The sequence below is a fragment of the Clostridium sp. D5 genome (genome assembly GCF_000190355.1).
GTDB classification, from domain to species: domain Bacteria; phylum Bacillota; class Clostridia; order Lachnospirales; family Lachnospiraceae; genus Faecalicatena; species Faecalicatena fissicatena_A.
Genome location: NZ_GL870815.1, coordinates 86,525 through 129,193, shown reverse-complemented (window position 1 = coordinate 129,193; position 42,669 = coordinate 86,525). Strand labels below are relative to the sequence as shown.

The following is a 42,669-nucleotide window of genomic DNA, read 5'->3' as shown; positions in this document are numbered from 1 at the left end:
ATAATAGATTTCTTCCACTCCTGCAAGAGTGTCCTAAGAATGAGCTAAAAGAGATAGCCGACACGCTCAAGGCAACAAAGGAACTGATGTTAAAAGTGAACAGTCTGCGCCAGCAGGCTGGTTTGTCCGCAATAGAAAACTAACATTTCATTTGGTGATTGATTAAATGCTTGTGAAAACAACCGATGGAACGCCGGATGCGGTGAAAGTCGCACGTCCGGTGTGGAGTGGGGGAAAATCCGGCGATAACTTCAAAGGATTACCTATCACTATAGTCGGAACGCCTGCTGTATTCGGCCCTCATTGGCTATATCTGGTACGAAGCGCCAGATGATGAAATGAATTTCACCACGCTTCTTGAAATGATAAACGCCAGCGAGGCCCGCGAGGATGACCCGGAATTTCAATCCCCGGTAGACCAGATGTTTGAACGGCTGGAAGAAAAAGACCCGGAACACTTTGCGGTACGCCAGTACAAGAAGTTTCTTCTATCCGCTGGTAAGACCCGCAGCTCCATTTTGATTAGCTGCGGAGCCAGATTAGCGCCCTTTGACATCCGGGAGGTGCGGGAGCTGATGGAGGACGACGAGCTGGAGCTTGACACCATCGGGGACGAAAAAACGGCCCTGTTCCTCATTATGAGTGATACGGACACGACCTTTAACTTCATCCTAGCTATGGTGCAGAGCCAGTTAATCAACCTCTTATGCGACCGGGCGGATGACAAATACGGCGGGCGGCTGCCCGTCCATGTGCGGATGATTCTGGACGAGTTTGCCAACATCGGTCAGATTCCCAACTTTGACAAGTTGATCGCCACCATCCGAAGCCGGGAAATCTCGGCTTCGATCATTTTACAGAGCCAGTCGCAGTTGAAAGCCCTGTATCGGGATTCGGCGGAAATCATTTCCGACAACTGCGATTGTACGCTTTTTTTGAGTGGCAGAGGTAAAAACGCCAAGGAAATCGCGGACGTGCTGGGCAAGGAAACCATTGACAGCTATAACCAAAGCGAGAACCGGGGCGCACAGACCTCCCACGGACTGAACTACCAAAAACTCGGAAAGGAGCTGATGAGCCAGGACGAAATTGCAACGATGGACGGAGGCAAGTGTATTTTGCAGGTGCGCGGCGTGAGGTCGTTTTTCAGTGAGAAATACGACATCACTCGCCACCCACGCTATAAATACCTCTCGGATGCCGACAAACAGAACACCTTTGATGTGGACAGGTACCTGTCGTCCCTGCGCCGGAAAAAACGGCGCGTGGTATCGGAGGATGAACCCTTTGACCTTTACGACATTGACCTGTCGGACGAAGATTTGGCCGCACAGTGAAGCGGCTTTTTTCTGTAAGCAATCAAATTTGTTCGCCGGAAACCGGCAGAAAGTGAGGCATGTATGGAATTTTTCAATAGTGCAGTAGATACGTTACAGACCATCGTTGTGGGCCTGGGCGGCGCTCTGTGTGTATGGGGCGGCGTCAATCTGTTGGAGGGGTACGGGGCCGATAATCCCGCCAGCAAGAGCCAGGGAATCAAGCAGCTTGTTGCGGGCGGAGGCGTGGCCCTCATTGGCATGACCCTTGTACCTCTCCTGTCCGGGCTGCTGGGATAAGCAATCCGTCCATCTGCAAGCAATATGCCGCGCCCTCCCGGTAGCAGGAGGGCGCGGACAAGGAGGTGAACGCATATGATTGATGATTTAATTGCGGAATGGATCAAAGGAATCCTGATTGACGGGATTAAAGGAAACCTGTCGGGGCTTTTTGGCACTGTGAATACCAAGGTTGGGGAAATCGCATCGGATGTGGGCAGCACCCCGCAGGACTGGAACGGCGGCATTTTTTCCATGCTGCAAAGCCTGTCCGAAACGGTCATTGTCCCCATTGCGGCGGCCATTCTCGCCCTGGTGATGTGCTATGAGCTGATTGAAATGATCGTGGAAAAGAACAACATGCACGATTTTGACAGCTCTATGTTTTTCCGCTGGATGTTTAAGAGTGCCTTTGCCATTCTCATTGTGACGAACACATGGAATATCGTCATGGGTGTCTTTGATGCCACCCAGGCCGTCGTGAATCAAAGCGCCGGTGTCATCATCGGGGAAACCAGCATTGACTTTGACACCCTGATTCCAGACCTGGAAGCACAACTGGAGGCCATGGACATTGGGCCGCTTCTGGGCCTGTGGTTCCAGACCTTGGTTGTAGGCCTGACGATGCACGCGTTATCCATCTGCATTTTCCTTGTTACCTACGGGAGAATGATTGAAATATACGCCGTGACAGCGCTTGGGCCGATCCCTCTTGCCACCCTGGGCAATGCGGAGTGGCGCGGCATGGGCCAGAACTACTTAAAATCCCTGCTGGCGCTGGGCTTCCAAGCCTTTTTAATCATGGTGGTTGTGGGGATTTACGCGGTTCTGATTCAGGATATTGGCACAGCGGACGACATTTCCGGCGCAATCTGGGGCTGTATGGGCTATACGGTGCTGCTGTGCTATGGCTTGTTCAAAACCGGCAGCTTGTCTAAGGCTGTGTTCACAGCCCATTGATCTTACACTTTTTACACAGGAGGAAACAGGCTTATCGAGAAATCACAGAAGGAAACCTATCACATTCTTTACGCTGACCCACCGTGGAGATATGACCAGAAAACGGTACAGGGTGCAGCGGAAAACCACTATCCCACCATGGGGATTGACGAGCTGTGCGCCCTGCCGGTGGAAACACTGGCAGCCAAGGATTGCCTGCTGTTTTTGTGGGCCACGTTCCCCATGCTGCCGGAAGCCCTGCGGCTGATTCAGGCATGGGGCTTCACCTTCAAGACCGTGGCCTTTGTCTGGCTGAAACGGAATAAGAAAAGCCCTACCTGGTTTTATGGGTTGGGCCACTGGACAAGAGGCAATGCGGAAATCTGTCTGCTTGGCAAGCGAGGACATCCCAAACGCTATTCCCGAAGCGTCCATCAGTTTATCATTTCTCCCATTGAGGAACACAGCAAGAAACCCGATATCACCCGCGAGAAAATCATCGAGCTTGCGGGCGACCTGCCCCGCGCAGAGCTGTTTGCCAGAGAGAAAACCCCCGGCTGGGATGTGTGGGGCAATGAAGTGGACAGCGATTTTTCCCTGTCCGCGCCAGAAGAAACGAGGTGATTTGATTTGGCTTATGTAACTGTTCCAAAGGATTTTACCAAGGTGAAATCCAAGGTGGTATTCGGGCTGACGAAACGCCAGCTCCTTTGTTTTGGCGGTGCGCTGCTTGTAGGCATCCCGCTTTTTTTATTGATTCGGGGACGCGTCCCCACCAGCGCGGCGGCGCTTCTCATGGTGTTTGCCATGCTGCCGGGCTTTCTCATGGCGCTGTATGAGCGCCACGGCCAGCCCCTGGAAGTGGTGGTATGGCAGATCGTCCAGTGTTGCTTTCTCATGCCGAAAGAGCGGCCTTACCAGACCAACAATGCTTATACCGCCCTTGTGCGGCAGCGACAAATGGAAAAGGAGGTAAATGCCATTGTTCAAAAAGCAAAGAAACGAAGCGCAGGAAAGAACGCCGGTAAAGCTGACCCGCGCAGAAAAGAAAGAAATTCAGGCCGTCATCCGCAAGTATAAGGGCGACGGCAAGCCCCACTCCGCCCAGGAGAGTATTCCCTATGAGGCCATGTATCAGGACGGGATTTGCCGCCTGACGCCCCGCAGGTTTTCCAAGTGCATTGAGTTTGCGGATATCAGCTATCAGCTTGCACAGGCCGATACCAAGACAGCCATCTTTGAAAACCTGTGCGACCTTTACAACTACCTGGATGCCTCGATTCACATCCAGTTTTCCTTTCTCAACCACAAGATTGACCCCAGGCAGTACGCCAAAAGCCTTGAAATCCGGGCGCAGGGGGATGATTTTGACGACATCCGCACAGAGTATTCCGCTATCTTGAAAAACCAACTGGTAAGCGGGAACAATGGACTGATGAAGCGGAAATTCCTGACCTATACCATCGAGGCCGACAACCTGAAACTGGCTCGTGCCAGACTGCACCGCATTGAAACCGACCTCTTAGGCTATTTCAAGAGCATGGGGGCCGTGGCATGGGGACTGGACGCAACGGCCCGGCTGGAAGTCATGCACCGCATGTTCCACCCGGACGGGGAACCGTTTTCCTTCGATTGGAAGTGGCTGGCTTCCTCCGGCCTCTCCACCAAGGATTTTATTGCCCCGTCGTCGTTCCGCTTCGGCCATGCCCGTTTGTTCGGGCTGGGCGGCAAGTACGGGGCTGTGAGCTTTTTAAATATTCTGTCCCCGGAACTGTCGGACGAAATGCTGGCCGACTTTCTCAATACGGAAAATGGCATTGTGGTGAACCTCCATGTGCAGGCCATCGACCAGAGCGAGGCTATCAAGACGGTGAAGCGGAAAATCACCGACCTGGATGCCATGAAGATTCAGGAACAGAAACGAGCCGTCCGCAGCGGCTACGATATGGACATACTTCCCAGCGACCTTGCCACCTACGGGCAGGACGCCAAGGAGCTGTTAAAGACCTTGCAGAGCCGGAACGAGCGAATGTTTCAGCTCACCTTTCTTGTCCTCAATACCGCCGACACCCGGCAGGCATTGGAAAACGATGTGTTCTGGGCCGCAGGCGTGGCGCAGAAATACAACTGTTCCCTTGTGCGGCTGGACTACCAGCAGGAGCAGGGCCTTATGAGCAGTCTCCCATTGGGGGCCAGCCACATCCAGATCGAGCGTTCCTTGACGACTTCCAGCGTGGCCGTGTTCGTGCCTTTCGTGACGCAGGAGCTTTTTCAGGGCGGAGACGCCATGTATTACGGCGTCAATGCCAAGACCGGCAACATGATTATGCTGGATCGGAAGCGGGCACGCTGCCCCAACGGTTTGAAGCTGGGGACGCCGGGAAGCGGGAAATCCATGAGCTGTAAAGCCGAGATTTTGAGTGTGTTCCTCTGCACCCCGGACGACGTCTATGTATGTGACCCGGAGGCCGAGTATTACCCCCTTGTCAAGCGGCTGCATGGACAGGTGGTGAAGCTGTCGCCCACCAGCAAAAGCTATGTGAACCCGCTGGATATCAACTTAAATTACAGCGAGGATGAAAGCCCGCTGGCCTTAAAATCCGACTTTGTGTTGTCGTTCTGTGAGCTGGTGATGGGCGGCAAGAACGGGCTGGAAGCCATCGAAAAGACGGTGATTGACCGGGCCGTGCAGGTGATTTACCGGCCCTATCTGGCAGACCCCCGCCCGGAAAATATGCCGATTCTTTCCGACCTCCACCAAGCCCTGTTAGACCAGCATATCCCGGAGGCCGACCGGGTGGCGCAGGCTCTTGACCTGTATGTGTCCGGCTCCCTAAACGTCTTTAACCACCGCACCAACGTGGACATTGAAAGCCGGATTGTGGCCTTTGACATCAAGGAGCTTGGCAAACAGCTAAAGAAAATCGGTATGCTGATTGTCCAAGACCAGATTTGGGGCCGGGTGACGCAGAACCGCAGCCAGGGCAAGGCGACGTGGTTCTTTTGTGACGAGTTCCACCTGCTTTTGCGGGAGGAACAGACAGCGGCCTTTTCCTGTGAGATTTGGAAGCGTTTCAGAAAATGGGGCGGCATTCCCACAGGTGCCACACAGAACGTCAAGGATCTGCTCTTGTCGCCGGAGATTGAAAACATTTTGGAAAACAGTGACTTTATCTGCCTGTTAAACCAGGCCAGCGGCGATCGGAAAATCCTTGCGGAGCGGTTAAATATCTCCCCGCAGCAATTACGGTATGTGGAAAACTCCGAACCCGGCGAGGGGCTTTTGATTTACGAAAACGTGATCCTGCCCTTTAAGAACCCCATCCCGAAGCACACCCAGCTTTACCGGATCATGACCACCCGCTTAGGCGAGGGGGTCACGGTATGAGGCGCGAGGGCGCAAAAGGAGGTGGCGCACCATGAAGCCCTTAAAACCCCGTGATAAGGTGACGCAGCGCATGACCCGCGCCGGGCTTACGCTGGACAACCAGACCACCGGCGAGAGCGCGGGCATTTCCAGCCGGGAAACTGAGCCGGAATATACCGCCAAGCCGGACGGTACAGTGGAAAAGGCGCTGGAACGGGCCGTAGACATCCGTGACCGGCATAAGGCAAAGCGGACGGCCCGGAATGGGGAACGTATGGCAAGGCAGGCGGGCGCCCCGGCCTCCCGTCTGCAATTTACCGCCGGGGAACGGGCCTCTCCAGAGCTGGCCCGCTATATCAAAAAGGCGGAAAAACGGGCGGACAAGCTGGAAGCGGCCAAAGAAGCCCTGCCGAAAAAGCGCGTGCTTACCAAGGAAACCGTATACAACGAGGCCAAGGGAAAGGCCAAAAGCAAACTTCACTTTGAAAAAGTGGAGAAAGCCCCGCCAAAGCTCAAACCCAATCCGGCCAGTCGCCCGGTGCAGGAGGCGAGGCTATACCTCCATGGGAAAATCCATGAGGTGGAGCAGGAAAACGTGGGCGTGGAGGCCGGTCATAAGGCGGAAGAACTGGCCGAGCGCCAGGCGGGCAAGGTGCTGAAAAGTGCCATACGTCGGCATAAGCTGAAACCCTACCGGGCCGCAGCCAAGGCGGAACGCAAGTCCATGGCTGCCAACGCCGAGTTTGTATATCGAAAATCTCTACGGGACAACCCAGAATTGGCACAGGCGGTAAAGAACCCGGTTTCCCGCCTCTGTCAGAAACAGCATATCAAACGGGAATACGCCAAGGCCGCACGGGCGGCGGGCCGGAGCGCATCAGGCAGTGCCAAGACCACCGCATCAGCCGCCAGGAAAGCCGCAGAGAAAGGCAAACAGGTCGCATCCCTTGTGGCACGGCACTGGAAAGGGGCGCTGCTGATCGGCGGCGTGGGCCTGCTTCTCATGCTGGTTATGGGCGGCCTGCAATCCTGCACCGCCATGTTTGGAAGCGCCGGGACGGGGCTTGCGGCCACCTCCTATCTGTCCGAGGACAGCGATATGCTGGGGGCCGAGGCCACCTACGCCGGGATGGAAGCCGACTTGCAGCACGAGCTTGACAACTACGAAAGCCTGCACCCCGGCTACGACGAGTACCGTTTTGATTTGGACGACATCAGCCATGACCCCTATGTGCTGACCTCTATCCTCTCCGCGCTCCACGGCGGGGCGTTTACGCTGGATGAGGTACAGGGCAATCTTGCCATGCTCTTTGAACAGCAATACACCTTAACCGAGCGTGTGGAGATGGAAATCCGCTATCGAACGGTCACTCATACGGATGACGATGGAAATGAGTATGAGGAAGAAGAACCTTACCAGTATTTCATCTGTTATGTGACACTGGAAAATGCCGATCTATCCCACCTGCCCGTCTATCTCATGGACGAGAATCAGCTCAGTTTGTACGCGGCCTATATGCAGACGTTGGGCAACCGGCCAGACCTCTTTCCAAGCGGCAGCTATCCCCATGCCTCCACCGTCAAGGAGCCGACCTACTATGAAATCCCGCCGGAGGCTTTAGAGGATGAAACCTTTGCGGCCATGATTGCGGAGGCGGACAAATATGTGGGCTATCCCTATGTGTGGGGCGGCAGCTCTCCAAGCACCAGCTTTGATTGTTCCGGCTTCATTAGCTGGGTAGTCAATCATTCCGGCTGGAATGTGGGGCGGCAGACGGCGCAGGGGCTTTACAACCTCTGTACCCCTGTTTCCCCGGAGCAGGCAAAGCCCGGCGATCTGGTGTTTTTCGTCGGCACCTACGACACTTCCGGGATGTCCCATGTGGGGCTGTATGTGGGAAATTCGGTCATGTTGCACTGTGGAAATCCCATCAGTTACACAAACCTAAATTCAAGCTACTGGCAGGAGCATTTCTATTGTTACGGGCGTCTACCCTGACGCCAGAAAGGAGTTTTTGACTATGGCAATGAACAAATTGGAACGCATTGAAAAGGACATTGAGAAAACCAAAGGCAAGATCGCGGCGCTGCAAAATCAGCTTCGGGAGCTGGAGGCGGCCAAGACTGAACAGGAAAACTTGCAGATCGTCCAGCTTGTGCGCGGCCTGAACATGACCCCGCAGGAGTTCGCCGCCTTTGTGCGCGGCGGCGCTCTGCAAGCGCCCCCGGCCCCGCAGCCGGAGTTTGAACAGGAGGGAAAGGCCGATGAAGAATAAGCTCATTCGCAGATTTGCCGTGACACTGGCCGCTGTGCTTTGCATGGCGGCTTTTTCCGTTACCGCCTACGCCGGGGGCGTTGACCCTGACCCGGAGCCGCTGCCGGAAACCACCGAAGCCCCTTTGCCGGAGGAAACAGAGGAACCCACCACCGGCGGCATAGAGATGGAGCCGGAGGGCGTACCCGTCACCCCTAAGGGCAACGCGGCACTGGTGGATGATTTTTTCGGAGATAAGCAGTTGATCACCGTCACCACCAAGGCCGGGAATTACTTCTATATCCTGATTGACCGGGCCAATGAGAACAAGGAAACCTCCGTGCATTTCCTAAACCAAGTGGACGACGCCGACCTGCAAGCGTTGTTGGAGGACGGCGAACAGGAGCCGCAAGCCTGCACCTGCACGGCCAAGTGTGAGGCTGGGGCCGTCAACACGGCCTGCCCGGTTTGTAAAAATAACCTGACCGCCTGCGCCGGGCCGGAGCCGGAACCCGTAGGCGAGGAAGAACCGGCAGCGCCGGAGAAAGAAAGCGGAGGCATGGGCGGCCTTGTGGTGTTCCTTGTGGTAGCGCTGGCGGGCGGCGGCGTAGCCCTTTACTTCTTTAAGCTCCGCAAGCCGAAAGCAGATGTCAAGGGCGGCGACGATCTGGACGAATACGACTTTGGCGAGGCCGAGGGCGACGAGGAAGAAGCCCCGGAGCCGGACGACGCCACCGATGGGTACGCTCAAGAGCCGGGGGAAGATTTGTTGATGGAGGAAGAAACAGACGAGGAGGACGAGGAATGACAACTTCACATACTCTTGTAATTGCAGAGAAGCCGAGCGTGGCCCGCAGCATTGCGGGTGTGATCGGCGCGGATCAGAAACAGGACGGCTACTTAGAGGGAAACGGCTATCTGGTGAGCTGGTGTATCGGCCATCTGGTTTCCCTTGCCGACGCCGGGGCCTATGACCCCCGCTTTAAGAAATGGCGCTATGAGGATTTGCCGATTCTGCCGCAAGAATGGCAGTACATCATCCCGGACGACAAGAAAAAGCAGTTTGAAGTCTTACGTTCCCTGATGGAGCGCCCCGACGTGACCGGCCTTGTGTGCGCCACCGACGCCGGACGCGAGGGGGAGCTGATTTTCCGTTTCGTCTATCAGATGGCGGGCTGTCAAAAGCCGTTTCAGCGCCTTTGGATTTCCAGCATGGAGGACGGGGCCATCCGTGATGGGTTTGCCAACCTGAAACCCGGCGCGGACTACGATGCTCTCTATCAATCGGCCCTTTGCCGGGCGCAGGCCGATTGGCTGGTGGGGATCAACGCCACAAGACTTTTCTCCATCCTATACCACAAGACCCTGACCGTGGGCCGTGTCCAGACGCCGACCCTGAAAATGCTGGTTGACCGAGAGACGAAAATCAGCGGTTTTAAGAAAGAGAAATATCACGTTGTCCATATCGCAGCGGGCGGCATGGAGGCGGCCAGCAGCCGCCTTTCCAGCCCCGAAGAAGCGGCCCGCCTGAAAGCGGCTTGCGCTGGGGAGCAGGCCCTTTGTGTTTCCGTGGCGAGGGAGAAAAAGACAGAGCAGCCGCCACGTCTTTACGACCTCACAACCTTGCAGCGGGAGGCCAACCGCCTGTTTGGATTTACCGCCAAGCAGACCCTTGATTACGCCCAAAAGCTCTATGAAAAGAAGCGGCTGACCTACCCCCGCACGGACAGCCAGTATTTGACCGATGATATGCAGCCCAGGTTGGAACGCATCGTGTCCGGCCTGTTGCCGCTGCTTTCCTTTGCGGCGGGATTGGACAAAGCCCCGGAGTTTCACCGGGTGCTGAACAGCAAAAAGGTGTCGGATCACCACGCCATTATCCCCACGATGGAGTTTGTGCAGACAGGCTTTGACGGGCTGGCCGAGGGCGAAAAGAAACTGCTGTCCCTTGTGTGCTGCAAGCTGCTGTGTGCGGTAGCCGCGCCCCATGTGTATGAGGCCATCACCGCCACATTCACTTGCGCCGGGAATGAATTTACCGCCAAGGGAAAGACCGTCCTTACCTCCGGCTGGAAAGAGATTGACCGCCGTTTTAAGGCTTCTTTCAAGATTGACGCCGACGAGGACGCGCCGGAGCTTGCGCGGGAGCTGCCGGACGGAGGCCGTCTGCCGGAGAACATCGAGGGCCAGACCTTTGACCCGGTGGAGGCCAGTGTTACCGAGCATTTCACTACGCCGCCCAAGCCCTACACCGAAGATACGCTGCTGTCGGCTATGGAACGTGCCGGAGCCGAGGATATGCCGGAGGACGCCGAGAGGCAGGGCTTAGGCACACCGGCCACCCGCGCTTCCATCTTAGAAAAGCTGGTGCAGATGGGCTTTGTGGAACGCAAAGGCAAGCAGCTACTTCCCACCAGGGACGGCCACAACCTTGCCTGTGTTCTGCCGGATATACTGACCTCTCCCCAGCTTACGTCTGAATGGGAAACGAAGCTGACGGCCATTGCCAAAGGGGAGGCCGACCCGGAGGGCTTCATGCATGACATTGCGGAAATGACAAGGAGCCTGATTGTTGGTTATTCGCAGATCAGCGAGGACGCACAGCGGTTGTTTCAGGCCGAGCGTGTGGTTATCGGCAAATGCCCGCGCTGCGGGGAAAGCGTCTATGAGGGCAAAAAGAACTACTACTGCGGAAACCGAGGCTGCCAGTTTGTCATGTGGAAGAATGACCGATTTTTTGAGGAACGGGGCAAGGCGTTTACCCCGAAGATCGCCGCCGCGCTGCTGGGAGACGGAAAAGCAAAGGTAAAGGGCCTGCTCTCCATGAAAACCGGCAAGACCTATGACGGGACGGTGCTTTTGGCCGATACAGGTGGGAAGTACGTCAACTACCGCATAGAACGGAGAGCGAAGAACTAAAAAACAGCAAGCATAGGGAGTGTAGCCACACTCCCGCAAAATCCCTGACCCGGCGCACCCGCCGGGCCGGGGATTTTCTCTTTGGGGAAGCCCCAAGCCCCTTGTATGATGGATGTTTCGGTTGTGCAGAATGGATTTAAATTTGCTTTTCATAATCGGATATCCCTGCTATACTATGCATAAGAATCTATGTCATACAGAGGGAGGAACCGATGAAACAACCAGATAAAAAACAATGTTTTCATGGTATGGCTACGATTGGGATGGGGCTTGGTCTGCTGTTCGGGATTTTGTTGGAGAACATCCCGCTGGGGCTTTTGATGGGAACCTCATTGGCTGGCTTTGGAAATATGACAACGAAAAGGTAGGTGGACGGTTATGAAAAAATGGATAATTATTTCTATCGCAATCGCATTGCTATTGCTTTCGCTATCCTTTATTTTATTCAGGCAGGAAAATAATCTGGCAGCACTGTCCAGACAATGCGGGATTGACTTAACGATAGGGAAAGTTGTTTCCCACAAGGATACGCATGGTGGATTTCATGGAGATGGAGTTTCCTACACAGTGTTACAATATCCCGATGATTCCATCGGTGAACAAATGGAAGAAAGTGAAATCTGGCAAAAACTTCCTCTTCCCGAAAACTTAGACACGTTCCTATACCAGCCATACGATGATGAAGTATCTATACCGGAAATACAGGACGGGTACTATTATTTCTATGACCGCCATTCGGAAAGTACAAATCCATATGATGATTCCGAGCTGTTCCAGCGTTTTTCCTTTAATTTTACCTTTGCCATTTATGACCAAAGCTCCAATCAAATATATCTCATTGAATACGACACATAAAGGAAGTCGATCTGTTTGATTTTAAGAACGGCTTAGACCAGGAGGGACAATGTATACGGACAGCAGAGAAAACGAAGTGCGATTGCTGAAACGGTTGTGGGCAGGGCTTCCAACCATATGTCCCAAATGCCGCCAAGCGGAATTAGTGCATCTTCATAAGAAAGCAAAAAAGAGTAATATGGACTGGAAGTGCCCGGCCTGCGGAGAAATTTACCGCACCATAAACATACTGAGTGAGCTGCCGGATTCTTAAATTTCTGTATGGCCTGGCTCTTGCAACCTACGGTTGCATTTTAGTTGGTGGCACGCAACCGGGGTGTTGATGTATGATGAAACCGGAAAGGAGGGCGTGAACATGGCACTGAGCGAAAACATTAAAGCCAGGCGTACACAACTAAAAATGTCCCAAGAGTATGTTGCCGATCAGTTGGGCATCAGCCGTCAAGCTGTTGCAAAATGGGAAGCAGGAACCAGTGAACCGACATCTAAAAACTTATCGGAATTGGCTTTCCTCTTTGAAATCAGCATTTCTGAATTGGTTGATCCTCAAACCTATGCCGAGGAACAAGCGGCACAGGAACAAAAATTTAGGGATAAGCAGCAAAATGCCAAGATGCTTTTTGGAAGGTGGGGTGGTGTCATACTGCTAAACGCTGGCTGGGACGGCTATTCTTCCGGCCTGTATGGTACAGACTTCCCGTACCCGTACCATTGGTTAGCCATTTTGACGGTTGGTCTTGTATTGCTGTTTATCACATCAAAGGATATGGGGAAAAAGCATAGGCTTGAAGCATTGCAGAGCATCATTGGTCTTGCTATGATTTTCTCTATTTTCTTTTTGCCCCGCATCATTCCTTTGGAGCAGGTTGGAGTGAGGTATCTTCTGGCAGACGTAGTTACTGCGATTTGCGGCATTTTATTAAGTTTAAAATATTGGCGTTATATCTGGAAGGTCAAATAAAACAGAAGCGATTGTAAGGCCCCTATCAACAACTGAATACCAGCCGCCCACAGGCGGCACCACCCAGCAGGAAATCTTTGAAACGGTTTCCTGCTTTTCTTATGCCATTTTTCAGGAGGATGTGAAACCAAATGTCTTATAGCTCTTACGACCACGATAACTTAGAACCGGCTAACATCATGCGGATTGAGCGCCGGATGTACTTTGAAAGCGGCAAGGCCGATCTCTCCGAAGTGGTAAAGCTGCCTCTTGCAGAGATTCTTTCCCTGCGGGCGGAAAGCGCCGCCGCAGAACAGGAAATCTTTGACCGCTTAAAGACACAGGCCGCCGCATGGGAGGAACAAGCCGGAAGAACCCTGTTTCTTGACAAAGCCCTGGAATATGCCCGGACGCTTCCCGTCACCCACACTTCCAACCAGTGGGAGGCGCAGGGGGATTTCCTCCGTGTCCGAAGCAACGCGGTCTATAAAATGACCTATTCCATTTCCGAGAATACCCGGTATGACAGCACGGCGAAGAAATCTGTCCCTTACTCCTGGACACTGCGCTGGAGCATTTATACCAATGCGCCTGGAAGCTACCGGCAGGCCCGGATTGCCGGACAGGATCGGAAAGTATTTGCCAGTCGGGAAGAACTGGACAAATATCTGAATGGGCGAATCAAAGCCCACCAGCATTTGTTTACGGAAATCTCCCCGGTCATCCCCAAGAAGTACGCCGACTATTTCAAGGTAAACGGCCTCCTGCTCCCCGGCTACACCATCGAGGGGGAAGCGCCCCAACAGGCCGCCGAGCTGCCCCAGCAGACCACCGGGGCCGGGAAAGAACAGCCGGAGCCGTCCGCCGCTATCCAACCGCCTGAAAGGAGGAAACTCGTGAACGAAGTATTTTCTATTTTTCTTGATAACCGCGCCGAAGCGCAGACCGACAGGCCGCATGGCTACTGGCTTTCCTTGCCGACCACCGCCGAACAGGTACAGGAAGCTCTAAAGGAAATCCACATCACCGCCGACAACCAGCAGGACTTGTTTATTGACGGCTTTTCTACCCAGGAGGGGCAACCGCTGGAACTGTCGGAGGACTTGATACAATCCGCCAGTGTGGACGAACTGAATTTTCTTGCGGTGCAGCTTCAAAAGCTGGACGATGTGGAACGTTTGCAGTTAAACGCCGTCATGCACTCCCCGGAGAAATTTCAGACCATCGGCCAGATCATCGACTATACCGAAAACACGGATTGCTTTGTTTTAATCGAGGCCAAGGACAACCGCACCTTGGGGGAACACTACCTGAATCATTCCGGCCTGATGGTCGTTCCTGATGAATGGAAACCGGCCATTGACACGGAACGGCTGGGCCGGTTTATTGCCAAGGAGGAAAAAGGGACATTCACTGAGTTTGGCTATCTCCTGCGAACCGGCGAGGAATGGCAGCGCATTCATGAGGGTCAGCCCGTGCCGGAGGAATACCGGGTGATGGCCTACCCCGCGCCGGAAGCGCTGCACGAGGAACCGAGCGCCCAGCCAGAGTCGGAGGTACAGGCCCCGCAGCCCGTCACCCCCATTCTCCTGAACAGCCAGAACAGCGCCGACCGCATGAAAGAAATCACCGACCGGCTGGAAACCGGCATACAGGAGCTTTTTGAAAGTGAACGGTACAAAGCCTATCTCACCTCTATGGCGAAGTTCCACAGTTACAGCTTCAACAACACGCTCCTAATCGCCATGCAGGGCGGCCAGCTTGTGGCGGGCTACAACAAGTGGCGGGATGATTTTCACCGCAACGTCAAGAAAGGTGAAAAAGCCATCAAGATTCTGGCTCCGGCCCCGTTCAAAGCAAAGAAGGAAGTGCCGAGGCTGGACGCCCAGGGAAAGCCAGTGACGGGAAAGGACGGAAAGCCTGTTACCGAAGTACAGGAAATCCAAGTTCCGGCATTTAAAATCGTTTCCGTCTTTGATGTGAGCCAGACCGAGGGAGAACCGCTGCCCTCTATCGGCACGGAAGAACTGACCGGCAGCGTGGAGCAATACGAGGACTTTTTCAAGGTGCTGGAACAGGCCTCCCCCGTCCCGATGGCCTTCGAGGACATTCCCGGTGGCTCTCACGGCTACTATCACCTCATGGAAAAGCGGATCGCCATTCAGGAGGGCATGAGTGAATTACAAACCCTAAAGACAGCCATCCATGAGATCGCCCATGCCAAGCTCCACGCCATTGACCCGGAAGCCCCGGCCATGGAGCAGACTGACCGCCCCGACAGCCGCACCCGCGAGGTGCAGGCCGAAAGCGTGGCCTATGCCGTCTGCCAGCATTACGGGCTGGACACCTCCGATTATTCCTTTGGCTATGTGGCTGGTTGGAGTTCCGGCAAGGAATTGAAAGAGCTGAAAGCCTCCCTTGAAACCATCCGGGCCACCGCCCATGAGCTGATTACCACCATTGACAGCCGCCTTGCCGAGCTTCAGAAAGAACGGCAGGCCCAGCAGGAACAGCCGCAGGCCGCCGAGCAGACAAACCCGGACGGCGTGTTTTCCAAGCTGCCCCCCAAGCAACAGCAGGCCATGACCGAGGAAGTGCGGGCTACACTGCAAATGCTGATTGACACGGATTTGAAATCCACCGGCGAAGTGTCGCAGGGAAGCAAGGAGGCGGCGCAGGCGCAGGGCTTTACCATTGCCGGAGATGGAACGCTGGAACAGGCAGAAGCCCCGCAGGAGGCCGCCTACCGTCTGGAAAGCGGCGATTACCTGTATATCCAGACATCGGAAACCGGCTATGACTACACACTGTATGGCCCCGAATATAAGGAGCTGGACGGAGGCCAGCTTGACAATCCCGACCTGTCCCTTGAGGAAGCCGGAAAAGAAATCCTTGCCATCCATGAGCTTCCGGCTGGGACAATGGAACTCCTGACCGGCGACAGGATGGATGATTTTCTGGAAGCCGCTGAACAGGCCAACGCCATTCCCCAGCCGCAGGCATGGAACGGAATCGACGGTCTTTTGAATGGGAAACCATTCATGCCGAAGGCGTCCCCCAAGGAACGGGCCAACGCTTTGATTGACTTAGCGGAAAAAGACGGACAGCGGTTGGGCAACGGGGAGCGCCGGTTGATTGTGGACTATGCCGAGGCCGTGGACGATACGCAAAAGGTGATGGCCCTTGTCAATGAGCTTTGCGAACAGGGCTATGAAATGCAGCATGGCGAGGTGGACAGCTTTGTAAAAAGCCGGATAGACAGTGAAATCGCTGTGGCAAACGCCGAGCGCCAGATCACCCTTGACCCGGCAGCGGAGCCGGTTGTTACGATTCTTTGGAGTGAAAGCCCTCACCTGAAAGACGGCCAGCAAATGCCGCTGCATGAGGCCGAGGCCGTTTTTAAGTCACTGGACGAGGCCCAGCGCCATGACCGGGAACAGCCGGGCTATACGGGCCATTGGTACGATAAAACCAAGTTCCGCATTGATTTTACCATGCAGGGCCAGCCGGACAGCTACGAGGGGCGGCAGGATTTTGGCGATGGGGACGGTTCCCTGATTGAACATATCCAAGGGTATCACGAATACTATGCGCAGGATGAAGGCTGGAAAAACCATGTGCTGCACCATGAGGGGCCGGAAGCATGGGAGGCGGACAAGGCCCAGCGGGATATGCTGCTGCATACCTTTGTCCCATATCTCAAACAGCACTGCAATCTTTCCCGTATGGAGCAGGAGGCACAGCGCCTTTTACACTCCGGCGATCCCCTGTTGCCAGAGCAGACCGCCTATTTGACTGCCCTGATGAACTATGTAACAAAGTGCCGTCCGCTTCTCAATCAGGGAGAAGCTTTACCGGAGCCGCCGCAGCTTTCCGACTTTGATAAGAGCTTACAGGATTACAGGGAGCAGGTACAGGCCGAGGTCGCGCAGGAGGCCAAGGCGGCCGGTTTGACAGTGGAGGAATATATTGCTTCTGGCTCCGATGCCCCGGCGCAGCCAAACTTTTCCATCTACCAAGTGCCGCGCGGCCCGGAAGGGCGCAACTTCCGCTACCGTTCCTATGAGGGCTTGCAGGCAGACGGGCTTTCCGTGGACAGGAAGAATTACCGGCTTGTCTACACAGCTCCGTTGGATAAGAACCCCTCTCTGGACGAGATTTACCATCGGTTCAACATGGAACATCCCGCCGATTACAAGGGACGTTCCCTCTCTCTGGGGGATATTGTGGTGTTCCGGCAAGACGGAAAACAGACTGCCTACTATGTGGATCGTATCGGTTATCGGGAGGTGCCGGAATTTTTCGAGGAGCAGGGACAGCAGCTTACCCCCGACAAACTGGAAACGGGCGAACCCGTTAAAACGCCGAGGGGGACGTTCTATGTAACCGCCATGAGCCGGGAACAGATGGAGGCCGCCGGGTATGGATTCCACCACCAGTCGGAGGACGGCAGGTATCTTATCATGGCAAACGGCACAAGGGCCTTTGCCATCTCTGCCCGGCAGGAAAGCCATATCAAGACGGCGGAAATGTCCACCGAGCAAAACGAAACCATGATTGACGGCATTTTGAACAATGCTCCATCCATGGGAGAACTGGAAGCAAGGGCCAAAGCCGGGGAGCCGGTTTCCCTTTTGGATGTGGCCGAGGCAGCCAAGGCGGAGGCGAAAAAGCCCAAGCAGCCGCGCAGGACGGCGCAGAAACAGAAAAAGCCGTCCATCCGGGCGCAGCTTGCCGCCGCTAAGGAGGAACAGAAAAAGAAGCCCCCAAAGAGGGAGCAATCAAAGGAATTGGAGGTATGAGAAATGTATTTCACCGTAGAAGAAGAAAACCTGATCTGTCTGTATCACAAGAGCGACCGCCGCAGGACGGCGGAAAATCTCCGGGCAGCCCTGCTGGATATGGAGGCAGCCATCCGGGTGCTGGCCTGCCAGACCGTCGATAAGCTGGACGCCATGAGCGACGCCGATTTCGAGGCCCAGCAGTTCCATTTCACAGACGAATAACCCAAGCAGGCAAAAGCGCCGGGCGTGGGGGCTATATGGCCCTTGCGTCCGGCGCTTTTTCATTTTCTGTTTGTCGGAATATGTATCAATCTGAATGGAGCGAAGTTCTGTTTTTACTCCTCCAATCCACGCTCTATTTTACTCTCTTTTCCTATGGCAAGCAATCGGTAAATGGTCAAAGGAATATACCATAGAGCAACCACCAGACGCCAAGTCAGGATGACCCCGCCGATCAGGCCGCCTATTATAAAATTCACAGCAATAATACCAACCGAACCGCCTAAGTCATATCCATGGGGAACCAGCCAGACAAACATTCTCCGAATCCCAAAGGGAATCCCGCAACAGAGCCAGACATAAAAATATTCCGTTTCGCCGTTTTTGGTAAAGACAGACTTGAAGATCAAAAACAGAAACAGTGCGATTACCAAGGTCAAAACTGTATGTTTCAAAAAATCTTTCCAAATCTCTCCGCGTGTCATCCTATTCCTCCCTCATGCGTTTAAGATAATATCAAGTAAGTATCTTTATTGTTTGCTTGTCCTTTTTATTTTTGAGGACATCACATGTGTTGTTTGATATATCTATACACAGTAACGGCCATAAACAGTAACAGAACCACTCCAATGACTATCAACAGAGGATGCTGATGCATCATTCCTAAATAAACAAACAAGCCGACTAAACCGCTACAAAGCCCAATCAGAACGAATCCGGCGATGATTCGTAGTATCATAGGAACCTTTTTACTGCCAATTAGCTCCAGTGTCCCCTCCACAATCAAATCCAAAATCTCAGATATAATTTCCATCGTATTCTCATTATAATCTTTCAACAACCGTAACACAAATCTCTGTAAATCCTCATTTTGAATCGGCGGTTCCGCTTACCGTGCTTTCTCCGCCAGGAGACAAATCCAGTGTTGTTTCCGATTTACATGTGCGGCTATCTGGGAAAAGCCTGCATCTTTTAAGTATTGTGTCAACCGCTCCTGCGTAAAAATACGCATTCCATCGATGATACCAGCCCATTTTTCGTCTTTTGTGTTCCTACCATCCGATTCATTCACAATCATAAATGTGCCACCCGGTTTCAGTACCCGCCAGACTTCTTGAAAGCTCTCCACTGGCCCCGGCCAGAAATAGACCGTTTCAAAGGCAGTGATTACATCAAATGTCGCTGCTTCAAAGGGGAGACGAGATACATCCCCCTGCACAACGTTACATCTCCCAATCTGTACCTCATGCCGGTTGAACTGCTTTGTTTTATCACAAGCGACCTTGGAATAGTCCAGCGCTGTGACCGTTGCAGCCGGAAACCGCTTTAAAAGCGCTGCGGTATTGCGTCCTCCACCACATCCGAAATCTGCGACCATGGAATGCGCCGCCACCGGTATATCTGGAAAATAGGAAAGTCCCCAATCGGAAACAGCGGCATGCCCTTGATTCATACCGTTGACCATCAATTTCCCCATCCAACCGTCCGGCTTTCTGGTGTTGTTAAAAAACTGTTTGAAAATCCCCATGGAATCACCGATCCTTTCTTCTTGTATTACCACGAGTTCCGTGCTGTTTGAATTTCACCCTGATTTCTAAATAAACAAAACCGGGTCAAGCATTATAAACACGCCTGCGATAATAAATAACGTTATATAAATATATTTTGCTTTTCGGGAGATATCGGATATCCATATTGCTCCAATATTTCCTAAACTAAAAGCCAGCCATGCTATGTCACTTTGCATTGGAAACAAACGCAGACCGAATAAATTGCAGCTCAACAAGATGGCACTTAAAATAAGAACAACATCAAATATGATTTTCAATATATTCTTCCGCTTCAAAGCGTCTTGATTGCTTTTACGAAATCCCGGTCGAATTAAGAAATAGACTGCAATTTCCAGGAGAATCAATGTAACAAGACTATACCACCAAGGATATGATACATAATATCCAATGATCTGATCTGCTCCCCCGACAATAAGGGCAACACCTCCATAGCCAAATGCACCGTAAATTCTAAGGCCCTCTTTATCTTCCTTGCTTTTACGAAAGAGTGAGTAACTCAGCCCAAATAGCCCTATACCAAAAAATATCAAAAGAAGATTTAACCATAGGAGCAATCTCTATCCGCCTCCTCTTTTTTGTTAGTTTCAACTAACTGAAATATGTACTTTGCCTGCTGGATCAATGGAACTTACCCACTATCAAAATCAAAGCCAATTAAATGGATTAAGCATCTCTCCAAGAAACTCTATGAAGCAATTCCAAAACGTTTCTTTAAATGTTTTCCTGGTGTTTTCCCGCCCTTTCCTGCTTGCTATCCATGCCCGTATTGATGCAAGCAGCATCACGATAGCAAGATATAGCAGCAATACAAGAACCGCTATTTGCAAAATTCCCATATGTAAAGTTCCTTTTAATGCCCTGATTCGCATTCGTTTTTTCTATTGTACCACAATTCCAAGGGGATGGAAACATATTCTTTGTATGCAGATTTAAAATATATCTAAAAAACGAATTGACAAATTCATAAATTTTCCGTATTATATAACAGTAATATATAACATTGTTACAACAAGGATGAAGTAATGAACAAAAAGGAACAGACAACCTTAAACCGAATATTTTCAGCCGCATTACAGGAATTTCTTGAAAAAGGCTATCAGTCCGCTTCGCTGCGGAATATCGTCAAGATGGCAGGTGTGACAACCGGCGCGTTTTATGGCTACTATAAAAGCAAGGAAGAATTATTTGAAGCACTGGTAGGAAAACATTACAACTTTTTATTGGATCGCTTTTGCAAGGCGCAAAAAGAATTTGCAGAAACATCCCCGGAGGAACAGCCGGACAAGCTTACCTCCACTTCCGGCGAGTGTATGTATGAGATGCTTCTATACGCTTACGATCATCTGAATGAATGTAAGCTTATTCTTTGCAAATCGGAAGGAACTCGTTTTTCAAGGCTGATTGATGAAATGGTGGAGATCGAAACAAAAGGGACGCATGATTATTTGAAGGTGCTTGAAAATCTGGGCAGGCCGTCACCGCACATTGATGAACGGCTGGAACATATCTTAATTACGGGAATGTTCAACACCTTTTTTGAGCTGATTATACACGAAATGCCACTGGAAGAAGCAAAACACTATTTGGAAGCAATGAGAACCTTTTATACTGCTGGATGGATGAAGCTTATGGGGCAATAAACAAAGTCGATCCTACCTAGCATTCATACATAATGGGAAGCACACGCTTTCCATTATATTTGGCGCATTAGTTAGCTGCCGCTAACTATGTAAAACGCAAAGTACTACACAAGGATATTCGAGGGAGGATCATTCCCTGCATATCATAAAAATTTATTAAGGAGGGTTTCTGATGAAAAAACAGTCTAACTTATCCCAATTGATGGGGTATGCCGGGAGGCATAAAATATTGACCTATCTTTCCTGGGTGCTGTCTGCCATGAGTGCGCTGTTGGCGCTTGTGCCATTTTGGTATATATGGCGTATCATTCATGATGTACTGAAAGTTGCCCCAGACTTCGCACGGGCGGAGAATATCACAAGATACGGCTGGTCTGCTGTATTGTCTGCGATTCTCTCGATTCTTGTCTACATAGCCGCTTTGATGTGTTCGCATATGAGCGCGTTCCGGGTTGCAGCTAATATCCGAAAAGAGCTTATGCAGCATATCACAGCCCTGCCGCTTGGTATAACGGAAAAGTATGGAAGCGGAAAACTACGGAGGATTGTAAACAGTTCCAGTGCCGCTACGGAAACGTATCTGGCGCACAGGCTTCCCGACAAAGCGGGGGCAATTGCCACCCCCATAGGATTGATCTTTTTACTGCTTGGGTTCGATTGGAGGTTAGGTATTTTAAGCCTTATTCCCGTTGTGCTTGGTTTTCTAATTATGATGAAGATGACCGGGAAAGATATGGTTGAGAGCATGGAACAGTACCAAAATGCACTTTCCGACATGTCGAATGAAGCCGTTGAATATGTCAGGGGCGTCCCCGTTGTAAAGACGTTCGGGCAGACAATCTTTTCTTTCAAACGCTTCAAAGGAACTATTGATAATTATGAAAAATGGGTGATCGCCTACACAAAGAGGCTCCGCCTTCCCATGATGTTCTATACAACTGCAATCAACGGCGTATTCGCTTTTCTGATTGCCGGTGGGATTCTCTTTACAAGGAATGGCGTAACAAATGAACTGCTACTAAATCTGATCTTTTATATTGTGATTACTCCTGTCATCGGTACGACACTTACAAAAATCATGTTTATGAGCGAGGATGCAATGATTGTAAGGGACGCGCTCAATAGAATTGACGAAGTGATGAACGAAAAGCCGTTATCCGAAAGTCCAATGAAGCATGTACCAAATGACAACGGCGTGACATTGGAACACGTTAGTTACAGCTATGACGGCAAGAAAAATGCCCTCAATGATGTGTCATTGCGGATTGAACCGGGGCAGACAATCGCCTTGGTAGGCGCTTCCGGCGGCGGCAAAACGACCCTTGCGAATATCGTTACAAGGTTTTTTGATCCGCAAGAAGGACGCATACGGATAGGCAATATTGACATACGCGATATTCCAAAAGAAACGCTGATGAATACGGTATCGTTTGTGTTTCAAAACAGCCGCCTTATCAAAGCCTCCATTTTGGAAAACGTGCGTATGGCAAAGCCTGACGCGACACGGGAGGAAATTAACCAAGCCTTGCAAGCGGCACAGTGCATGGACATCATTGAAAAATTACCGAATGGCATCGATACGGTGGTCGGCACAAACGGCGTGTACCTGTCTGGCGGTGAACAGCAGCGAATCGCGATCGCCCGCGCTATTTTGAAAAACGCGCCTATTTTAATCCTTGATGAAGCGACCGCTTTTGCCGATCCCGACAATGAGGTGCGTATACAACAGGCTTTATCGGTTCTTTCAAAAGGGAAAACCGTGATTATGATTGCACACAGATTATCATCCATTACAGACGCGGACTGCATTTATGTGCTGCAAGACGGGGAGATTGCCGAAAGCGGCACGCATAGCGGACTGATACAGAAGAACGGAATCTTTACACGGATGTGGAAAAATTATTCCGAAGCAGCAGAATGGAAGATTTCAAAGGAGGTAAGCGCATGATTCAGATATTACAAAGGCGTTTTGCGTTATCAAGGCAAGGGGCTGTCGATTTGATCAAAGGCTGTATCGCTTGTGTTTTTCAGGACATATCCTTTATGCTCCCTGTCGGGCTTCTCTATAGTTTTGTCATTGATCTCATGAACAGGGGCGTAAATGGGAGCCGCATTGCTTTCTATGCGGTTGGCGCTTTGGCTTGCCTTGTACTCATATTCATAGTAACGTATTTTCAATACAATGCCACCTATTTAGCAACTTATGTGGAAAGTGGGGTAAGGCGTGTTTCCTTAGCGGAACAGCTCCGGAAAATCCCCCTGTCCTTTTTTGGCAAAAAAGACCTTGCTGATTTGACAAATTCCATCATGGGTGATTGTGCCACCCTGGAAACAGCGTTCTCCCATTATGTGCCCGCTTTGGCAGGCTCCCTTATTTCCACAACACTGATTGCAGTCTGCCTTTTTGCCTATGACTGGCGCATGGCGCTTGCGGCTGTTTGGGTTTTACCGATCGCGTTTGTAATCACATTCTTTTCAGCCCGCATCCAAACATACTTTAACCGTAAATCGGTAGAGGCCAATGTCGCGCTGGAAAGCGGTGTGCAGGAGTGTATCGAAAGTTTACAGGACTTAAAGGCGAACAATGCGGAAAAAAGCTACCTAAAAGGACTGAATAAAAAAATAGACTATGTGGAAAAACGGCATATTATAACAGAACTGGGGACGGCCCTGTTTGTTGTGTCCTCCACTCTGATATTAAAATTCGGGATTGCCACAGTTGCGCTTGTCGGTTCAGTGCTGCTTATTCGTGGGGAGATTGATGTTCCACTGTTCTTTCTGTTTTTACTTGTAGCTTCCAGATTGTACGCTCCGCTTGAGGGGGCATTACAAAATCTTGCTGCGGTAATCTCCACAAAACCGAATATAAACCGCATGAATGAAATCCTTGACAAACCTATCCAAACAGGCAGTAACAGGCTAACGAATCAAGGCTATGATATTGTGTTCGATCATGTAGGATTTGCTTATAATACCGGAGAAACCGTATTGAAAGACGTGTCCTTTACTGCAAAACAGGGAGAAGTGACCGCCTTAGTCGGCCCGTCTGGTGGCGGAAAAACTACGGTATCACGCCTTGCCGCTCGGTTTTGGGATATCGGCAAGGGGAAAATCACTGTCGGCGGTATGGATATATCGGAAATAGAACCGGAAACCTTGCTGTCGCTGTACTCGATCGTATTTCAAGATGTGACGCTGTTTAACAACACAGTCATAGAGAATATCCGAATCGGCAGAAAAGACGCAACGGATGAAGAAGTGATTGCAGCGGCAAAGCTGGCAAATTGTGATGAATTTGTTGTAAAGCTCCCGGACGGTTATAGTAGTATGATCGGTGAAAATGGCTGCGAACTATCAGGCGGTGAACGGCAGCGTATTTCAATCGCCCGCGCTTTCCTCAAAAATGCCCCCATCATTTTACTGGATGAAGCAACGGCGAGCCTGGACGTGGAAAATGAAACACTGATACAGACCGCTTTATCAACGCTGATCAAGGATAAGACCACACTTGTAATCGCACACCGTATGCGCACCGTAAGCGGTGCAGACAAAGTGGTTGTGCTTTCAGGTGGTTTGGTTGCGGAACAGGGAACTCCGGAAACTCTGATGAATACAGGAACGATTTATCCCCATATGGTCAAGCTGCAAACGTTGAGTAGGGATTGGGGAATTTAGAAAGTACAATCTATTTCCGGCTGAATTGGTCAAACAATCCTCGATTGCTTTTTGGTTGCCTATTTGTAGAAAAAGTAAATGCCGTTTCCGGGGGGGGGGATAGTAACACTCAGCCACACCTCCGACCAAGGGAAAAGGCCCAGAGATTTCAGGGCCTTTTCCCTTTACTTTTTCTACGCATGCCCCCTGTGTTTTCGCGCCCACAGCTTCTTGCTCCGGCGCTTGCGCATTTCAGCGCAGTATGGACAGTAAAGGCAGTTGGGCCGCCTGGGAGAAAACCGATTGTATTCGGAACTTGAAATTTGTATCGTATAAAAAAGGCAGCAGCCTTGAAATAAACTACTTCAAAACTGCTGCCCGCTATCTGGGACTTATTTGGAGATCCTGCGCCTACACATAGTTACTTCTGCTTGTATACGCTCTCAGAAACTTATACGATATTGCGGATACCCTCACATATTCGCCTTGCAACCAAGGGATTATTCATCGTATATAAATGAATCCCTTCCACATCGCTGACAAGCAGATCAATAATCTGGCTTAATGCGTAGGACATTCCCGCATCAAAAAGAGCCTCCTTATTCGATTCGTATTTTTGAATGATTTTTTGAAATTGGACGGGAAATGTTGCACCACACATGGTAATCATCCTCTTGATTTGTGCGGCATTGATCACGGGCATGATGCCTGGAATGATCGGAGCCTGAATGTCGGCAATCCTGCAAGCCTCCTGAAAGCGAAAGAACGCATGATTGTCAAAACATAATTGTGACAGCAACACCTCCGCGCCTGCGTTTACCTTTGCTTTTAAGTGCCTGATCTCACCGACTTTATCCTCAGATTCAGGATGACACTCTGGGTAACAAGCTCCTAAAAAGCAAAAGTCCCATTTGCCTTTCAGGTACGCAATCAAATCCGATGCATGACAAAACGATTCTTTTTCCCTCATATCCGGGTTTTTATCACCCCGAAGTGCAAGGACATTTTGCAGACCGGCGTTGGCAAGAACCCTTGCAAACTCATCAATTTCTGCTTTATCATAGTGTAGGCAGGTTAAGTGGACCACCGGCTCTACATGATATTCCTGTTTGATTCGTTTCGCAAGCTCTATGGTGCGGTTGCGGTTCGCACCACCTCCCGCACCGAATGTCACACTGATATAATCGGGATTCAGTTCACATAACACAGCCAGGGTTTTGTCAATGTTCTTTAACTCACTGTCCTTTTTTGGGGGGAATATTTCAAAGGACAAGGTTTTTTTAGAAGGGTTCCCCTGATTCTGTTTTGCTTGGTATAGTTCTGAAATCTTCATTTTGTTATACGTCTTTCCGAATCACTTTTGCCGCCTCTACCATATGTTTAAGGCTTTCCTCTGTTTCCGGTATCCCCCTTGTCTTTAATCCACAGTCAGGATTGACCCAGAGCTTGGTTGAGTCGATTTTGGTAAGCATGATATGAAGGGCCGCAACGATTTCCTCCACAGAGGGAACCCTTGGGGAATGTATATCATATACTCCCGGGCCCACTTCTGTTTCAAAGTTGTGTTCCCGCAGCGAAGTGAGTATTTGCAGATCAGAACGGGATGCTTCAAACGTAATGACATCGGCGTCCATATCGTCAATCGCCGGAATAATGTCTGTGAACTCACTGTAACACATATGTGTATGGATTTGTGTTTCCGGTCGGACGCCGCTGTGTGTCAGGCGGAACGCAGGAATTGCAAAATCCAAATATTCCTTCTGCCAGTCTGATTTCCGAAGCGGCAGTTTTTCCCGAAGAGCCGCCTCATCAATCTGTATGATTTTAATTCCGTTCTTCTCCAAATCCAATACCTCATCACGAATCGCTAGGGCAATTTGGGAAATGGATTCCTTGATAGAAATATCCTCTCGTGGAAATGACCAGTTGAGGATTGTTACAGGGCCAGTCAGCATTCCCTTCATTGCTTTTTTCGTCAAGGACTGTGCATAGACAGACCACTCAATGGTAATGGTTTTTTCACGATAGACATCCCCCCATATAATGGGTGGTTTTACGCATCGCGTACCATAAGACTGTACCCATGCTTTTTCTGTGAACAGAAAGCCTCCTAATGCTTCGCCAAAATACTCCACCATATCGTTTCGTTCATATTCTCCGTGAACCAGCACGTCCAGTCCGATTTCTTCCTGCCATCTGACGCACTCCGTAATTTTCTTTTTGATAAACTCCTTGTATTCTGTTTCCGATACTTCACCTTTGCGGTAAGTGGATCGCTTTACTTTTACATCGTTTGTCTGGGGAAATGAACCGATGGTTGTAGTTGGGAATTCCGGCAATGCAAGTTTCTGTTTCTGCAATACCTGCCGCTTGTTGCGACTGGGTTTTCTGATATAATCATCTTCGGTGATCCGGGAAAGCCGTTGATGCACATCTTCATTCACGCAATCTCTTGCTTGCGCAAACAGCTTTGTGTTCGCCTGATAAGATGACGCTACATGATAGTCCTCACATTGGGCAAGTTCTTTAAGCTGCGCAAGCTCGTCCAGTTTTTCTTCTGCAAATGCGAAATACGATGTGTAGTGTTTGGATAACATGTGCTCATGCTTTAATGTGTAAGGAACATGCAGGAGCGAACAGGAGGTCGATAATACACATTGGATACTCTTTGCCTGCAACATCTTTATCATCCGCAAGGTTGGTTCATAGTGGTTCTTCCAAATGTTTTTTCCGTTAATCAACCCGGCAAATAACTGCTTATCCTGCGGAAAACCATATGCTTCAATCAAGGAAGCGGTCTTTTTCCCCTCAATAAAATCCAAGCCGATCCCGTCAAAGGGCATGGTAAGAAGTTCCTGATAAATATCCCTGACATCTCCAAAATACGTTTGCAATAGAACATGGCAGTTTCTTTTGTCTGAAAGAATCGAATCATATAGTTGCTGGAACAAGGAGATGGCTTCCTGATCCATATCCTGCACAAGAGACGGTTCGTCAAACTGAATCCATGGGATTCCGATTTCTTCACAAGAGTGAAGAAACTCCTGATAGGCTTTCGCAACAGAACCTGCAATATCTTTCAAGGTTTTTTTGCCTGTATAACGGCATAATTTAAGCAGGGTATAGGCCCCGATTACAACGGGTTTTGTTTCAATTCCTAGGGCTTTTGCTTCTTTGTATTCTGCAAACGGCTTGTTCCCCGCAAGTATGATTTGCATATCATCCTCGATTTCCGGAACAATGTAATGGTAATTGGTATTGAACCATTTTTTCATCGCAAGAGCCTTGACATCGCCAGAAGTCCCCTGGTAGCCTCGTGCCATTGCAAAATAGGTATCCAAATCCGACAGGTTCAATTCTTTGTATCGTTTGGGAATTAGATTGAATAAAACCACTGTGTCCAGCACCATATCATAATACGAAAAGTCATTACAGGAGATATAGTCAATGCCAGCCTGTTTCTGTGTATTCCAATGTGTAACCCGCAGCTCTTTCCCTGTTTGTAGCAATTCCTTTTCGGAAATTTCCTTTTTAAAATATTTCTCAGAAGCGAACTTCAATTCCCGTAAGGTTCCGATTCTGGGAAATCCGATTACTGATGTCTGCATCCTTTCCTCCTTATCGTCTTATCTCTTATCGCAATAGAATCCACCAAACTCAAACGAGAATTGGGAACTCCATGAAATCAAACCGGCTATACACCAGATATGATCGTTGTTATCAGTATAAATCACATGACTGGATTTGTATAATATATATAAGTAGCGTCTATCCATAGCTTCAAGCTATGGATAGACGCTTTTCAATCAATGAACAGAGGATAGAAACGGACGTTTTAACTCTCGTTTGAATTACAGCCTCCCATGTGTTCTGCATCTACATAGTGTTTCAAGGCCTCCAAATAAGTCGTTCCCAGCCTACTGATTCTGCCCTTTTGGTGCGTAATATAACCGATGCGCATGTGGCTTTCTTCTGCGAGAGGAACCGCAATAATATCCTTGCCATTCAACTGTTCATCAATTACGCCGCTGCATACCGTATACCCGTTTAACCCGATTAAAAGATTAAACAACGTTGCCCTGTCCCGTACCCGGATCTGTTTTTTTCGTTCTGAAACGGAGAAAAGTTCTTCGGAAAAATAGAAGGAATTATGCTCCCCCTGCTCGAAGGACAGATAAGGATAGGGGGCAAGCTGCTCATTGGTCAGGATGGAACGGCCTGCAAACGGATGGTTTCGGCTGATAAACACATGTGGGGTTGCCACAAACAAAAGATGGAATTTCAAATCGCGGGACTTTAAAATCTTGTTAAGAACCGCTTCGTTAAAATCATTCAGAAACAGGATACCGATTTCACTCTTCATATGAGCCACATCCTCAATAATTTCACAGGTCTGTGTTTCTCTAAGAGAAAAATCATATGTATCCTGCCCGTATTCCTTAATTAAATCCACAAAGGCATTCACCGCAAAAGAGTAGTGCTGTGTGGAAACGCAAAATTGCTTTTTCCCACCGTCTCCGCCTTTATACTTATCTTCCAGAATTGCCGCCTGTTCCAATACCTGCCTGGCATAGCCTAAGAAATCTTCTCCCTCTTTAGAAAGTATGATTCCTTTCTTTGTCCTGTGGAAAATTTGAATCTTCATTTCTTTTTCCAGCTCACGGATGGCATTGGTAAGGCTGGGCTGTGAAAGAAAGAGCTTGTCCGCTGTTTCTGTAATCGTTCCGGTTTCTGCCACTGCTACTACATACCGCAACTGTTGTAAGGTCATTTTGTTCACCCGCTTTCTAATGAAACTGGCACATCGGTATCTTACCAATGTGTGATTACCGCACCCAATAAAGATAAATATATGTATCAGTATAACATGGATTTCTGCTGTTTCATAGGTTGGTCATGGAATGGCCGCCTTATAGAAAAAGTAAATGCCGTTTCCAGGAGAAAAGATATTAACATACGACCACCCATCCGACCAAGGGAAAAAGCCCTGCGAAATCAGGGTTTTTTCCTTTTACTTTTTCTACGCATAGCCCCTGTGCTTCCTCGCCCACAGCTTCTTGCTCTGACGCTTGCGTTTTTCGGCACAGGCCGGACAGTAAAGGCAGTTGGGCCGTCTGGGAGAAAACAGCTTTCCGCACTCCCGGCAGCGCAACGCCTGGCTCCGCTCCATTAGTTCGGCATAAAGCGCCGCGTCCAGTGGGAGGACGGCGGCCTGAAACCATCGGCACAGAACGGAATAGGAAATGCTCTGCACACAAACACATTCCTCTCCATCGTCCAGCAGGAGGCAGTTTCCGTCACAGTAATTGCAGCACTCATGTGTGAGCCTGCGGGCCTTGCGATACTGGCGGTAATTCATTCTCGGTATGTTCATAGCTCCTGTATATGCTCCTTTCCCGGCGTCACCCGCAAAATGCTATCCACGTTCTGCTTGATAATGCCGTATTCTTTCAGCTCTTTCTTTACCTCGTTATACTGTTCTGACAGCCGTTCCCGTTCTTCGTCCAGCTTTTTGTATTCGGCTTTGAGCGCGTATAGGTTGGGGAGTTTCTTCACCCCGGCCTCTTTAAGCGACTTTGCCGCCGCCTCATACAAGATCAGTTGGCTTTCATGCTGCCGCCGGAACGCGGCCTTGTCTTTGGTGTTTCGCAGTTCCAGCGCCACAGGCCGGAGCTGCTTGTAGGCGGAGAGGTTTTTTATCTGCAGCGCTATATCCCCAAGGCGGCATTCCGTGTCTTTCAGGGCGGAGGCCGCCGCATCGTTTGCCGCGCTGATCTCGGCCATTCTGCTTTCCAAGCCCTCGTAGCTGTCGATCTGGTGTTCCGTGATGAAGTTTAAGGAATTGGCGGCCTGCTTCAAGTTATGCAGCTTCGCCCACCGCGCATAGCCCGCACTCTGCTGGGCCTTGATACTGTCCTCCAAGGCAGTCCGCAGGGAGATTTCCCTGGCGCTTCTTCTGCGCGGCCCCCGGTCGATGGCAATGCCCTTGATCCGCTGGGTGATTCGTTCCTCGGTGTAATCCTCCCCCAAGGTCTTGCAGCGTGTAAAGCGTTCCTGTCCGGGACGGAGGCCGTCTGCCAGAGCGCGGAATGAAATATATTTGCCTTGTTTGACTTCATAGCCCTGGGCCTCCATTAGCCGCAGGAAGCCGTCAAAGTCTTTGGCCTGCGGGATAGCGGCGTCGATGGCGATTTTCAGTTTTGCTTTCCAGCTTTTGCCCTTTTTCTGTGCGTCCCACTCGGCGTAGGTCTTGCCCTTGGCTTTGCCGGGCTTTACCACAGACAGACCGTTTTCCTGGCACAGCCGGTCACTGGTGCGCCGGATATAGGCATAGCTCTGCCGGTTGGAATTGTACTTGCGGTGGTTCACCATATCCACGGCACAGAAAATCAGGTGATTGTGGACGTGGCCCTTGTCGATGTGTGTTGTCAGCACATAGGAGTATTTGCCTTGCAGCACTTCGTCGGCAAGCTGCTTACCGATCTCATGGGCCTGTTCCGGGGTGGTTTCCCCTGGCTCAAAGGCTTGTATCAGGTGGTGGGCCAGATTGTTGCCTTTTTTGAACGCCTGATCCAGCAGCATTTGAAACTCGATATCCGCCGTTTCATAGGAACAGCCATAGGAGGAGACAAACAGCTTTTCATCGGTCTTGTCCGGGTTCTCGATGTAGTCCAGCGCCTTTTTCAGCGTTGACTTGATAGGATGGATCTTTGTAACTGCCATATCTGTGTCAGCGCTCCCTTGATGTCCTCCAAGTCCTGCGCGTACACAGTCCCGGTACTGTTGATACGCCTTGCGATCTGGTTGATGTTGACGCCGATTTTTTGCAGCTCTGCGGTCTGCGCCCGGACAGGGCCGGTGTCGATATGGACGATATAGCCGTCGATCAGCATTTTCCGGGCGTAAGCAGAAAAGTTCTTTGTGCCAAGCTGGGCCATCTTCTGTTGGATCAGCGCCCGTTCCTCCGGCGTAACGGGGACGCGCAGCACAAACTTCCGCTTTCGGTTTGCCACATTCTCACCTCCATTCATTCAGGGGTTTGGGGACTTCCCCAAGACACAAACGGGAAGCCGTTTGTCGGGAGTGTAGCCACACTCCCTATGCTTGCTGTTTTTCTTTTTCCTCCACTACTACCAATCCAAGAAGCCCTTAAATTACCCGCAAACAATCAACTTTATTGAAAAAACGTTAAAAAAAGAGGCCCTTGGCCTCCATAGAATAAAGAATAAACCGTTGCCATATAATCCGATGCTTTCGTTCGACAGTCTGCGTCCTCCAGCACATCCGAAAACATGCCCGTTCTTTTGTTTTACCTTTGCTGGGAATACGGTATAAAAGATTCTGTCATATTGCTTTTATATGATCGTGTTAGCTGACAAAAGGTTAAAACTTCCCAGACATCGTTGCTGATACAATAGAGGGAAGATGTTTTATATCCAATGATTGATGAATCTTTCTCAGATGCTTTAAATGTCTGTTTGGCCATGAAATGCAGATGAGGTAAAGCTTGTTTGGGCAAACAATGAGAGGTTTTCATGAATAGCAAAAAATAATGAAAAAATATATTTCCTTTTTAGACGTTGCATGGTAATATAATAATGTGTAATAGTTAGCGATAACTAACTAAATCTAATTACATAATATGAAAGGAAAAATCACATGAAAACAAATAACAAATGGACGGTCAAGGATGTGATTACGACCGTATTGTTGACGGTGGTTCTCATCGGTATTCACTTTATTGTCATTACTGTCTCTATGGTAAATCAATTTTTCAACTGCGTTTTATCTCCTGGAGTATCAATGTTTTTCTCTGCCCCGGTATACATTCTGATGGTCAGCAGGGTAAATAAAAGATTTGTTTCTTTGGCGTCTCTGACGATTCTGGGACTTGTCTATTTGCTGACAGGCAACTGGTATCTTTTGCCGTATTTTGCTTTGCTAGGCTTACTATGCGAGGTGGTGTTATGGAAGCGGGGCTCCTATCGCAATGCAAAGAGACTGACCTTTACATGGTCAATGGTGAGCCTGTTTTACATCGTAAGCAATCTTTTGCCGCTTTGGTTTTTCTGGGACACTTTTTACGCGTTTGCCGTTGCAAGCGGCATGGATCAAAGCTATATTGAGAGTTACCTACAATATTACACCTCCCCCGGCTGGCTGATCTTTATTGTGGCGTTCGCTGTTATCTGCGGCTTTTTAGGCAGCATACTGGGAACCCGGCTGATGGGGAAACACTTCAAGAAAGCGGGGGTTCTGTGAGAAGTGAGCGCTCCTTTGCCGTCCCGGTCAAGTTTTTTGCATTGCTCTGCGCTATGCTGGGTGTTTTTCTGGTGAAAAATATTCTGTTTACCACTGTTTTGGCGATATTCTGTTTCGTATATGTGGGGTTCCAGCGAAACTACCGATTGATGGCATCCTGTGGAGCCTTTTATCTGCTGTTGTCATTGCTTTTATGCGCGATTCGCTTCTATGGATATCATACGGTCATTATTTCCGAGTTCCTTGTGTTGTTTTTCTGGAGCAGTATGGTAATGCTCATGCTGTTTTGGGATTTGTTTATGACGCCTCCTGGAGAACTGTCATCGTTCTTGTCAAGCATCCACATGCCCACTGGCGTCATATTGGGACTGATGGTCATATTTCGCTTTTTCCCCACCATGAAGGCTGAGCTTAAAGCAGTGGGCCTTTCGATGAAAAACCGGGGCCTTACATCGGTAAAACAGTTTACGGGTCATCCACTTGCAAGCTTTGAATATGTCCTTGTCCCGCTTCTGCTCCGTATTTTGCAGATTGCCGACCAACTGGCCGTTTCTGCTGTGGCGCGAGGCGCTGAGCGCCCTGGCGTGCGAAAGAGTTACTACGAAACAACGATGCATATGCGCGACTGGTGTTTCCTTGCGCTTTGGGGCATCGTTACAGCAGCGGTTCTTTGCGTTGGAGGTGTGAAAATTTGATCGAATTGAAGAATGTATCGTTTCAATACGAGGGGAGCGAAGAGGGCGTTTGGGACGTGAACCTATCCATAGAGCAGGGAGAATGCGTGGTGCTCACAGGGGTGTCAGGCTGTGGGAAAACGACTCTGACCAGATTGATGAACGGTCTGGCTCCATCCTATTTCGCAGGTTCCCTTTCCGGAAGTATTTGTATAGATGATAGGGCTATTACAGGAATGGCAGCGTGGGAAATCGGAAAGACCGTAGGAAGTGTATTCCAGAATCCTAAAAGCCAGTTTTTTTCATCAGAACTTGCGGGTGAGGTGGCCTTTGGATGTGAAAACTACGGCCTTCCCCGGGAGGAGATTCAAAAGAGGACGGATGAATCCATTGAAACCTTTTCTCTTTCCTCAGTAAGAAAAAGACCTCTGGATGTGCTTTCCAGCGGGGAGAAACAGCGCGTGGCCATCGCTTCCGTCTATGCCGCGCGCCCCAAAGTATTTGTTTGTGACGAACCAACTGCGAATTTGGATTTGGAGGGGATCGAGCAACTATTAGAAACACTTTTCAAGTTGAAAAAAGAGGGCTACACGTTAGTGATCGCAGAGCACCGTCTCTCATGGCTTTCTGAGCTTGCTGACCGGATGATACATATGGAAAAAGGGAGGATTGTAGGCGAATACACTCCCAAAGAGTTCACAGATATGCCGGAAATGGAACGGCGCAACAAGGGGCTTCGGACGATGCACCGTGCGCAAACACACGAACTACTGCCGCTTCCAAACGTTTCCGAGCGTGCGGCACTGATTATGCATGACCTATGTAAAAGATGCGGGGAAATAGAGGTGTTTACAAACCTTTCAGGCGCTTTCCCACAAGGCTCCATCACTGCTATCACCGGGCGAAATGGCGCCGGAAAAAGCACTCTGGCTTTAGTGCTTGCAGGGCTCTCTAAGAAGAGCGGCGGTGATATCATCGTATACGGGAGTAAACATCATCCGTCCAGCAGGCGGAAAAAAGTATACTACTGCGGCAATGACACGACAACACAGTTCTTTACCGCAAGTGTTTCAGAAGAGATGCTTTTGAATCAACCGTTGACAGAGGAGCGAATGGAAAGGGCAAGGCAGTTGTTAAAGAACATGGATTTGTACGAGTATCGGGACGTACATCCGGCAGCCCTGTCGGGAGGACAGAAACAGCGCCTTGCCGTTGCCTGCGCTTTATTTTCGGAGCGTGAGATACTTCTGTTGGATGAACCTACAAGCGGGTTGGACGGCGCAAACATGAGGAGAATATCCGATGCGTTGAAAGACGCTGCCAGCAGCGGGAAAACCGTGGTTGTTATCACACATGACCCGGAGTTTATGGAAGAATGCTGTCAATATTGTTTTTCCTTCTGAGCGTCAGGGAAGGCTGTTTTGGCAGTATGTACCTGAATATATGCATGGCAGTAAATCAAGATCGAAATGGGAAAGTGCTGTATTCTGCGGTTCAGGGAGATGGGAATCATTTTGAGGCCTCGTTGATTATCAGTTGGATGGCTCAAATCAACCACACCGCTGTTTCGTCAGGTAGTTGATGGTAGCTCTTAACGTTGCTCCCGTTGGAAGCTTAAAGAGGAAACGGTCATGCATGGAAAGGCATATCGGCAAAGGGAAATGGGAGTAGTACCGTTAAAAAAAGCCATCCCCCGGCTGGGGAAAAATATGGCTGGAACAATGAATTATACGATGCAATAAAATACCATAATTTTTTTACGTTCGCCCGGTGGGTTTATGACCTGCCGGGCGAATTTTGTTATTTTTTGCGGGTTGTTCTGAGGACGAAACAAATTTTAAAAAAATTTTCAAAAAGGAGGCGATTAGCGGGTAGCAGAGGGTGTCTGCGGATTGATAGTAGCGGAAAGGGAAAGTACCACCCAATCCCCCAACAGAAAGGGGGTGAGAAATGATGGAAACGAACCCATACGACTATTACGAACAATGCCGGTTTGATGCTTTCTGCAAGGCGGTATTGCGCAACGAAGCCAGGGCCTACCTGCGGAACATGAAGCGTCAGCGAAACCGTGAATTGACGTTCAGCGATCTTTCCCAGGAAGAACTGGACAAGCTCTATGCGGTAGACCGCTACCCTAGCGACAGCTTTGTATTCAGCGCTCACGGGTACGAGTTACATATCGACAATGAGCTTGTAGCCGAAGCCTTTGCCAAACTGTCAAAGACAGAACAAAGCATTTTGATTCTGCACTGCGTTCTGGATATGGCGGACGGCGAGATCGGCAGCCTGATGGGCATGTCCCGCAGTGCCGTTCAGCGCCACAGGGCAAAGACCCTAAAAGCGTTGCGAGTAACATTGATGGCGCTCATGCCGGAAGGAGGTTGACGCGGATGAACCAGCCAAAACACAAAGGAAAGGCACTGTTACCCCTTTCGGTGAGCAAAGCTGCCTGCGCCGGTGATTCCGGGGCTGTGGAGTGTGTATTACGGTACTATGACGACTACATGAACAAGCTTTGTACCAGAACCCTCTACGACAAAGCCGGTTATCCCCATGTGTGCGTAGACGAGTATATGAAGCGCCGAATGGAAATCAGGCTGATCCAAGCGATGATGAAACCGTAATCTTGCGCTCATAGCAGAAAGCAAACAGCTTATCCCTTTCCCCGTCTGCTGACTGCCATTAGCCCAACTGCTCCTTGACAAATACGCCCGCAGGACAATGGCGGTGCGTCATAGGGCATACGGACACATTCTGTCTGCACCGAGCCGGACGGCGGGTGCGCCATGATGCTGGTTTCTACAAACACAGCGGAGCGACCACCACCCAGCCGCAACATAGGCGTGGCTGCTTATGGGCGACGACGTGCAGGCAGGACAATGATACTCCCTTACAGCCACAGTCCGAGCGTTAGAAGCGTCGCAGGCAATGGGTAGGGCCGTGTGAGAACCATACGGGGGTGAAAATCCCGTGGAGCTGGGCCGCCAGCCGTCCGTGTTTTGCCCACATTTACAAGAAACCTTTGTTTTGAACAGAAAGGGGGCCACATTATGAGTAATAACGATGTGCCTATTTGGGAAAAGTATACGCTTACTATTGAGGAAGCGTCGAAATATTTTCGTATTGGAGAAAACAAGCTGCGTCGCCTTGCTGAAGAAAACCCATCCGCTGGCTGGGTGATTTTGAACGGCAACCGCATCCAGATCAAGAGGCAAAAGTTTGAAAAAATCATTGATTCTTTGGACACAATCTAGTGAAAAAGAGCCTTGACTATGCTATAATACCCTTAGAGCGTGTCAAGGCTCTTTCCGTCATGGAAAGGAGCATGACGAAATGTCAAAAAAAGAACGAGATGAAAAAAGACGGGATAACAAAGGCCGCCTTTTGAAATCTGGAGAGAGCCAGCGACCAGACGGAAGATACGCCTACAAATATACAGATACCTTTGGAGAAGTAAAGTTTGTATACTCATGGAAGTTAGTCCCCACGGACAAAATCCCTGCCGGAAAACGCCCGGATATTTCTCTGCGTGAGAAAATCAAGCAGATACAAAAAGACCTTGATGATGGGATTGACACCATCGGAAAGAAAATGACCGTGTGCCAGCTTTATGAAAAATATATCCGGCAGCGGGGCAATGTGAAGCGGGGAACCCATAAGAGCCGCCAGCAGTTGATGAAACTGTTATCCGACGATAAGCTTGGGGCGGCCAGCATCGACAGCGTGAAGCTGTCTGACGCCAAAGAATGGGCCTTGCGTATGCAGGAAAAGGGCGTGGCTTATCACACCATCTGCAACGGCAAGCGTTCCCTGAAAGCCATTTTTTACATGGCCGTACAGGACGATTGCCTCCGCAAGAATCCCTTTGACTTCCAGATCAATGAGGTTATCAACGACGATACCGTACCAAAGGTGCCGCTTACCCCTGCACAGGAAAAGGAGCTTTTGGAGTTCATGCAGAACGATCCTGTTTATGCCAAGTATTATGACGAGGTATTGATTCTGCTGGAAACCGGGCTTCGCGTTTCCGAACTCTGCGGCCTGACGCCTGCCGACCTGAATTTTGAAAAGCGCTGTGTGAATGTAGACCACCAGCTTTTGAGAAGTACCGAGGACGGCTACTACATCGAAGCGCCAAAGACTGACAGCGGCTATCGCCAAGTGCCGATGAGCGCAGCAGCCTATGAAGCGTTTCAGCGCGTGCTGCACAGGCGAAAAAATGGAAAAGGCGTTGTAGTTGACGGATATAAGGGCTTCCTGTTCTTAAACCGGGACGGGCTGCCGAAAGCGGCTGTCCACTATGATGCTATGTTTCAGGGCCTTGCCAAGAAGTTCAACAAGTTCCATGCGGAACCGCTGCCCGAAGTCATGACGCCACACACCATGCGGCATACATTCTGTACCAGAATGGCAAACGCAGGCATGAACCCCAAGGCATTGCAGTACATCATGGGCCATTCCAATATCGTTATGACGCTGAACTATTACGCCCACGCCACGTTCCATTCCGCACAGGAGGAAATGGAACGGCTGCAAGCCCAGGCACAGACCGCCGCAGCAGTCAACGCACAGCCTGCGCCAGAGAGCGCCCAGGAAGCCCAAGCCGCATAAAGCAGTGCGTAGAATGTACTACTGTTTGTACTACGTTTGAGAGCGGAAACATGAGGGGTAATAAAAATGTTTGTGAGGTTCTTCCGATAGGAAAAGTGCCGGAAAAGCCCCAAGTTACGAGCTATACCGGCATATAAGAAAACCTAAAGAGATAATCAGAAATCTATTAAATGATTCATTAAAAAATATAGTTTTATTGAATATGGCAGCGGGGATTCTGGTGAAATCAGCGATAGCAGAATGTATGCTTATATGACACCAGAAGGGACATTAGAAGATGATTCCACTTATAACTGTATTCTCCGCCTGGATTTAAAAGAAGATGCAAAAGATTATACAGAATATGAGAAGCAGCATAAAATACTTGAACAGCAGGTCTTAAATGAAATCGGAATTACAATGGATGATATTAATGATGAAACTGAGCAGGGCCGCATTTACCTCAAAGAATTTGTCGATAAAGTGGGCGCCAGACAGGGGAATTTGGAAAGCTACATTAAGCAATGTGATGTACCAAAAGAGTTTACCCTTTCTCTGAACTTGAATAAGCTCATTGGGATGAAAGCCGAGCCACAATATTGGGATTCAGGATATACACCTGAGGAATTGGAGAATATGTCTGAAGAAGAGTGGCGCAATGTAATGGCCCAGATGCCGGCAGAGTATCAGCAGCATCCAAACAAATTTGAAAATTTCTGGTATGAAGGCACATGGGATTTTGACATTCCGATTACTATTGATTCGAGTCAGACAGTGACGTTGGACATTAATGAGACAAATGACGACGGAATCGGCCTGAAGTCGGTTGTAAAGACGCCTTATGAGTTAGACGTCAATGTAATGTACGAAGAAGGCAGCAACAGTAATGTCTTTATGGTAGCACTGGATGCAGATGGGAATAAGCTTCCTTATATAGATACTGCCAGCTCGACCGATAATTTTGCAATACAGGATCGTGACATCTCTACAGTGGATATCTATATTCTGGATTATGGCCAGTATATGGATGAGCTGAAGGGGGAAGAACGATACAATAACAATGAGAATAAGCCGGTGGAAGAAAAATGGAGTACTTTATTGGACGCAAATGCAAAATATCATAAAACAATTCATTTTTAAATCTTATGATTATTCTGGAGACGAAACTTAACGGTACTGTCGGGAAATAAAGAATTTTGACCTCCCCGGCCCCCCCCAATAATTACATCCCCGTAAGAATCAGGGCTTATATGCCTTTGGAAGATTCTTACGGGGATGTTTTCTGGTTCGTTTTCACCTGTATATTATCATTCTGTACTTCTATTTTTCCGCAACCGGATATTTCTTTGCGTTTTTTACCGACTTATCTTCCACTGCTTCCGCCAGGTCAATATCAAAATGTCTGCAAATCCGGCAGAGGTACCAGAAGACATCGGCGACCTCTTCCTTAAGATGTTCAAATTCTTTGGGATCTTCCCTCACACTGTCTGCTTCATCCGAATGGAGCCACATAAAGATTTCTGCCAGCTCAGCCGCTTCAACAGTGAGCGCCATCACAAGATCCTTGGCATTCTGATCTTTGCGCCAGCCGCGGACATCAGAAAACTCCTGAATATACTGTTTGACCGCTTCCAGTGTTGTCGTTTTATCTTTCATTTTAATAAGCCTCTTTTCTTCTGTAATTGTAATCTAATGTATACCGAAAGACGAAATTTTACTTATTTACCAGCCATGTAGCTCATACATCTTTTCTATGGATTTCCTGCCTAAAACAACTAACTATACTTTATTCTGCAGCTTGCTGCAGATCCTCCCGCAGGGCATGAATTACGGTGTGCCCTTGGGTATAAGTATATCATCAGCCGTATCATCTGGCAAGCTGTCTTTCCGCTTCATTTAGCCCGTTCGTATAATTCGTATAATACAAAATAAACGTGAATCCACCCCCCTAATATATAAAATACACCCAAAATCATACTGGAGATATACAAGCCCCACCAATTCCATCCCATCCGCTGCCCCCATCCAGGATCTCCCCCAAGGAATGAATTTTCCTGCCGCCTGGATGAAACCAGCTTACCGAGAGCCCCTCCTTCAGCTAACCATCCTCTCTATCCATAACATTTTACTCTTTTTTTAGGAACCAATCACATTCCCGACATATTTAACCGCTATAATCAGATTCAGCAGAATAAGTGAGGATTCCCTCACCTCTATAGGTGGAGAGATGAATCACTAAAAACAAGATTAACGGCAGTGGCGGGCAGAGAGAAATCGGTATCCCCTACTGACATGAGGTCATTCTACGCATCTATATTAAGATGTAGTCGTACTCTGTGAAATTACCGGGCGTGAATTGAAACAAACAACCACAGAGAAAAGGAAGGATTTATTATGTCCAGAGCAATCGGTATTGATTTAGGAACTACCAACAGCTGTGTTGCAGCTATCGAAGGCGGGAAACCGGTCGTAATCGCCAATGCGGAAGGCATCCGAACCACCCCATCCATCGTCGCTTTTAAAAATGACGGCGAACGTCTAGTCGGAGAAAGCGCCAAAAGACAATATGCGCTGAATCCCACCAGAACCATTTCTTCCATCAAACGCCACATGGGCACGGACTACCGCGTCCGCATTGACGGAAAGGATTATTCCCCTCAGGAAATCTCCTCTATTATATTAATAAAATTAAAAAAAGACGCAGAGCAATATCTCGGTGAGCCCGTTACGGATGCAGTCATAACGGTGCCCGCCTATTTCAGCGATGCCCAGCGCCAGGCCACCAAAGATGCCGGAAGAATTGCAGGACTGAATGTACTCAGAATCATCAATGAACCAACTTCCGCCGCACTTGCATACGGGCTTGATAACGGGGAGCCTCAGAAGATTATGATATACGATTTCGGCGGCGGTACATTCGATGTCTCCATTATAGAAATCGGGAACCAGGTAATCGAAGTACTCGCAACCAACGGTGATAACCGTCTGGGCGGTGATGATTTTGACCAGCGCCTGACAGACTACATTGTTAAAACATATAAAAAACAGGAGAAGATTAATCTGGAAAAGGATTTCTCAGCACTTCAGAGAGTCCGGGAGGAATCCGCACGGGCAAAAATCAGCCTTTCTGCTGCCGCACAGACAGATATCAATCTGCCATTTATCACAACTGACAAGAAGGGAGAACCCAAACACCTCCAGATGACAATCACCCGTGCCCAGTTTGAAGAACTGACCAGCGATCTCGTAGAACGGACGGCAGGCCCAGTGAATACTGCCCTTAAAGATGCAGGCATTCGCGCATCCGACCTCAGCAAAGTCATTATGGTGGGAGGTTCCACACGGATTCCCGCAGTTCAGAATAAAGTAAAACAGCTGACCGGCCTGGATCCGGCAAAGTCTTTGAACCCGGATGAATGCGTTGCCCTCGGTGCAGCAGTCCAGGCAGAGAAGCTCAGCGGGGGTGCCGCTCTGATATCGGGGTCTTCCGCTTCAGAAATAATTCTGATGGATGTTACACCGCTCTCTCTTTCCATTGAAACGGTAGGTGGTGTGGCAAACGTGTTGATACCAAAGAATTCCTCTATCCCCACAAGAAAGAGCAACATCTACACGACCGCTGCCAACTTTCAGACCTCTGTAGACATTAAAATCTATCAGGGTGAACGGAAATTCACCCGCGACAATAAGCTGCTCGGCAATTTTAAACTATCCGGGATCAAACGTGCTCCTGCCGGTGTTCCGCAGATTGAAGTGGCTTTTGATATTGATGCAAATGGCATTGTCAATGTATCTGCCAAAGATCTGGGAACTGGGAAGCAGCAGCAGATCACGATCACGTCCAGTTCCAACCTGTCCGAGGAAGAGATTCAGAAAGCCATGAACGATGCCCGTTTCTATGAGAGCCAGGACAACAAACGTCAGGAAAATATAGATATCCGCAACGAAGCTGAAAAGCTCGCATTTCAGGTCAGCCAGAGCCTGAAAGACTCCAAAAAGGATATGGAAAAATCCGAATATAAACAGGTCAAGGCAGACCTGAATGCCCTTCAGAAACTGATTGGAAAGACAACCATTGAAAAGATCAATGACCAGCAGGCTGGAGAAATAATGTCTGCAAAGGAAGCACTGGAAAGATCCGCGGCGGAAATGCTTTAGAAGGAGCTTAGGAGGTGGGTTTTGTTCTTGAACGGATGGGGACGCTAAGAAACCGGGAAGCCTGGCCCCAGCCGGGAGCATATATGTCATTTTAAAAATCCGCTCCGTTTATGTAAGAGGCCCTAAAGGAACAAACAGAGAAAATGGTGGTCCAGCGGCATGCAACCCGAAATTCGATAATTTCGGATCTTAGGCCGCTTCAGAATTTGCCGTGAAACGGCAAATTCTGCCCACCATTTTCTCTGTT

Annotated in this window: 38 protein-coding genes and 1 pseudogene; 28 read left to right on the top strand and 11 right to left on the bottom strand. The window is 49.6% G+C overall.

Annotation, left to right across the window (positions count from 1 at the left end):
* Window positions 1-254: 254 nt before the first annotated feature.
* From HMPREF0240_RS15920 to HMPREF0240_RS15850, 16 genes and pseudogenes are all read left to right on the top strand, one after another.
* Window positions 255-1,337 (top strand): annotated as a pseudogene (locus tag HMPREF0240_RS15920) (type IV secretory system conjugative DNA transfer family protein); the annotation flags it as partial.
* Window positions 1,338-1,400: 63 nt separating this feature from the next.
* Window positions 1,401-1,616 carry a Maff2 family mobile element protein gene (locus tag HMPREF0240_RS15915; protein ID WP_002566673.1) on the top strand — a complete coding sequence of 72 codons (216 nt, stop codon included), beginning with the start codon at window positions 1,401-1,403 and terminating at the stop codon, window positions 1,614-1,616.
* 75 nt (window positions 1,617-1,691) lie between these two features.
* Complete coding sequence (locus tag HMPREF0240_RS15910) at window positions 1,692-2,555, top strand: VirB6/TrbL-like conjugal transfer protein, CD1112 family (RefSeq protein WP_009004436.1); 864 nt, start codon at window positions 1,692-1,694, stop codon at window positions 2,553-2,555.
* A gap of 33 nt (window positions 2,556-2,588) precedes the next feature.
* Window positions 2,589-3,158 (top strand): MT-A70 family methyltransferase, encoded by a 570-nt coding sequence (locus HMPREF0240_RS15905; protein ID WP_075053150.1) that lies wholly within the window; start codon window positions 2,589-2,591, stop codon window positions 3,156-3,158.
* 6 nt (window positions 3,159-3,164) lie between these two features.
* The gene (locus tag HMPREF0240_RS15900; protein WP_009004434.1) at window positions 3,165-3,614 is read left to right on the top strand and encodes a PrgI family protein; all 450 of its coding nucleotides are present in this window, start codon (window positions 3,165-3,167) and stop codon (window positions 3,612-3,614) included.
* Entirely contained in the window at window positions 3,511-5,922 is a 2,412-nt protein-coding gene (locus HMPREF0240_RS15895) for a VirB4-like conjugal transfer ATPase, CD1110 family (RefSeq protein WP_009251539.1), read from the top strand. Before HMPREF0240_RS15900 ends, HMPREF0240_RS15895 begins: the two co-directional genes overlap by 104 nt.
* Before the next feature lie 31 nt (window positions 5,923-5,953).
* Window positions 5,954-7,900 carry a C40 family peptidase gene (locus tag HMPREF0240_RS15890; protein WP_009004432.1) on the top strand — a complete coding sequence of 649 codons (1,947 nt, stop codon included), beginning with the start codon at window positions 5,954-5,956 and terminating at the stop codon, window positions 7,898-7,900.
* A 22-nt stretch (window positions 7,901-7,922) separates the two neighbouring features.
* A complete protein-coding gene (locus HMPREF0240_RS15885; protein ID WP_009004431.1) occupies window positions 7,923-8,177 on the top strand; it encodes a DUF4315 family protein in 255 nt (84 codons plus the stop codon).
* Window positions 8,167-8,964: a DUF4366 domain-containing protein gene (locus HMPREF0240_RS15880; protein ID WP_009004430.1), complete on the top strand. Its 798-nt coding sequence runs from the start codon at window positions 8,167-8,169 to the stop codon at window positions 8,962-8,964. The genes HMPREF0240_RS15885 and HMPREF0240_RS15880 overlap by 11 nt, the downstream gene beginning before the upstream one ends.
* Complete coding sequence (locus HMPREF0240_RS15875) at window positions 8,961-11,075, top strand: DNA topoisomerase 3 (protein WP_009004429.1); 2,115 nt, start codon at window positions 8,961-8,963, stop codon at window positions 11,073-11,075. Before HMPREF0240_RS15880 ends, HMPREF0240_RS15875 begins: the two co-directional genes overlap by 4 nt.
* Before the next feature lie 212 nt (window positions 11,076-11,287).
* A complete protein-coding gene (locus tag HMPREF0240_RS24705; protein WP_009004428.1) occupies window positions 11,288-11,443 on the top strand; it encodes a hypothetical protein in 156 nt (51 codons plus the stop codon).
* Between the two features lie 10 nt (window positions 11,444-11,453).
* On the top strand, window positions 11,454-11,930 hold the full coding sequence (locus tag HMPREF0240_RS15870) for a hypothetical protein (RefSeq protein WP_009004427.1): 477 nt from the start codon (window positions 11,454-11,456) through the stop codon (window positions 11,928-11,930).
* A gap of 49 nt (window positions 11,931-11,979) precedes the next feature.
* The gene (locus HMPREF0240_RS15865) at window positions 11,980-12,183 is read left to right on the top strand and encodes a hypothetical protein (protein ID WP_009004426.1); all 204 of its coding nucleotides are present in this window, start codon (window positions 11,980-11,982) and stop codon (window positions 12,181-12,183) included.
* A 102-nt stretch (window positions 12,184-12,285) separates the two neighbouring features.
* Complete coding sequence (locus tag HMPREF0240_RS15860) at window positions 12,286-12,891, top strand: helix-turn-helix transcriptional regulator (RefSeq protein ID WP_009004425.1); 606 nt, start codon at window positions 12,286-12,288, stop codon at window positions 12,889-12,891.
* A gap of 131 nt (window positions 12,892-13,022) precedes the next feature.
* Window positions 13,023-17,672 (top strand): LPD25 domain-containing protein, encoded by a 4,650-nt coding sequence (locus HMPREF0240_RS15855; protein WP_016360007.1) that lies wholly within the window; start codon window positions 13,023-13,025, stop codon window positions 17,670-17,672.
* Between the two features lie 3 nt (window positions 17,673-17,675).
* A complete protein-coding gene (locus HMPREF0240_RS15850) occupies window positions 17,676-17,876 on the top strand; it encodes a transposon-transfer assisting family protein (protein WP_009004423.1) in 201 nt (66 codons plus the stop codon).
* A 113-nt stretch (window positions 17,877-17,989) separates the two neighbouring features.
* On the opposite strand, the gene HMPREF0240_RS15845 is transcribed toward HMPREF0240_RS15850, so the two are convergent.
* The 4 genes from HMPREF0240_RS15845 to HMPREF0240_RS15825 form a co-directional block, all read right to left on the bottom strand.
* Complete coding sequence (locus tag HMPREF0240_RS15845; protein ID WP_009004422.1) at window positions 17,990-18,358, bottom strand: DUF6050 family protein; 369 nt, start codon at window positions 18,356-18,358, stop codon at window positions 17,990-17,992.
* A gap of 404 nt (window positions 18,359-18,762) precedes the next feature.
* On the bottom strand, window positions 18,763-19,401 hold the full coding sequence (locus HMPREF0240_RS15835; RefSeq protein WP_009251535.1) for a class I SAM-dependent methyltransferase: 639 nt from the start codon (window positions 19,399-19,401) through the stop codon (window positions 18,763-18,765).
* Window positions 19,402-19,467: 66 nt separating this feature from the next.
* Window positions 19,468-19,998 carry a hypothetical protein gene (locus HMPREF0240_RS15830; protein ID WP_009004419.1) on the bottom strand — a complete coding sequence of 177 codons (531 nt, stop codon included), beginning with the start codon at window positions 19,996-19,998 and terminating at the stop codon, window positions 19,468-19,470.
* Between the two features lie 90 nt (window positions 19,999-20,088).
* Window positions 20,089-20,280: a hypothetical protein gene (locus tag HMPREF0240_RS15825; protein WP_009251534.1), complete on the bottom strand. Its 192-nt coding sequence runs from the start codon at window positions 20,278-20,280 to the stop codon at window positions 20,089-20,091.
* A 186-nt stretch (window positions 20,281-20,466) separates the two neighbouring features.
* Here HMPREF0240_RS15825 and HMPREF0240_RS15820 point away from each other — a divergent pair, with 186 nt between their 5' ends.
* From HMPREF0240_RS15820 to HMPREF0240_RS15810, 3 genes are all read left to right on the top strand, one after another.
* Window positions 20,467-21,084: a TetR/AcrR family transcriptional regulator gene (locus HMPREF0240_RS15820; protein WP_009004417.1), complete on the top strand. Its 618-nt coding sequence runs from the start codon at window positions 20,467-20,469 to the stop codon at window positions 21,082-21,084.
* A gap of 172 nt (window positions 21,085-21,256) precedes the next feature.
* Window positions 21,257-23,032 (top strand): ABC transporter ATP-binding protein, encoded by a 1,776-nt coding sequence (locus tag HMPREF0240_RS15815; protein WP_009004416.1) that lies wholly within the window; start codon window positions 21,257-21,259, stop codon window positions 23,030-23,032.
* Window positions 23,029-24,759, top strand: a complete 1,731-nt coding sequence (locus HMPREF0240_RS15810; protein WP_009004415.1) for an ABC transporter ATP-binding protein — start codon at window positions 23,029-23,031, stop codon at window positions 24,757-24,759. Before HMPREF0240_RS15815 ends, HMPREF0240_RS15810 begins: the two co-directional genes overlap by 4 nt.
* Window positions 24,760-25,189: 430 nt before the next feature.
* On the opposite strand, the gene metF is transcribed toward HMPREF0240_RS15810, so the two are convergent.
* The 6 genes from metF to mobC all read right to left on the bottom strand — a co-directional run bounded on the left by metF (window position 25,190) and on the right by mobC (window position 31,751).
* Window positions 25,190-26,071 (bottom strand): methylenetetrahydrofolate reductase [NAD(P)H], encoded by an 882-nt coding sequence (gene metF, locus HMPREF0240_RS15805; RefSeq protein WP_009004414.1) that lies wholly within the window; start codon window positions 26,069-26,071, stop codon window positions 25,190-25,192.
* Window positions 26,072-26,075: 4 nt separating this feature from the next.
* Window positions 26,076-28,346, bottom strand: a complete 2,271-nt coding sequence (gene metE / locus HMPREF0240_RS15800; RefSeq protein WP_009004413.1) for a 5-methyltetrahydropteroyltriglutamate--homocysteine S-methyltransferase — start codon at window positions 28,344-28,346, stop codon at window positions 26,076-26,078.
* A 227-nt stretch (window positions 28,347-28,573) separates the two neighbouring features.
* Entirely contained in the window at window positions 28,574-29,509 is a 936-nt protein-coding gene (locus tag HMPREF0240_RS15795; protein WP_009251533.1) for a LysR family transcriptional regulator, read from the bottom strand.
* A gap of 249 nt (window positions 29,510-29,758) precedes the next feature.
* Entirely contained in the window at window positions 29,759-30,112 is a 354-nt protein-coding gene (locus HMPREF0240_RS15790) for a cysteine-rich VLP domain-containing protein (RefSeq protein WP_009004411.1), read from the bottom strand.
* Window positions 30,109-31,461, bottom strand: a complete 1,353-nt coding sequence (locus HMPREF0240_RS15785; RefSeq protein WP_009004410.1) for a relaxase/mobilization nuclease domain-containing protein — start codon at window positions 31,459-31,461, stop codon at window positions 30,109-30,111. Before HMPREF0240_RS15785 ends, HMPREF0240_RS15790 begins: the two co-directional genes overlap by 4 nt.
* Entirely contained in the window at window positions 31,422-31,751 is a 330-nt protein-coding gene (gene mobC, locus HMPREF0240_RS15780; protein WP_009004409.1) for a plasmid mobilization relaxosome protein MobC, read from the bottom strand. The genes HMPREF0240_RS15785 and mobC overlap by 40 nt, the downstream gene beginning before the upstream one ends.
* A gap of 646 nt (window positions 31,752-32,397) precedes the next feature.
* Here mobC and HMPREF0240_RS15775 point away from each other — a divergent pair.
* The 8 genes from HMPREF0240_RS15775 (at window position 32,398) to HMPREF0240_RS15740 (ending at window position 39,404) form a co-directional block, all read left to right on the top strand.
* Window positions 32,398-33,000, top strand: a complete 603-nt coding sequence (locus HMPREF0240_RS15775) for an MptD family putative ECF transporter S component (protein WP_009004408.1) — start codon at window positions 32,398-32,400, stop codon at window positions 32,998-33,000.
* Window positions 32,997-33,695 carry an energy-coupling factor transporter transmembrane component T gene (locus HMPREF0240_RS15770; protein WP_009251532.1) on the top strand — a complete coding sequence of 233 codons (699 nt, stop codon included), beginning with the start codon at window positions 32,997-32,999 and terminating at the stop codon, window positions 33,693-33,695. Before HMPREF0240_RS15775 ends, HMPREF0240_RS15770 begins: the two co-directional genes overlap by 4 nt.
* Complete coding sequence (locus tag HMPREF0240_RS15765; RefSeq protein WP_009251531.1) at window positions 33,692-35,077, top strand: ABC transporter ATP-binding protein; 1,386 nt, start codon at window positions 33,692-33,694, stop codon at window positions 35,075-35,077. Before HMPREF0240_RS15770 ends, HMPREF0240_RS15765 begins: the two co-directional genes overlap by 4 nt.
* A gap of 550 nt (window positions 35,078-35,627) precedes the next feature.
* The gene (locus tag HMPREF0240_RS15760; protein WP_025485793.1) at window positions 35,628-36,059 is read left to right on the top strand and encodes a sigma-70 family RNA polymerase sigma factor; all 432 of its coding nucleotides are present in this window, start codon (window positions 35,628-35,630) and stop codon (window positions 36,057-36,059) included.
* 5 nt (window positions 36,060-36,064) lie between these two features.
* Complete coding sequence (locus HMPREF0240_RS15755) at window positions 36,065-36,298, top strand: helix-turn-helix domain-containing protein (RefSeq protein ID WP_009004403.1); 234 nt, start codon at window positions 36,065-36,067, stop codon at window positions 36,296-36,298.
* Window positions 36,299-36,724: 426 nt separating this feature from the next.
* Entirely contained in the window at window positions 36,725-36,928 is a 204-nt protein-coding gene (locus HMPREF0240_RS15750) for an excisionase (protein ID WP_002566648.1), read from the top strand.
* Between the two features lie 79 nt (window positions 36,929-37,007).
* On the top strand, window positions 37,008-38,285 hold the full coding sequence (locus HMPREF0240_RS15745) for a site-specific integrase (RefSeq protein WP_009004402.1): 1,278 nt from the start codon (window positions 37,008-37,010) through the stop codon (window positions 38,283-38,285).
* A gap of 252 nt (window positions 38,286-38,537) precedes the next feature.
* The gene (locus tag HMPREF0240_RS15740) at window positions 38,538-39,404 is read left to right on the top strand and encodes a hypothetical protein (RefSeq protein WP_198137808.1); all 867 of its coding nucleotides are present in this window, start codon (window positions 38,538-38,540) and stop codon (window positions 39,402-39,404) included.
* A gap of 180 nt (window positions 39,405-39,584) precedes the next feature.
* Here HMPREF0240_RS15740 and HMPREF0240_RS15735 read toward each other — a convergent pair whose 3' ends face one another.
* Complete coding sequence (locus HMPREF0240_RS15735) at window positions 39,585-39,920, bottom strand: nucleotide pyrophosphohydrolase (RefSeq protein ID WP_009004400.1); 336 nt, start codon at window positions 39,918-39,920, stop codon at window positions 39,585-39,587.
* Between the two features lie 738 nt (window positions 39,921-40,658).
* On the opposite strand from HMPREF0240_RS15735, the gene dnaK reads away from it, so the two are divergent.
* Complete coding sequence (gene dnaK, locus HMPREF0240_RS15730) at window positions 40,659-42,422, top strand: molecular chaperone DnaK (protein ID WP_009004399.1); 1,764 nt, start codon at window positions 40,659-40,661, stop codon at window positions 42,420-42,422.
* Window positions 42,423-42,669 lie beyond the last annotated feature (247 nt).

Coding starts and splice junctions, on each gene's coding strand:
- HMPREF0240_RS15915 (WP_002566673.1), top strand. CDS start 1,401: ATGGAATTTTTCAATAGTGCAGTAGATACGTTACAGACCATCGTTGTG.
- HMPREF0240_RS15910 (WP_009004436.1), top strand. CDS start 1,692: ATGATTGATGATTTAATTGCGGAATGGATCAAAGGAATCCTGATTGAC.
- HMPREF0240_RS15895 (WP_009251539.1), top strand. CDS start 3,511: ATGCCATTGTTCAAAAAGCAAAGAAACGAAGCGCAGGAAAGAACGCCG.
- HMPREF0240_RS15890 (WP_009004432.1), top strand. CDS start 5,954: ATGAAGCCCTTAAAACCCCGTGATAAGGTGACGCAGCGCATGACCCGC.
- HMPREF0240_RS15885 (WP_009004431.1), top strand. CDS start 7,923: ATGGCAATGAACAAATTGGAACGCATTGAAAAGGACATTGAGAAAACC.
- HMPREF0240_RS15880 (WP_009004430.1), top strand. CDS start 8,167: ATGAAGAATAAGCTCATTCGCAGATTTGCCGTGACACTGGCCGCTGTG.
- HMPREF0240_RS15875 (WP_009004429.1), top strand. CDS start 8,961: ATGACAACTTCACATACTCTTGTAATTGCAGAGAAGCCGAGCGTGGCC.
- HMPREF0240_RS24705 (WP_009004428.1), top strand. CDS start 11,288: ATGAAACAACCAGATAAAAAACAATGTTTTCATGGTATGGCTACGATT.
- HMPREF0240_RS15870 (WP_009004427.1), top strand. CDS start 11,454: ATGAAAAAATGGATAATTATTTCTATCGCAATCGCATTGCTATTGCTT.
- HMPREF0240_RS15865 (WP_009004426.1), top strand. CDS start 11,980: ATGTATACGGACAGCAGAGAAAACGAAGTGCGATTGCTGAAACGGTTG.
- HMPREF0240_RS15860 (WP_009004425.1), top strand. CDS start 12,286: ATGGCACTGAGCGAAAACATTAAAGCCAGGCGTACACAACTAAAAATG.
- HMPREF0240_RS15855 (WP_016360007.1), top strand. CDS start 13,023: ATGTCTTATAGCTCTTACGACCACGATAACTTAGAACCGGCTAACATC.
- HMPREF0240_RS15850 (WP_009004423.1), top strand. CDS start 17,676: ATGTATTTCACCGTAGAAGAAGAAAACCTGATCTGTCTGTATCACAAG.
- HMPREF0240_RS15845 (WP_009004422.1), bottom strand. CDS start 18,358: ATGACACGCGGAGAGATTTGGAAAGATTTTTTGAAACATACAGTTTTG.
- HMPREF0240_RS15835 (WP_009251535.1), bottom strand. CDS start 19,401: ATGGGGATTTTCAAACAGTTTTTTAACAACACCAGAAAGCCGGACGGT.
- HMPREF0240_RS15825 (WP_009251534.1), bottom strand. CDS start 20,280: ATGGGAATTTTGCAAATAGCGGTTCTTGTATTGCTGCTATATCTTGCT.
- HMPREF0240_RS15820 (WP_009004417.1), top strand. CDS start 20,467: ATGAACAAAAAGGAACAGACAACCTTAAACCGAATATTTTCAGCCGCA.
- HMPREF0240_RS15815 (WP_009004416.1), top strand. CDS start 21,257: ATGAAAAAACAGTCTAACTTATCCCAATTGATGGGGTATGCCGGGAGG.
- HMPREF0240_RS15810 (WP_009004415.1), top strand. CDS start 23,029: ATGATTCAGATATTACAAAGGCGTTTTGCGTTATCAAGGCAAGGGGCT.
- metF (WP_009004414.1), bottom strand. CDS start 26,071: ATGAAGATTTCAGAACTATACCAAGCAAAACAGAATCAGGGGAACCCT.
- metE (WP_009004413.1), bottom strand. CDS start 28,346: ATGCAGACATCAGTAATCGGATTTCCCAGAATCGGAACCTTACGGGAA.
- HMPREF0240_RS15795 (WP_009251533.1), bottom strand. CDS start 29,509: ATGACCTTACAACAGTTGCGGTATGTAGTAGCAGTGGCAGAAACCGGA.
- HMPREF0240_RS15790 (WP_009004411.1), bottom strand. CDS start 30,112: ATGAACATACCGAGAATGAATTACCGCCAGTATCGCAAGGCCCGCAGG.
- HMPREF0240_RS15785 (WP_009004410.1), bottom strand. CDS start 31,461: ATGGCAGTTACAAAGATCCATCCTATCAAGTCAACGCTGAAAAAGGCG.
- HMPREF0240_RS15775 (WP_009004408.1), top strand. CDS start 32,398: ATGAAAACAAATAACAAATGGACGGTCAAGGATGTGATTACGACCGTA.
- HMPREF0240_RS15760 (WP_025485793.1), top strand. CDS start 35,628: ATGGAAACGAACCCATACGACTATTACGAACAATGCCGGTTTGATGCT.
- HMPREF0240_RS15755 (WP_009004403.1), top strand. CDS start 36,065: ATGAACCAGCCAAAACACAAAGGAAAGGCACTGTTACCCCTTTCGGTG.
- HMPREF0240_RS15750 (WP_002566648.1), top strand. CDS start 36,725: ATGAGTAATAACGATGTGCCTATTTGGGAAAAGTATACGCTTACTATT.
- HMPREF0240_RS15745 (WP_009004402.1), top strand. CDS start 37,008: ATGTCAAAAAAAGAACGAGATGAAAAAAGACGGGATAACAAAGGCCGC.
- HMPREF0240_RS15740 (WP_198137808.1), top strand. CDS start 38,538: ATGACACCAGAAGGGACATTAGAAGATGATTCCACTTATAACTGTATT.
- HMPREF0240_RS15735 (WP_009004400.1), bottom strand. CDS start 39,920: ATGAAAGATAAAACGACAACACTGGAAGCGGTCAAACAGTATATTCAG.
- dnaK (WP_009004399.1), top strand. CDS start 40,659: ATGTCCAGAGCAATCGGTATTGATTTAGGAACTACCAACAGCTGTGTT.